We start from the raw sequence: 55,775 nt of genomic DNA on the forward strand, positions 1-55,775 counted from the left end.
CTGGCTCAGGTCGGGATTGTTGACCAGCTGCACGTTCGGGTCGGACATCATCGACATCCGCTTGACCATCTCCTGGGCCAGCTTCTGCGCGTCGGGCGAGCCGACACCCAGCACTTCACTCATGCCGAACAACGTCGACGGCTCCGTGCCCGCCAGGGTGGTCATCGAGCTGCGCAGTTCGTTGTCCGGCAGCTCGCCGCCGAGGGTGACGAGCAACTGCTGCATCATCATCTGGCCGCGGGCGCCGACGGCCCGGCTCAGGCCCTGCGTCTGGGCGCGGATCTTCTCGTCGTCGATGCGCACCGAACCAGTGATGGTGTCCTCGGCGGTCAGCAGGATCGGCGCGTACAACGTCACGCGTTCGCGCAGCCCGATGCTGTTGGTCGCGACCTTGTTGAGCAGGCCCTGACCACCGTCGAGCAGGGTCTTGATGCCGGTACCGACGTCGGTCGCGACGTCGGTGTCCGACAGCCGGTGCTGCAGACGTCGTTTGCTCTCGTCGTAGGCGCTCAGCGCCTGTTGCGCATCGCCGCCGGTGGACGTGGCCAGCAGCGCCGCGTCGAACGTCGCCATGTAGTTCTCGATGGCGGGCACCATTTCGGCGCGGTCCGCCGCGCGGCGCAAATCCGCGGCGTCAGTCCAGCCCGAATAGATGCGCATTCCGCCGAACGTGCCGGCCAGCACCAGAGGTACAAAGGCGATGGCGAAAACTTTCCAGGCGACGGGCCAATTCGACGGCGCGAAGCGGGACGGGCGTTTGGCGGGCGCGCGGGTGATCTGGTCGGCTGCCGAAAACTGTTGCGCAGCAGTCATCGCGGCTCGGCTTTCCCGCCGGCCATGGGTCCGCGATCGGTTACAGGCGCTTGGTTCATATTGGTGTTCCCCGCCGGATTATCAGCCCACTCGGGCACGGGAAATCCGCCTGGCAATCTGTCGCAGTATGACAGCGATGAGCAGCCGTTTCCATGCTTCACATCCAACGAACAGCGTTCGTGACCTATGTGTTGCACAGTTGTGTGGTAAGAGGCCGCAGATTCGATCGAATGGTCAGGCGATGCGTTTGAGCAGCGCCCAGTTGACGACCGGGATCACCAACTCAACCGGAATCATCGCGACATAGAAGATGTGCGGGACGCCGGTCTGCCAGATCGCGAGCAACCGCGCCAGTCCCCCGGCTAGGAACAATGCCCCCAGCACATGCACTGTCGCGGCGCGCCGGGGCAGGTCCGCGGCCGCCCAGACGAATCCGCCACCGAAACCGATGAACAACACGGCATAGAACCGCAGATCGCTATCGATGGTGGCGTTGACGGGTCCACCACCGATGATCGACGGCGCACCGATCAGCAGATGTGCCAGTCCGATCAGGACGCACACCGCACCGAAGATGGTCAGCCACCATTTCGCCACCATTTCACACCCCTATTGGACGTAATCCAATACGAGGCTATCGACCCTGCACGGATACGGTCAACGGTTGAATTACAGTGCCTGAATGGCACGGAGTCGGTTAACACCCGACCAACGTCGGGATCAGATTCTCGATCTCGGCATGGCGGCATTCTCTGTCCTGCCTTTCGAGCAGGTGGCGATGGAGGACATCGCGGCACAGGCCGGAATTTCGCGGGCGCTGATCTACCACTACTTCCCCAGCAAGAAGGAATTGTTCGCGGCGCTGTGGGCACGCGCCCACGAGAAACTCGCGCACGATTCGCACTTCACCGCCACCGACACCGTGCGCGCACAGATCCGCGGTGCGCTCGTCGCGCACTACACGTTCTACGAACAGAACCTGACGCTGATGATGATCGCCAATCGCAGCGCCATCGCTGCCGACCCGGCGGTGCGCAGCCCGATCACCTTCGAACTCACCCGACTGCGCGACAACGCCCTGGACGCCCTGGACCTCGCGGGATCCGGTCGCGACCTGGTGTCGGTGGCGTTGTCCGGATGGCTGGCCCTGGTTCGCGAAGTCGCACTGGAATGGCTTGAGCTGCAGAGCTTTTCCCGTGACGCCGCCGTCGACCTGTGCATGACCGCGCTGGACGCACTGGTGTCACCGCACGCCGATCTGAACCAGCTGCCGCACGGCGTCGGTGATTCCGCCGCGGCACAGTAACCTACTTCGGCCCCACCTAGACCCAGACAGAGAGGCGGCAGGGTGGCACTGAAGGTGCTGTTCTACTCACCCCGCATCGCGCCGAACACCGGCAATGCGATCCGGATGGTCGCCGCCACCGGCGCCGAGCTGCATCTGGTCGAGCCGCTCGGCTTCGACCTGTCCGAGCCGAAGCTGCGCCGCGCTGGGTTGGACTACCACGATCTGGCGTCGGTGACGGTGCACCCCGATCTGCAATCCGCGTGGCAGGCACTCCTGCCGGCGCGGGTGTTCGCCTTTACCGCGCATGCGAATTCGTCGTTCGCCGACGTGGCCTACCAGGCGGATGACGTGTTGATGTTCGGGCCCGAGCCCACCGGGCTGGACGCCGACACCCTCGCCGACCCCCACATCACCCAGCAGGTCCGGATCCCGATGATCCCGGGGCGGCGGTCCTTGAACCTGTCCAACGCCGCGGCTGTCGCGGTGTACGAGGCGTGGCGTCAGCTCGGCTTCGCCGAGGGCATCTGACCGAGCTGACGCCCCAGCTCACCAGCTGTCCCAGTGCGCGAGCTGCTCGGCCGGCAGCCGCTGGGCCTTCTTGAAATCGGTGCCCTTGGTGTAGGCGATCGGGAACAGTCCGCCCTGCGTGACCTTGTCGAAGGGGATCCCCAGCAGTTCTGCAGCCTGCTTCTCCCCTTCGCCGATCAGGTGGAGCGTCGTCCAGGCCGAGCCGAGACCTCGGGAGCGCAACGCGAGCATGAAGCTCCACACCGCCGGCAGCAGCGAGCCCCAGTACGACGCCTGCATGCCGGCGTCCATCCCGTCGGGCCGCCCCTCGAGGCACGGGACCATCAGGACCGGCGCCTTCTCGAAGTTCTCGTTGAGGTACTTGGCCGAGCCCATCACGGCGTCCATCTGCTGGTCGCGGATATCGCCGCGTTCGGGCTTGGGCAGGTCCAGGTACGGCGTGGCGTTGGCGCGGTAGATATCGGCCAGCGCCTTCTTCTTGGCCGCGTCCTCGACGAAGACGAACTGCCAGCCCTGGGCGTTGGAACCGGTCGGCGCCTGCAGCGCCAGATCCAGACACTCCATGATCACCTCGCGCGGCACGGGCTTCTCGAAGTCGAGTCGCTTGCGGACCGATCGGGTGGAGGTCAGCACTTCGTCAGCGGTGAGGTTCAGCGTCATAGCCGCACATTACCGCCGGCCCGCCGTCACCCCGTGGCGGCGGGCTCGTCGCCGTCAGTGCCGGGGCAGCTTCGTCACTGCGCGCACGATCGGCACCAGCGACTTCTGCCACAGCGACTTCGACAGGCCGAACGGCGGGTCGAGGTTGAGCACCTTCGACGTCGAAATGGTCTGGGACTCGGTGTATTTCAGCAGGCCTTCAGCGCCGTGCCGGCGACCGACCCCCGAGATGCCCATGCCGCCCATGGGCGCACCGAGGCTGCCCCAGGCCAGCGCGTAGCCCTCGTCGACGTTGACCGTGCCGGACCGCAGGCGGGAGGCGATCTGCTCGCCCTCCTCGATCGAGGCGGCCCACACGCTGGCGTTGAGGCCGTACTCGGTGTCGTTGGCCTTGGCGACGGCCTCGTCGACGTCGGCGACCGGGTAGATCGACACCAGCGGACCGAAGGTCTCGTTGTTGGCGCACTCCATGTCGGGCGTGACGTCGGTGAGCACGGTCGGCTCGTAGAACAGCGGGCCGATGTCGGGGCGGGCGTTGCCACCGGCAATCACCTTGGCGCCCTTGACCTTTGCGTCGTCGACGTGGCCGGAGACGGTCTTGAGCTGGCCCTCGGAGATCAGGCTGCCCATGTCCACGCTGAAGTCGTAGGCGGTACCGAGCTGCATCTTGCGCACCTGGTCACCGAACTTGCGGGTGAATTCGTCGGCGATGTCCCGCTCGACGTAGATGCGCTCGATCGAGATGCAGAGCTGACCGGCGTTGGAGAAGCAGGCGCGGGTGGCGGCCTTGGCGACCTTGTCGAGGTTGGCGCCCTTGGCGACGATCATGGCGTTCTTGCCGCCGAGTTCGGCGGAGAACCCGATGAGACGACGGCCCGCGTGCTCGGCGAGGTGGCTGCCGGTGGCCGAGGAACCGGTGAACATCAGGTAGTCGCAGTTGTCGGCGATCGCGGTGCCGACCACCGAGCCCGGCCCGGGAACCACGGCGTAGAGCGCGCGCGGCAGACCGGCACGGTAGAGCAGCTCGGCGCAGGCCAGCGCGCAGTACGGCGTCTGGCTGTCCGGCTTGAGCACCACCGCGTTACCGGCGAGCAGGGCGGGCACGGCGTCCGAGGCCGTCAGGGTCATGGGGTAGTTCCACGGCGAGATGACGCCGACGACGCCCTTCGGCTGGTAGGCGACGGTGGTCCGGTTCAGGCCGGGCAGCAGCGGCGCGACGCGGCGGGGCTTGAGCAGCTTGGCCGCAACCTTGGCGTAGTAGTCCGCGTTGGCGAACAGGTCGATGATCTCTTCCTGGGCCGCCCACCGCGCCTTGCCGGCCTCGGCCTGCAGCAGGTCCATCAGGAACTCACGGTTCTCCAGGACCAGGTCGCGGTAGCGCGCGATCACCGCGGCCCGCTCCGCGACCGGCCGCTTGACCCAATCACGCTGGGCGGCACGCGCTTTGGCGAACGCCCTCTCGGCGTCTTCGGCGGTCGCGACCGGGATGGTGGTCAGCGGCTTACCGGTGAAGACCTCGTCGATGGTGCGGGTCGGCCGGTCGTCGATGTTCTCAATGGCGGCCAGTTGACGCAGACGATCGAAAACCTGCGCTGACGGTGCGGGCATACTGGCTCTCCTGAGTCGATCACGGATGCGCGGTAATTTTGCGGTACCGGCGGTCTCGGTAACACTACTCGACAGCGTGCGGCTGCCATAGATCCAGCTTTTTACAAATCGGCCGTTATGTCAATGAACTGGGCAAAATTACCCACTTCGTCTGGTCCGGGAGTCCGTTGGGGTGATTCGGGCCGACTCCCTCTCACTGGAAGTCCCGGGATTTGGTCATCACCCGCAGATCGAGCCGGCCCATCCGGTCCGCGATCACGGTGACGGCCCCGCTGGCGTTCTGCACGATGCCGCGCACCAACAGCGCCGGCGCGGTCTGCGCCAGTTTCCGGTGCCGGGACCACACCCCCGGTGCGCACAGCACGTTGACCATGCCGGTCCGTCTTCCAGGTTGATGAACGTCACCCCCTGCGCGGTGGCCGGACGTTGCCGGTGCGTCACCGCGCCGGCCACCACGATGCGGGTGCCGTCGGGTACCTCCAGCAGCCTGTTCGCCGGCACCACGTCCAGCGCGTCGAGGCCTTCCCGCAGGAACTGGGTCGGGTAGCTGTCCGGCGAGATACCCGTGGCCCACACATCGGCGGCCGCCAGCTCCAGGTCCGTCATCCCGGGCAGCGCCGGTATGCCGCCGGCCGACGCGACGCCGGGCAACCGGTCGGGGCGTTCCGCGGCCGCCGCCCCGGCCGCCCACAATCCCTCGCGCCTGGTGATGCCGAAACACCCCAGCGCGCCTGCGGTCGCCAGCGCCTCGGCCTGAGGCACCGACAGCTGCACCCGCCCGGTCAGGTCGAGCAGAGAAGCGAACGGCCCGTTGGTATTTCGTTCGTCGACGATGCGCTGGGCCAACTCGTCCCCGATGTGCCGGACGGTCCCCAGCCCCAGCCGCACCTCGGTGCCGCGGTTCTCGCACGTCGCATACGCCAGGCTGGCGTTCACATCCGGACCGTGCACCAGCACCCCGTGCCGGCGGGCGTCGGCCACCAGCGACTGCGGCGAGTAGAAGCCCATGGGCTGAGCCCGCAGCAATGCCGCACAGAACACCGCGGGGTGATGCAGCTTGAACCACGACGAGGAGAACACCAGCGACGCGAAGCTCAGCGCATGACTCTCCGGAAAGCCGAAATTGGCGAAGGCTTCGAGCTTTTCGTAGATCCGCTCGGCCGTCTGGCCGGTGATGCCGTGCAGTTCCCGCATGCCGTCGTAGAACCGTCCGCGCAACTGCCGCATCCGTTCGGTGGAGCGTTTGGACCCCATGGCCCGCCGCAGTTGATCAGCCTCGGCAGGGGTGAACCCGGCGCAGTCGACGGCCAGCTGCATGAGCTGTTCCTGGAACAGCGGCACGCCCAGGGTCCGGTCCAACGCGGGCTTCATCGACTCGTGTTCGCAGACCGCGGCCTCCAGCCCGTTGTGCCGCCGGATGTACGGGTGCACCGAGCCGCCCTGGATCGGACCGGGCCGGATCAGGGCCACCTCGACCACCAGGTCGTAGAATTTCTTGGGTTTCAGTCGCGGCAGCGTGGCCATCTGGGCCCGGGACTCGACCTGGAACACCCCGACCGAGTCGGCGCGCTGCAGCATCTCGTACACCGCCGGCTCGGTCAGATCCAGCTTGGCCAGATCCACCTCGATGCCCATGTGGTCCCTGGCCAGGTCGATCATGTAGTGCAGGGCCGAGAGCATGCCCAGCCCGAGCAGGTCGAACTTCACCAAACCGATTGCGGCACAGTCGTCCTTGTCCCATTGCAGCACGCTGCGGTTCTCCATCCGCGCCCACTCCACCGGGCAGACGTCGGCGATCGGCCGGTCGCAGATCACCATGCCGCCGGAGTGAATTCCCATGTGCCGCGGCAGATTCCTGATCTGGAGCGCCAGGTCGACAACCGCCGCGGGGATGTCCTCGACATCCGGGGAGTCCGCGAGCCCGTTCCACCGGCTGATCTGCTTGCTCCAGGCATCCTGCTGCCCCTGCGAGAACCCCAGGGCCCGAGCCATGTCCCGCACGGCGCTCCGACCGCGGTAGGTGATGACGTTGGCCACTTGCGCGGCGTAGTCCCTGCCGTACTTCTCGTAGACGAACTGGATGACCTTCTCGCGCAGGTCCGATTCGATGTCGATGTCGATGTCCGGTGGGCCGTCGCGCGCCGGGGACAGGAACCGCTCGAACAGCAGCTCGTTGGCCACCGGGTCGACGTTCGTGATGCCCAGGGCGTAACAGACCGCCGAGTTGGCGGCCGATCCCCTGCCCTGGCACAGGATGTCACTGTTTCGGCAGAACTCGGTGATGCTGTGCACCACCAGGAAGTAGCCGGGAAACTCCAGCTGTTCAATGATTTTGAGCTCGTGCTCGATCTGCCGGTACGCCTTCTCCCGGTCCGCGTCGGGCTTCCAGCCGTAGCGGCGGGCCGCTCCGTCCGCCACCAGCTTGCGCAGCCAACTGATCTCGGTGTGCCCTTCCGGTACGTCGAACGGCGGCAATTTCGGTGCGATCAAACGCAATTCGAACGCACACTGCTCCCCCAGTTCGGCGGCGGCCGCCACCACACCCGGATGATGGGCGAACAGCCGGGCCATCTCCGCCCCGGACCGCAGGTGCGACCCGCCCAGCGGAGCCAGCCAGCCTTCGGCCTCATCCATCGAGTTGCGCGCGCGAATGGCGCCCATCGCCATCGCCAGCTTTCCCCGCGACGGCGCGGCGAAATGCGCGGCGGTGGTGGCGACGACACCGAGGCCGAACCGCGGGGCCAGAGCCGCCAGCGTCGCATTGCGTTCATCGTCGAGCGGATGTCCGTGGTGGGTCAGTTCGATGGTCACCCGGCCGGCGCCGAACCTGTCCACCAGGCCGGCCAGCGCCTTGTCCGCCGCTTCCACACCACCTGACGACAAGGCTTGGCGTACATGGCCTTTACGGCAGCCGGTCAGGATCTGCCAGTGTCCGCCGGCGGCTTCGGTGAGGGTGTCCAGGTCATAACTCAGCACGCCCTTCTCGCCGCCGGCCAGATGCGCCCGGGCCAGTTCCCGGGACAGCCGCCGATACCCCTCGGGCCCGCGGGCCAGCACCAGCAGATGCGGGCCGGGCGGGTCGGGCAACTCGGTGCGCGGAGTGTTGCTGAGCGACAGTTCCGCACCGAAAACCGTCGCCATGTCGAGTTCTTTGGCGGCCTCGGCGAAACGCACGACGCCGTAGAGCCCGTCGTGGTCGGTCAGCGCGATGGCCCGCAAATCCAGCCGGACGGCCTCCTCCACCAGTTCCTCCGGAGTGCTGGCCCCATCGAGGAAGCTGTACGCGGAATGGGCGTGCAGCTCGGCGTACGGCACCGACGTTCCCGGCCGGGCCGGGCGGTTCACCGGTCGATAGTCACCCCGCTTGCGCGACCAGGCGGGGCTGTCACCGCCGTCGGCCGGCGACTCCGGAGCAGCACCGGCCACCCGAGGTTTACCCTCGAGCACCCGCTGCATCTCCGCCCAGCTCGGCGGCCCGTTGTGCCAACCCACCCCATCAGAATATTCGAAACTTTGTTCGAACACCAGAGGCGCTGGGTCCGCGGGAACTCGGGCGACTCCCATGCGACTAGATCCCAAAGGGCGCCAGAGAGGGACGGACGATGGCCATGCTGAGGCACTTGGGCAATCTGGAACGCGAGGTGATGGATCACCTCTGGGACGCGGACGGGCCACAGACCGTTCGCGAGGTCCATCACGCCATCTGCGCCGAACGCAAACTCGCGTACACAACCGTCATGACGGTGCTGCGCAGACTCGCCGGGAAGGGCGTCGTCCACCAATTGCGTGATGATCGGGCGCACCGTTACGTCGCGTCGCGCAGCCGCGACGAGTTGGTGGCCGGTCTCATGGTCGATGCACTCGGGCAGGCTGCCGAACGAAGCGACCGGCACGCGGCGCTGGTCCACTTCGTCACGCAGGTCGCGGCCGACGAGATCGATGTACTGCGGCAGGCACTGGCCGCCGTCGACCCCGCGGTGCGCCTGATATCCAGGCGCACCGCGTAGTCGTCAGAAGTCGTCGGGCACACCCGGGGCGGTCGGCCAGCCGAAGGCAACGGCGGCGCGGTGCACCGAACCCGGCGTGAGCTCGCGAACGAGCCCTGCGCTCGCCAGCGCCTGCAGACTCACCCCGCCGAGGTAGACGGCGCCGAGGTCACGCACCGACATGGCGATATCCGCTGATGCCGTGGTGCTTTCGCATTCGGCCCCATCAGGTCCGCCGCGAAGCTGCCACCGGCCGGTGTTCCACGGACAGAACTCGTCGGAGATCTCCAGCACCACGTCGACCGGAGCCGAGTAGCTCCGCAGACTAAGCGCGCGAGGCAGATCGACCAGTCGTACGTAGATGCCGTCCCTGACCTGGCATGCCAGCGCGCGCCGGTCGGCCACCAGGCTGAGGAGCGGCTCATCGACTGCCGCACCGTCGTATCCGACGGTCCTGATCAAATCCATATCCAGGAGATAGCGCCAAATCTGCGCGTACGCACGATGATTGGTGGCCAGCACCTCTTGAACCTGGAGCTCGCTGTCGGGCTGGCCGCCGTCGGTCCAGCGGACCTTGGGCCGGTAGATCGCGAATCCACTGGCGGTGCCGTCGGCCTCGCGATGCAGGAGGAAGCGAAGCTTGCCGAACTCCTTGCGTCTCGGCTCGTTGTCGTGGATCCAGTTGTCCCACCACGGACCCGGCCGCTCCATCAGTCCGGCCCGCTGCACCATGGCGCGCTGATGAATCTCGGGTCCGTTGGCCAGCAACGTCTCGGCGTCGACGTGCGTCACCGAGCCATCGCCGAGCTGGACGTCCGGGCGGAATCCCAGTTCACGGACCTTGCCCGAGAGCTCCGCCACCGGCACTGCCATGCCGTAGCCGAAGCGCCCGTAGATGGTGGCCTCCGATGCGTACAACATGGCCAGCGCCTCGGTGCCGCGTGCCCGAATGTCCTCGAGTTGGTGGCGCATCATCGCCGTGAGCAGGCCGCGGCGTCGATGACTGGGCGACACCGTGACGGCGGTGACGGCAGCCACGGCCGTCGTCGCCCCACCGGGCAGCACCACCTGCTTCCCGAAGGCTCCTGCAGTGGACACCCAACGGGTGCCGTCGTGAAAACCGAACATGCGGTCGTACTCGGTGAAGGCGCGCATCAGGTCGATCTCGTCCTGCTGCGGATCCTGCAGGAACACCCCGTACGACGTAGCCATGAACGCATCGAAATCATCGCTGTCGCTGACCGAGCGCAGCGTCAAATCACTCATGCCCCAAGGGATATCACAGCGCCTTCACAGGAGTCATCTGAATTTCCCTGCAGCAAACAAAGACTGAACACCGCGCATCACGGCTCGAGAACGAATCGGACAGATCACCAAAACAGCTCGGACACTGAGCCTTTCACAGCGCTCCTGCCGAGGTTCACCGCTGGGCCAGTGGCGACTGACTGTAGAGCCGCGCAAACGTATCGAGACGTTCCTGCTTGGTCCGCTGGAGGTGCGTGGCGATGGCCGCACTGGCGGCTGCCGCGTCGTGCCGCCGGATGGCATCCATGATCGCCTCGTGTTCGGTCGCCACGTCGGCCAGATCGTCCCTGTGCATGGCCTCCCTGTCACACAGGCGAAGTCTGGCCACGAGGTTGGTCAGCGTTTCCTGGAGCGTCGCATTGTGCGATGCGGCCCAAAGCACCTCGTGCCATTGCGAATTCAGCTGCCGAGCCACGGCCGCGTCCTCAGCCGCGGCCGCGCGCTGGTGCAGCTGCGCCAGCTGAGCGACCTGCAATTCGGTTCGTCGTGCCGATGCTGCCTCGGCAGCCGCTTTCTCCAGTGCAATGCGGACGTCGTAGATCTCGATGACATCGTCCGGCGAGCCCGATCGGATGCGATAGCCGCGGGCGGAGCGGCTGATCAGCCCCTCCTGTTCCAGGCGGCTCAGCGCCTCGCGTACCGGAGTTCGGGACACGCCGTATGCGGCGGTCAGCGCGCTCTCGGTCAGGGGTTCGGCTGCGGAGAACCGGCCGGCCAACAGGTCAGCGCGAAATGCGCTGTGAAAAGCGGTCCGTTGCACCCGTCCTCCAAGTGTTGCGTTCCATCGAGAATACATTTGAAGCTGTTTTGTATACAGAAAATACTCATGATGACGCGAAGGCATACAGCGGTTGTGCCGGCCGTCCATACTTGTTGCCGTCGCGGTACCGCGCGACGGCATGAAGGAGACGTATGAGCACCCCGTCCACCATTGATCGCCCGGTACTGCGCTGGCGCGTCGTCGACATCGTCGTTGCGAGTGTGCTCGCGACGGCTGCCGGACTGATCTTCGTGCTGTGGAACATCGCATCCAATCCAGTCAGCGCGCCTCTCGGCGCAGTGCTCCCCGGTCTGCAGGCACTGCTCGGTGGTGGGTGGCTGTTCGCCGGTGTGCTCATTGCTCTGGTCATCCGCAAGCCCGGTGCGGCCGTCTACGGCGAGCTCGTCGCCGCTTCCATTTCGGCGCTGGTCGGCAATCAGTGGGGTGTGCTCACCCTCGAATCCGGCCTGGTCCAGGGTCTCGGTGCGGAACTGGTCTTCGCGGTGTTCCTGTACCGGCGGTGGGGCCTGCCCACCGCAGTGCTCTCCGGAGCGGTCGCCGGGATCGCCCTGGCCATCAACGACCTGATCCTGTGGTACCCCGGTTCCGCCGCCGGCTTCGCCGCGGTCTATGTGGCCTCGGCGATCCTCTCCGGCGCCCTCGTTGCCGGACTGCTGTCATGGGTCGTGGTGAGAAACCTGGCCCGGACCGGAGTTCTCAGCCGTTTCGCGTCGGGACGTCTGGAACCGAGCCCGGCGTCGTGAACGCCCTGGGCGGCCGGGCGCGGACCTCGACGGACGCGGCGCGTTCCGTCGGCGCTGCGGTCACCGCGCGCGGCTGGGGTTGGCAGCATGCGACGCGCGCGAATTGGGCTGTGCGCGATCTCGATTTGTCGATAGCGCCCGGAGAGCGGGTGCTGCTGCTCGGGCCGTCGGGCGCCGGGAAGTCCACACTCCTGCACGGCGTCGCCGGACTGCTCGGCGGCGCCGAGGAAGGCCGTCAGGCGGGACAGCTGCACGTCGATGGTGCACCGCCGGCCGAACGCCGGTCCCGCATCGGCATGGTGCTGCAGGATCCCGATTCGCAGGTGATCCTGTCCCGGGTCGGAGACGACGTGGCCTTCGGGATGGAGAACCTCGGCGTTCCGCGCGATCAGATTTGGCCTCGGGTGCGCCAGGCGCTCGACGCGGTCGGACTGAATGCGCCGCTCTCCCATCCCACCTCGAAGCTTTCCGGCGGGCAGAAGCAGCGCCTCGCGCTGGCCGGTGTGGTGGCCATGCGCCCCGGCCTGATCCTGCTCGACGAACCGACGGCCAATCTCGACCCCGCCGGCGTCATCGAGGTCCGCGACGCGATCGTCGAGTCCGCGCGCCGGACGGGCGCGACGCTCATCGTCATCGAGCACCGCACCGACGTATGGCTGCCGGTCATCGACCGCGTGATCGTCCTGGGTGCCGACGGCACGGTGACCGCCGACGGTACGCCTGACGACACGATCCGACGCGAACACGACTACCTGGTCCGGTCCGGCGTCTGGGTGCCGGGCGTCCCTCTGCCTGAGATCGCCAGGCGCCGGGGTGGGGACGACAGCGTCCTGCTTCGCGCCACCGACCTCTTGGTGGGGCAGCACGGCGACGCCCCACTGAACACCGGGCTCGATTTCGAGATCCGGCGCGGACGGACCACCGTCGTCACCGGTCCCAACGGTGCGGGCAAGTCCACCCTGGCGCTGACGCTCGGCGGGCTGCTGCGACCGGCGGCCGGGCGGCTCACGGCCGACGCCGCGCTCGCTCCCCCGCGCTCCCGGCTCGAGCCCGTCCGGTGGCGGTCGAAGGAATTGCTCACCCGGATCGGCAGTGTCTTCCAAGACCCGGAGCATCAGTTTCTCACCGGTACCGTCCGCGACGAACTGTCGTTGGGACCACGGGCGCTGAAGCGAGCGGGCACCGAAATCGAGTCCCGCACAGACGAATTGCTTCAGCGACTGCGCTTGCAGCACGTCGCCGACGCGAATCCGTACACCCTCTCCGGTGGAGAGAAACGTCGACTGTCCGTCGCCACCGTCCTGGCCACGGGGCCCGCGGTGATCGTCCTGGACGAGCCGACGTTCGGGCAGGACCGCCGGACGTGGGAGGAACTGGTCCGGCTGCTGGCCGACGTCGCCGACGCGGGGACGGCCGTGGTGGCGGCCACGCACGACCTCGATTTCACCGCCCTGCTCGCCGACACCCGCATCGAGCTACCTGCGTGGCGAACCGCAACGGAGACAACAGAATGACTACCGCGGAGGCCGTCGGCACCCGCCCGGTCAACCCCGTCGCCCGGCTGCTCACCGCCCTCCTCATCGCGGGTGGGCTGGTGCTGTCCGTCGACTGGGTGTCGGCCCTGACGGCGCTGGTGCTCGAGCTCGTCCTGTTCTTCGTGGTCGGCGCCCGGCTGCGCCCGGTCCTGACGCGGGGTGCGGTGATCGCCGTCGCGGCGGCACTGACCGCCGTCACCATCCTCCTCTACGGCCAGCCGAGCGGCGCCGTGCACTGGCACTTCCTGCTCGTCACCATCAGCGACGGCTCGATCACCTTGGCGCTGGCCACTTTTCTGCGCGTCCTCGCGATCGCACTGCCGTCAGTGATCCTGTTCGCCGACGTCGATCCCACCGAGCTCGCCGACGGGCTCGGGCAGGTACTGAAACTACCGGCCCGGTTTGTGCTCGGCGCGCTGGCCGGCCTGCGTCTGGTCGGATTGCTGGGCCAGGACTGGCAGTACCTCGGATACGCGCGCCGGGCCCGGGGCGTCGCCGACCACGCGCGGCTGCGCCGCATCGCCGGACAGTCCTTCGCGCTGTTGGTCTTCGCGGTCCGACGCGGGACCAAACTCGCCACCGCGATGGAGGCGCGCGGGTTCGGCGCGCACCGCCACCGGACCTGGGCTCGCCCCTCGCCCTTCGCTGGACGTGAGTTCGCCCTTGTCACAGCTGGATTCACGATCACCGCGGTGGCGATCGCCACGTCGGTCGCCACCGGAGCGTGGAACTTCATTGGTACTCGATGAGATCGTGGAGCACCTCGACGACGCAGCGACGGTGTTGGTCGACGGCCGTTCAGGATCAGGAAAGTCCACGCTGGCAACGCAACTGCACGATGCCTGGTCCGGCAGTGTGGTGGTCCGCCTCGACGACATCTACCCGGGCTGGGACGGATTGTTCTGGGCCGTAGACCACGTGCACCAATCGCTGTTGGCACCTCGCGCCGCCGGCGAGGCGGGACGCTGGCGGAGTTGGGACTGGGCCGGTGAGGTTCCGGGAGATTGGCACCGTGTCGAGTGCGGACAGCGCTTGATCGTCGAAGGCACCGGGGCCCTCACGCCCGCCGGGCGGCGGCTCGCCGATCTGGGCATCTGGGTCGACGCCGACGACGAGGTGCGCAAGCGCCGGGCACTACGCCGCGACGGCGATCTGTACCGGCCGCACTGGGACCGCTGGGCGGCCCAGGAAGAGGAATTCGTCACCTGCTATCGGCCGCGGCGGTGTGCCGACCTGATCGCACTCGCGACGCCGACCGGATTCGAATTCACCGCTTCGCGAAGGACGTCATGACCACCTCGATCTCTTTGGCCCTGGAGTACTTTCATCCGTGGCCGAACTCGGCCGGCTTCTATCTGGCCAGGCACCGGGGCTGGTACTCCGATGCAGGAATCGAACTGCAGATCCGCACGGTGGACCCCGGCATCGGTGACAGCCTCGAACACCTCGGCCGGCGCCTGGTGGATTTCGCGGTGTTCCCGACCAACCGGCTGCTGGTGCGTACCGAGCGCGGCGAGCCGTTGAAGGCGATCGCCGCGGTGAACCAGCGCGGCTTGGAGACGATTCGCACTCTCGTCAGCAGTGGGATCAGCAGTTTGGCCGAGTTGGCCAACAAGCGGGTGGCACTCAATCCGACACCCCGCGGGGTGGCCGTCGTGCGCGATCTGGTCGCGCAAGCAGGCGGCGACCCCGATGCCGTCACCCTTGTCGACGTCGGCGCGCGTGAGCTCACCAGTGCCGAATTGGCCGCCGGCGTCGCCGACGCCACCTTCGGTTCCTACTGGGCTTGGGACATCCTGCTGAGCGAGCATCCGGACCGCCCGGAGCGCATCTGGCGCGTCGATGAAGAGCTGCCGTTCGGGTACCACAGCTACCTGCTCGGTGTGCACGATGACCTCATCGACCGAAATCCGTTGCTGGTCTCCGACTTCCGGGCGATCAGCGAACGAGGTTTCCGCTACGCCGCCCAGCACCCCGACGAGGCGGCCGACCTGCTGAGCGATGTCATGCCGTACTTCCCAGCAGACGTCATCGACCGCTCACTCGACGCCATCTCCAGCACCTGGTTCCACGAGAATGCCTGGGGCACAGTACGTCCCGAGCTCGTCGAGCCGTACGCACACTGGCTCGCCGGGCACGGAATTCTCACTGCGCCCGAGCGGTGGCCTGCGGCGTTCGCGAATATCCCTGCTGCCACGACGGATCCGGCATGGTGAACTCCGGACCCTTCATCAGCGCTCAGGAGCTTTCCACCGCGCTGGCGAGCGACGCCACGCCGGTGATTCTCGACGCCAGCCTGGTGCTACACCGCCCACAGGTCGACGGCGACTTCCGCGCGGACAGCGGCCGCAGCGCCTGGGAAGCCGCGCACCTTCCCGGCGCCCTCCACGTGCAGGTCGACACCGATCTCTCGATCGCCGCCGCGACCCACAATCACCACCCGCCACCACAAGATCTCGCCGACCGCCTCGCCCGGTTCGGCATCGGCGCCGACACTCCGACCGTCGTGTACGACGGCACGGGTGGTTTCTGGGCGGCGAGAACCTGGTATCTGTTGCGCTGGATCGGAATTCCGGTGCGGGTGCTCGACGGCGGACTCGACGCGTGGCGGGCTGCGGGACTTCCCGTGGAATCCGGGTCCGTGCCCGCCCGGCCCGTCGCGTCGTGGTCGGCACGACCGATACGTGAGGCGTGGATCGATCTCGACGAGCTACGTGAAATCCAATGCCATGCAGGCAATCTGGTATGCGCATTGTCGCCGCCGGCATTCTCGGGCATCGAACCGACGCGCTACACCCGCCGCGGACACATACCCGGCAGCGTCAACGTGCCGGCCCGCGAACTCTTCGACGACCGTGGCCTGGTGCGTCCACCCGCGGACATCAGAGAACGCTACCGGGACGCCGGAACGGATCTGGACCGCGAGGTGCTGCTGTACTGCGGCGGTGGTATCTCGGCGACGGCCAACGCGCTGGCGCTCGCGTCCTGCGGTGTCGAATCGGTCCGCGTCTACGACGGATCTCTGGAGGAATGGAGCGCTGATCCGACGTTGCCCCTGCAGGTCGACGACGCCGCCCACTAGCACCGCTGCGCGTACCGGTTTCCGATACGAATGCGTTCCCGCGGAACTGGTTTGGGCTGGAGTGGACCGGCGAGCGAGCGCTCCCCCACCTGTACCCGCCTGGCAAAAACCACAACGACCACCGGCCATCAACCACCATGGGAACGCCTCGGCGTTCGATCGTGCCGGCGCCACAGCCCGAGCCACGACGCCAAAATAGCTGCGACCACCACGATTTCAGCCGCGGCTCCCCAGCCGTGTGGATACAGCACCCCGGCGACGTGGTGGTCGATGAAACCCGCGCGGGGCAACGGTGACATGCCGGCGCCGTCGCGGGCCCACCGCTCGATCGTGGTCAGCGGACATTCGACGACACCGGTGAGGATGATGACGGTCCAGCCGACGATGAGGGCGTGCAACCAGATCGTCGCCGGCCACCGCCACGCCAGGAACCCGCCTCCGATGAGATAGCCGAGGAAGGCGAAGTGTGCGGCAACCGCCGCTACTGCGATCGCGGAGTACGGCATCTTCGTGGCCTCTTCGACTGGCGTAGCTGCTGGGACGTGGATACCCGCCGCGGAAACCGGCAAACCGTCGGCGCACCTACCCGATCGGGTAGGTGCCGACCTACCCACGTGCACATTGGTCTGAGCGGCGGCACACCGTAGGCTGGGCGTGTTACCTGGATCACAGGATGAGGAATGGGTCTGGTGAGACTCGATGTGATGGCGCCCGCGCAGCTCGCGGCGACGACGGCAGCGACGGCCGTGCCGACGCGGCTGTTGAAGTTTCATGCCCCTGAGATCGTGTTCGGTATCGACTCGATGGCGGAGGCTGCGCACGCCGCCGTCCGCCTGGGCGGGCTGCGGCCCATGCTGGTCACCGACCCCGGGCTGATCGAGGCCGGCTGGGTGGCCGAGCTGGTGGGGCACCTGCGCGCCCAGTGCGTCGAGGCGCACGTGTGGAGCGCGCTGACCCCGAACCCCAAGGACCACGAGGTGACGGCCGGCCACGAGTTCTACCGATCGCACGGCTGCGATGTGCTCATCGCGTTGGGCGGCGGCTCGGTGATCGACGCGGCCAAAGGCATCGCGATCCTGGCGGCCAACGGCGGCCACATCCTCGACTACGCCGGAGTCGACAAGGCGACGGCGCCGATCCCGCCCCTCGTGGTGCTGCCGTCCACGTCGGGTACCGGCGCCGACGTCTCTCAGTTCTGCATCGTCACCGACACGACCCACAACACCAAGATCACCATCCTGGGCCGCGCCCTGGTCCCCGACATCACCGTCATCGACCCCCGGCTCCTCACCACCATGCCCGAATGGCTCAATGCAGCAACAGGTCTGGATGCGCTGACGCACGGCATCGAGGCGTTCGTGTCGCTCGGGCACAACCAGCTGACCGACCACCACGCGCTGCGGTCGGTCGTGATGGTCACCGAGAACCTGGTCACCACCATCGAGCGGCCACAGGACATGCCGGCGCGGGTCCTGATGGCCCAAGCCGCATTGGAAGCGGGTCTCGCGTTCACCAATGCCATCCTGGGGGCCGCGCATGCCATGAGCCATCAGGTCGGCGGGCTCCTCGACTTGCCGCACGGCGTCATCAACGGCGTACTGCTCCCCCACGTGGTGCGGTTCAACGCCGAGGCCGACCCGGCTCCCTTCGCCACCATCGCCACCTGCCTCGGGATCGCCGACAGGCGTGCGCCAGAACTGGAATCCGCACTGGCACTCGCCGATCGGCTCCAAGAGCTGGCCAGACAGGTCGGCGTGCCGCGCGGGCTCGCCGAGTTGGGAGTCCGCGACTCCGACGTACCGGTGTTGGCCCACAACGCCCTTCAAGACGCGTGCCTGAGCACCAACCCCCGCCCCATCGACGATGCGCAGCTGCGCGCGCTGTTCCGGGCCGCACTATGACGACCTTGCCCGGCAACCCGGTGGTGCCGCGCCGCGCGACAGTCCCGGATCTGGACCAGCTCACGGGCGTCCGATCCGGCAAGGGCACGTTCTACCCCGAGTTCCGGGTGGCCGCGCAACGCACCGAACGGGTGGTCGCAGCGCTCGATGCCATCTCCCGCGCGCTCGTGCAGACCGTCAACGGCCCCGAGAATCTGGTGCGGGCCGTCGCCGAGGCAGCCCGTACCCACCTCGGTGCCGAATGGGTGCTGTTGGCGCTGGCCGACGGTGCCCTGCCCGAGGCACGGCCCCGCCACCTCATCCTCGACGCCGAGGGCCACGCATACTCCTTCGAAGGCCTGTCGGGCACCAAACACCCGGTACCGCACCTTCCGGATGCGGTCCTGAACCGGCTCAACGATGTCCTTCGCGGTCAGCTTGCTCAGTTCCGGGTACCCGTCATCGAAAGTCACCATTCACACGTCCCGATCGAGCTCGACGGCGGCGTCGTCGGCGCGTTCGCGGCCTGGACACCTCCGCACCGGCTGCTCGACGGCATCGACGAAGCGGTGATGCGAATCCTGGCCAGTCAGACGGCAGTGGCGCTACAGAACTGTGAACTGTTCCAGCGCTCGCAAACCCTGCTGGCGCAATCCGAGGCGCGCAATGCGCAGCTGCTGGCGACGCAACGCGAACTCGGTGCGGCACAACGTCATCAGGTGCTGGACTCCGAGCGACACCGCATCGCACGGGAGCTGCACGACAGCGTCACACAAACCGTCCTGTCGGCGGGCATGCAGATCGAGGTGTGCCGAAGCGAGGTCGAATCACGTTCCGGTCCAACGGGCCTGGCCGAACGGCTGGACACGGCCAAAGCGCTGACCCGATCGGCGATCGACCAGCTACGGTCGGCCATCTATGCGCTCAACCATTCTTCCGACGCCGACCGGTCCAGCCTCCCCGAGCTGCTCGAACAGCTCGCCACCGTGCATATGCCGAAAGACCTGCGGGTGACGCTGCGGGTCGACGGAGATGTCGCCGAACTGCCCAGCGCTGTCGAACGGAGCCTGCTTCGGATCGCCGGTGAGGCATTGTTCAACACCGCGATGCACGGCCGCGCCTCCCGGGCCATCGTGCGATTGAGCTACCGCGCCACCGGGGTCACCCTGTCGGTGTCCGACGACGGCATCGGTGACCCGGACAAACTCCGGCTTCGGCTCCGACTGGCGGACGTCGCGGACCTCGACGGGCATCATCGCGGGCTGGCCAACATGCTGGCACGGTGCCGCGAATACGGTGGCACCTTCACCGTCGGCCGCTCGCGTATCGGTGGCGTGCGGGTCGTGGCCACCATTCCGCGGGACCTAGAAGAAGCTCCGGCCGAAGGAGTCGTGCCATGACCGTTGACACCAGCACCGGGACCATCCGCCTTGCACTGGTGGACGACCACGCCATCCTTCGCCAGGGGCTGCGGTCATTACTGGAGCGCGAGGACGACCTCGTGGTGGTCGGCGAGGCCTCCAGCGAACCGGAAGCCGTGGCCATGGTCGCGGCGACGCAACCCGATGTGGTGCTGGTCGATCTGAAACTCTCGGCAGGATCGGACTTCGAGGGATTGTCCTTGTGCACCAGGCTTTCCGGCGCCCATCCCGACCTCGGCCTGCTCGTGCTGACCACGTTCCTCGATGAGGATCTGGTGGTACGTGCGGTGCACGCCGGAGCGCGTGGCTACGTGGTCAAGGACGTCGACACCACCGAACTGGTGCGGGCGATCCGTGCCATCTCCGCCGGGCAGAGCGCGTTCGACTCGCGCAGCGCCGCGGCTGTGGTCCGCTCGCTCAGCGGACGCGGCGATCAGCGCGAGAAGCTGACCGACCGGGAGATCGAAGTGTTGCGGCTGCTCGCGGCGGGGCTGTCGAACCACAAAATCGGTGAGCAGCTGTACATCTCGGCGACGACCGCCAAGTTCCACGTCAGCAACATCATGCGCAAGCTCGATGTCAGCCGGCGCGCCGAGGCCGTGTACGCGGCCAGTAAACGCGGGCTGATCTAGGCCGACGACGTTCGTCGGCCTAGATCAGCTGTTGTGGGTTGCGGTTCGACCCTATGTGCCGCTACGCATTTCGGTAGTCGATGACGATGCGGCCGTCGATCTGTCCCTGTTCCATCCGCGCGAACACGTCATTGATCTCGTCGAGGCGCGCGCTGGTGACGGTCGGCTTGATCAGGCCGCGTGCGTAGAAGTCCAGTGCCTCGGCCATGTCTTGCCGCGTTCCGACGATCGACCCGCGGATGGTGAGGCCCTTGAGGACGATGTCGAAGATCGGGGCCGGGAAGTCGCCCGGCGGCAGGCCGTTGAACACGATGGTGCCACCGCGACGGGCCAGTGCGATCGCCTGACCGAACGCCTGCGGGTGCACCGCGGTGACCAGGACACCATGGACACCGCCGGTGGCCTGCTGCACCGACTCGACCACGTCGCTGGTACGGGCATTGATGGCGACCTCGGCGCCGAGCCGGGTGGCGAGTGCGAGCTTGGCGTCGTCGACATCGATCGCCACCACGCGAAGCCCCATCGCGCGGGCGTACTGAACGGCGATGTGTCCCAGCCCGCCGATGCCGGAGATCGCCACCCACTGGCCGGGCCGCGTGTCGGTGACCTTGAGTCCCTTGTAGACGGTGACGCCGGCGCACAGGATCGGCGCGATCTCCAGCGGGTCGGCGCCGTCGGGGATCCGCGCCGCATAGTCCGCGTTGACGAGCATGTAGGTGCCGAAACTTCCGTTGACGGAATAGCCGCCGTTGCGCTGACTTTCGCACAAGGTCTCCCAGCCCGTCCGGCAGTATTCGCAGCGGCCGCACGCCGACCACAGCCAGGCGTTGCCGACCTTGTCGCCGACCGCCAGGTCAACCACGCCCTCACCGAGTGCCACGACCGTGCCGTAGCCTTCATGCCCCGGCACGAACGGCGGCTGCGGCTTCACCGGCCAATCACCATGTGCGGCATGTAAATCCGTGTGGCAGACACCGGATGTCTCGAGCTTGACCAGGGCTTCGCCATAGCCTGGCGTCGGCAGTTGCAGATCGTGCACCTGCAGCGGCATGCCGAAGTCGGTGACGACCGCGGCCCGCATGGTGTCGGCGTGTCCCGCCACAGTTTCAGTGGCCAGTGTCTGTGTCATCGATTCACTCCATTCATGAGAATTGTTGCGGGGAAGGTGTTGAGGTTCTGATTGGCGCAAAGCTGATAGCACACAACGCTATTGACAGCGACGTGCCGCCACATGCCCCGATCGGGCCGAGTACCGGACCTGCCCGGGCGGGCCGGGTACTGCCCGATCGGGCAGGGCCGTCGGGCGCCGGCCGGACGCTCCCGGACCGGCGAAGCCGTTCGGCAAAGGCGCCACCCGGACGCCCCGCACCCGCCATGATGGGTGCCGTAACCAGACACGGCGAAGGTGGATCACGTGGCAACGAGCGAACATCCGAAGGGCACGAGCGCAGGCACCAAACGCCGCGGCGTCATGCAATCCCTGACGGCACTGTGCGTCCGCTACGTCGAACGCCTGATGCCCGACCCGTACCTGTTCGCCGTCATCCTGACCGTCCTGGTCGCCGCGATGGTGGCACTTATGGTGCACGGCGCCACCCCCAGCGGCATGCTCAAGGCCTGGTACGGCGGCGTGTGGGGTTCGCAGAACATCTTCACGTTCGCGTTCCAGATGGTGCTGATCCTCGTAACGGGTTACACGCTCGCCGAGGCGCCCGTCCTGAAGCGGGCCATCGTCCACATCGCGGGCAAGCCGAACAACCAGGTGCAGGGCGCACTTCTGTGTTTCGGCGTCAGCGCCGTGCTGTCGCTGCTGAACTGGGGCCTGGGACTCGTCGCCGGCGCGCTGGTCGCCCGGCAGGTCGCAAAGCGTTTCACCGACGCACATTTCGGCTATCTGATCGCGGCCGCGTTCATGGGTTTCATCGTCTGGACGCAGGGACTCTCCTCATCGATCGCGCTGGCCAACACCGACAGCAGCAGCCCGATCAACGTGATCCACAAGCTCACCGGCAGCACTGTTCCGTTGAGCCAGACCATCTTCCAGCCCTACAGCTGGCTGTCGGCGATCGCGGTGCTGGCGCTGCTCGCACTCGCGGTCTGGCGGATGGCCCCGGCGCAGAGTCTGGCACCGGACCCCGCGGTGTTCGAAGACGAGGTGCCGGCTCCGCCGGCGCCCGGCAACAAGACCTTCGCTGAGTGGCTCGAGAACCTCTGGATCCTCAACGTCCTCGTATTCGCCGCCGGCATGGCCTATTTCGTGCTCAGTGGATTCGCCCTGAACATCTCGTCGATGATCATGCTGTTCACGATCACCAGTGCGCTGCTGCACCGCACGCCGATCCGCTTCATCAGAGCGTTCACCGGCGCCGCGAAGGTGTCCGGCCCGCTGCTCCTGCAGTACCCGCTGTACGGCGGTCTGGTCGGCCTGCTCGGTTATCAGGCGACCAAGGCCGACAAGCCGCTGCAGACGCTCCTGGCCGAGGCCGTGGTCAACGGCGCGACGGAGCACACACTGCCGTTCCTGACCTTCGTCGGGTCGTTGATCATCAGCCTGTTCGTCCCGTCGGGCGGCGGCCACTGGGCCGTGCAGGGCCCCATCGCGGTCGACTCGGCACTGGCCATCGGCCAGCGTTCACCGGAGTACCTGGGGCTGATCTCCATGGCGGTTGCTGTCGGCGAAGGCGTCGCGAACATGATCCAGCCGTTCTGGCTGCTGCCCCTGCTGGCGATCGCGAAGCTGAATGTCCGCCAGGTCATGGGCTTCACCGTCGTCGCATTCTTGATCGGTGTGGTGGTGTTGGGCGCCACCACACTCATCGCGCCGTACGTGCTCTGAGGGCCAACACGCCGCGCGGGCGGTGAGAAGAATGGGCCGCGCTTTTGGTGCCGGAAACAAAACTTCGACCGATTGGTCCCGGCATCTTCCGCCACCGCGTTGTGATGGATCACAATCGGCACGTTCCGTCCCCGTCCGAGCTGCCGCCGATCCCGGCGGACGCACCGTTGCGGAAGGTGATCGAGGACCGGATCGACGAGATCGCCACGACGCTTCTCCATGAGGCGGTCGAGTCCATCGAATGGCCGACACCCATGCCGATCGAACATTTCGACGGCGAGGTCACGCCGTACATCATCGGCGGGTTTCTGTACGGGCTCGACCTGATCACCGAAGGACGCAGGGTGACCCGTGCCGAGGCGGCGACGTTCGTCCTGCCGGTCGCGGAGCGACATGCCGAGGACGGTATCCCGTTGCCGTTCCTGTTCACCGCGCTGCATGCCGGCATCCGGAAACTGTGGGAGATCGTGCTCGAGTCGGCCTCCGAGGGCGACTCGGAAACGATCGCCGCACTGGGCATGTACCTCGCCGACCTCACCGGGACCATCAGCGTGCTGATGACCGAGGTCTACCAGGACTCCGATTTTGTCCTCAGGGCCACCACGCGCCGGCAGCTGAGCGCCCTGTGCGCCCACCTCGTCGACGGCGAGCCCGGCAGCGACACCATCGCCAAGCAAATCGGTGTCAAGCTCAGCGACCGCTATGACGTGTTGGCGATCCGGGTGGACGGCGACGAACCGCGCACCACCCATGGGACATTGGCCGCGCGCCGGCGGTTACGGCTCGCCAACCAAGTGTTCTACGGGCGCGGCGCCGGCGAAATCCTCAACACGTTCGATGGACACACGGGCGTGATCTTGCTGCCCGCACAGGTCGTGGAACCGCGGGACGACGCCGTCATGGCCACACACCTGGGCGCCCTGATCGACGCGCTCAGCGAGCGACTCGAGGTCGCGATCTATGCCGCACACCATCCCGGCGCCACGCTGGCGGCCATTCCGGCGGCGGCTGCGGAGGCCGCCGAAATCACCTGCCTGGCAAGACAACTGAACAGAGAGCCGGGTATCTACCAACTGTCCGATGTCCTTTTCGAGTACCAGTCGACGCGTCCCGGGCCCGCCCGTGACCTGCTCGCGCGGCACATCGCGCCGCTGCGCGACCACCCGGGGTTACTCCAGGCGCTCCAATCGCATCTGCAGCACGGCGCCGACCGGAAGGCCGCGGCGGCAGAGCTTTTCATCCATCCGAACACCCTGACCTACCGCCTACGGCGCATTCAGGAGATCACCGGCTATGACCCCACCGACCCCTACCAATCCCGATTGCTGGCCGCGGCCATGACCGTCCACACCATCGACCAGGCAGGTGCGCCAGTCGCCGACACGGATCCGGGCAATCCCGGCTAGCTCGAGCAGCCTCGGTCATCGAACGCGAGTTTTTCGTATCCCTACGGCACGAGATGTGAATCCAGTGGTGAACTATCAAGAGTTGCTGTCCGACGAACTTCGCAGCGCCGCAAGGCAGTTGCGGCATGCGGCCACGCAGAGCACCTGCCCGATCGAGCGCATCCTGTCGTACACCGCGACGATGATCGACTACGTCTACCCGGTAGAGCGGTGCGGACGAGCGTCAGCGCTGGCGGCCGTCTGGCTCGAGCGTTCCGGACGCCACGCCGACCAGAACGATGCGCTCGTCGACGAATTGATCGAGCCGTTGCGTGACGCGATCCGCGTCGGGTGCCGGAGCGGGGAGATGTCGTCACAGTGTCCTGACGACGATGCGCAGTCGATCTTTCATCTGGTCACGGGCATGATCGTCACCCAGGCGGCCCTCGGCAGGCGCGCCTCTCCGGAGTACCTCAAGGAGACGACGAGAACCGCGGTTGCGCACGCCCTCGGATTCGCCGCGCCATGAGCACCTAAGCGGACTGCTCCTGCGCCCCGTTCCGGGCGAACGCCGACTCGATGAACTGCGTCACCTCGCGAAGCGCGCGGGCCGCTTCCGGGACGATCGAGGCCGCGGCCTGGAAGACGTGGACCTGGTCCCGCCACACCTGCAGTTGGTGCGGCACACCGGCCTTCGTCAGCGCAACGGCCAACTCCTCGGCGTCGGGGTTGAGAAGTTCGGTCGAGCTCACCTGGATCAAAGACGGCGGCAGCCCGCCCAGATCCGCATCGAGCAGTCGGTGCTCAGCTTCCGGCGGACTGTGCCGCATGACGAATCGATGGAACGCGCGGGCAAAGGCCTTCGAGAACAGCACATCGGTTGATCCTGACGGCGCATCGATCTTGGCCTGCACGTCGAAGTCGGTCAGCGGCGCCATCGAGACGATCGCGCCGGGCATCGGCAATCCACGCCGGGCCGCGAAGATCGCCGTGATGAACACCAGGTAGGCGCCGGCCGAGTCGCCGATGAATGCGATGTTCTCCGGCGCGACACCGCGCCCGAGGGCGAATCGGTAGGCATCGATGCAGTCTTCGATACCGTCGGCGATGGTGTGCTGGGGCAGCTTGCGGTAATCCACTGCGACAACTTCGCTCTGCAGCGACGCGGCAATCCGCGAGATCATTTGACGGTGCAGGTGACGGCCACCGACGAGAAAGGCGCCGCCGTGCATGTACACGACGTAGCGGTCCCCGCGCACGGCCGCCGGGCGGGTCGTCTCGGCCGGACAGCACGCCAGGTGGACAGGCTGGCGGGTGGTGCCAGCAACCGACCACAGCACGCGCCCGACATGATCGACCGCCCGATATGGCCAGGGCAGGCCGGGAGCCATCGCCCAGACCGTCAATGCCGGTTTGACCGTGACCTTCAACGCCAACGCGACAAGGCGCGACTGGATGCTGCCGCCTTCGAACTCGACGCGACGGGCGTTACTCCGGTCAAGCGGGAACAGATTCTCGGGTGCGGCAACCACGGTGTAGCCCTCCTGTTTCAACGAGCCCCGTTCGGTGGCTGCGGCAGCGCCGATGCTGCCTCGTTGTCCGAATCAGTATCGGTGTCCGGGTGGCCGCCGTCTCTACACCGAGCGCCGAAGTATCAGACCAAGCGATTGTGACGGGTCACAAACGCCGAGGCAGCTGCAGTCAGCACCACTATCCTTGCGCCCCAGGTGTTCTCGCTGCGGCTCGGCAGCTCATTCGTATTCGACCGGCAGTGCCCCACGGTCGACGGCACTGAGCAGACCGGCGTGGTCGGCTTCGGTTTGATCGGCGTAGCGCCGGGCGAACCCGGCCAGCGCCTCGCTCACGCGGCCGGAATGGCCGAGATAACCGGCGATCATCGAGGCCCCACTGGTTCTGGCATGTCCCTTCGCCAGCAGTTGACCAACCACGCTGGCGTAGCCCGTCAGCATCTTGGCATCCAACTCGTCAAGAGGTATGCGGCCCTTCATGTTTCGCAGCTGTCGCACATAGAACTGGCGGCCGTCCACCGTGGTCCAGCCCAGCAGCGGGTCGCTGACCGTCTGCAGACACTGCTGGTATTCGACGACGCGTTGCCCCTGGTGGGCATGTAACGGCGAATCACCGTGGACGTACCGCGCCAGGACCGATCGCCGGGCCTGCTTGAGCTGCAGGAAGATGACGTCCTTGGGCGACGAGCCCTCCAGCAGTGCCACGTAGGCGCGCAGACCGACACTGCCGACCCCGACGACCTTCTGCGCCACGTCCAACAGCGTGTAGCCACCGACCAGTCGGCGCCAGTACAGCGGCAGGGTCTCGAGATAGTCGTCCATCGCTTTCGTCAGCAGCTTCTCTTCCCGCGCCGGCAACGGGGTGATCAAGGGCGGTTCGTCGACGATCTTTCGCACCCCGTCGACCTCATGGGTGAAGCGCGGCAGCGCGCGATCACCCGTACGGCGTCGTGCCCGCTTCGCCGAGCGGGTGACGAGCCGCTCCAGCGGTCCGTCGGCTTCGGTGGTCAGGCGATCGACGCTGAGCCTGTTGAAGGCCCGGACGAGCAGCGGCAGCTCGGCAAGCCGCCTGACCTCCTTCTGGTAGGCCGTGACACACGCTTGCACGGCGTCGTCGCAGGCGCTTTCCGAGGCGTCGTTCTCCCGTCCGGCCACCCAGATGCTCGCCACCAACCTCCGCAGGTCCCATTCCCAGCCGCCCGGGTGCGCTTCGTCGAAGTCATTCAGGTCGATGACGAGGTCCCGTTCGGGTGAGGCGTAGAAACCGAAGTTGCCCAGATGCGCGTCGCCACAGACCACCGGCATGATTCCGGTCGTCGGCAGTTGTGAGACGTCACGGGCCATGACGACCGCGGCGCCGCGCAGGAAGGCATACGGCGACGCTGCCATTCGGCCGACCCGGACCGGGATGAGCCGCTCGATCCGCCCCTGATGGCTGGCCTTGATCAGATCGACCGGATCGGGCCGCCCCGCACCATCCGGCCACCTCGACAATGTCCGCCGGGGCACCTTCTTACGCAACGCCTTCCCCAACGCGTAGCGCTCGTCCCGCGTGGCCGGCGTTCGCAGCAGTGATCGGTACGTCTCGGTCTCGGTGCCCGTCACCACGGTGTGCCGGTCGGCAATCGCGGTGTCCGCAAGGGGCGGCGGGTCGTTCACCACGGACGTATACCCACCCATGCGCAGGCCAAGCATGGCCCATCAGGTGGCCGCCGAGGACCACCGATGCGCGGCGCGCCTGGATCGGGACGCCGCGCTGCAGGATCGCCGCCGGGCTGCCGAACTCGCCACCGTCGAATTGCCTGCAACGTAGGTCCCGCCGCTCGTGAACACGCCGATCGCGCTGGGAATCAACAACGCGCAGCCCCACGGGACGGCGACCCAGAACGGCCAGAAGTAACCGGCGCCGGTGGCGAGCCAGATGGCGAGGCACAGCAGGTTCACCGCGACCCACGGCATCCACATGATGACGACCCATGCCGGAATCGACTGCTTCCGTTGTTGTTTCGGTTCCACCCGCGCATCGGATCGCGGTAGGTCCGAAACGATGTCGGCGAGCTCGCCGCGGGTTTCGGCCCGGTAGAGCCGCTGCAGACGGGCGTCGAACTCCGTCAGGGTCAGCCGGCCCTCGGCCACGGCACGGCTGAGTCGGCGAGAGACCGTTTCGCGGTCGGCATCGCCGACCCTGATGTGAGTGTCGAGACTGCCGAGCGCGGCGCTGCGATGCGGCGGCTCGGGAAACGGGAGTTCCTCATGGTCGTCCACGGTGCGACTCCATTCGCCATAACGGTGTTATGGTCATTCATAACACCGTTATAACCTGATGGCAAGAGCATTCAGCGGTGCGGATCCGACGAAGAGATCAGCAACGACGACCGCGAGGACGAGCCGGTCGGCCGAAGTGCACGCCGATTGCCACTCCCCTTCGCAATCGATGTGCGGCACAATCGGATTGAAAACCGGCCGGCAGTGAGACAGTTCCGAACCGGCACCGGTCCCGCAAAATCGGCGCACATACATACCCGCGCCTTGACGCGCCGAAACATGTTATTTGCCACACCGACGAACAGGCTGTGTCCTACTAGGTTTGGTGCAGCGGGCAGCAGAAGCGCCGATAGTATTTGGACTGTCGGCTCACGCGTGTGAGCCCCTCGGAGGTGACAATGACAGGCCAGCCAGTCCAGGGAAGCGGCAACCCTGCCGCGGCGAGCTGCGCGGTCGAACAGAGCCAGATCGGCGCGGTCAGCGTGGTCGCGGTATCCGGAACGGTGGACATGCTCACCGCTCCGCAGCTCGAATCCGCACTGAGCCCGGCGGCTGTCGGCACAGCCCAGGCGGTCGTCGTCGACTTGAGCGCCGTCGACTTCCTGGCCTCGGCCGGGATGGGCGTGCTCGTGGCGGCGCACGCCGACCTGGCGCCGGCGGTCAGGCTCGTCATCGTCGCCGACAGCCCCACCACCAGCCGCCCGCTCAAGCTGGTCGGCATCGCCGACCTGATCGAGCTGTTCGCCACGCGAGACGAGGCCCTCGCGGCTGTCACCGCCTAGTGCGGTCGTTGTCAATCGGAAGGTAGGTCGAGCAGGTCGCTATGACGGAGCCGGACCAGTCGAGCAGCGGGGCACGTTTCAGTAAGACGGACGTGGTAGCCATCCCCGAACATGCCGCATCCGTCCGTCAGGAGTTCTCGACCTGGTTGACGGGCCACATCGCAGTGGACCGCGTCAAAGCCAGCGACATCGTGCTCGCCGTCAACGAGGCATTGGCCAACGCCGTCGAGGCCGCGTATGCCGATGCCCCCGCTCCCGGCGTCATGCATGTTCGTGCCGACTTCGACCGCGTGTCAGGGCGGCTGACCGTGACCGTGACCGACGAGGGCACGTGGCGCCCCGCCCCCGCACAGCTCGCGAACTCTGCCCGCGGACGCGGAATTCCGTTGATGCAGGCGCTGACGGATCATGCGTCGATCGAACCGACCGATGCCGGTACGGAGGTGCGCCTGCAATGGGACGTCATCGACGCCGTGCCCGCCGGCGGCGGGTGACCCGCACCTACTGCGGCAGCCGCACCACCTGCACGAAGAACTCGTCGATCTCCCGCACCGCCTTCATGAACTGATCGAGGTCGACCGGCTTGGTCACGTAGGCGTTCGCGTGCAGTTTGTAGCTGCGCAGGATGTCCTCCTCTGCCGAGGACGTGGTCAGGACGACGACCGGGATGTGACACAGATCGGCGTCGGACTTGATCGCCTCCAGCAACTCCCGGCCGTCGTACTTCGGCAGATTCAAGTCGAGCAGGATGAGGTCCGGGGTCGGGGCGTCGGCATGGACACCGCGGCGGTAGAGGAAATCCAGACCTTCTTGACCATCGCGAGCGACATGCAGAGTGTTCTTGATCTTGTTGTCCGCGAACGCTTCACGGGTGATCAGTTCGTCCCCCGGATCGTCCTCGACCAACAGGATGTCGACGACTCGGCCGGCTGACGACGCATTCATGGGTGACTTCCTTCCGGCTGCTCTGACGCGATGACGTTCGGTTCGGTGATCGGGGTGGCCGGCAAGGTGAACACGAACCGCGTGCCATCGGTGTACGACGTGTCGATCCCGATGGTGCCGCCGTGATGTTCGACGATCTTCTTGCACAGTGCCAAGCCGATGCCGGTGCCGCTGTAGGCGTCGCGCCCGTGCAAGCGCTGAAATATGACGAACACCTTGTCCACGAACTCCTCGGCGATCCCGATACCGTTGTCCGTCACCGTGAATACCCAGTTGTCGGCGTTCTCACCCGTTCCCATTGTGCAGTCGATCACGATCCGCGGCGTTTGGCCCTCGCGCCGGAACTTCACCGCGTTACCGATCAGGTTCTGCCACAGCATCGTGAACAAGGTGGGGTCGCCGTCGACGCGCGGCAGGCCGGCGGGCGGCAGCACCACCTCGGCCTCCGACTCGGCGATCGAGGTCGCGAGGTTCTGCATGGCCGACGCGACAGCCTCGCCCAGATCGACCTCGGTGTTCCTGGCGTTCAGCCGGCCGACACGGGAGAAGGTGAGCAGGTCGTTGATCAGCACCTGCATGCGCTTGGCGCCGTCGACCGCGAAGTTGATGTACTCGACGCCGCGCTCGTCGAGCTGATCGCCGTACCGCTTCTCCAGCAGCTGGCAGAACGACGCCACCTTGCGCAGCGGCTCCTGCAGATCGTGCGACGCGACGTAGGCGAACTGTTCGAGTTCGGCGTTGGATCGGCGCAATTCCTCGGCTTGCTCGTCGAGCGCCACGCGGGCGAACTGAGATGCCTCGAGCTCCTCGACGATGCGCTGCCGCATCTCCTCGACATCGACGGCGATCGCGCGAATGTCAGTGGGCCCCTGGGGAACTATGCGCTCATCGAGGTTTCCCTGCGTGATCCGGCGGCATGCTGCGGCGAGTGCGCCCAGCGGGCGAGTGACCGAGCTGCGCACCAGCATCGCCAGCACCACCGCCATGACGACGAAGGCGCCGACCATCGTGGCCAGCACCCGGTCGCGCCATTGGCGTATCGATGCCAACCGAGCGGTGTCAGCGTCGCGCGCCTGTTCCAGGTGCCGGTTCTGGGTATCGAAGAGCGTGCGGAGGTTGTCGAACTCTTTCTTGCCGTCCTCGTTGGTGCGGCTGTCGACGACGGCCGGGTGTCCCACGACGACGCTCGCGATCAACGGCTGGGCGTAGGTGCTGCGCCAGGTACCGGCGGCGCGTTCGATGGCATCGAGGTCGGCGATGAGGTCGTCACGACCCTCCAGCAATGTCCTGATTTTCTGTGCCGCAGCGGTTTCAGCGCGTTGTCCGTCCTCATACGGCGCCAGGAACTGGCTGTCGGCGGCGCTCGCATAACCGCGCACCGCGGTCTCCTGATCACGCAGTCCGGCCTGCAATCGGTAGGCGGCCACGCGCGCCGGTTGCAGGTGCTCGATCAGCTCGCTCGACACCGTGTCGGTCTGGTTCATCAGGAGCGCACCACCGACGGCACCCGAGAGCACCACCACACCCATCGCGGACAGAACCAGGTTCTGCCAGCCCTGCACCGTCAACTTCATCGAACCGAGCGCTCCACTCGAATGACGGCGATGTCGTCGGTGAGGCCACCGTAGGGCTCGGCCCAGGTTTCCACCTCGCTGATCAGCGCCTTGACGAACTCGGTGCCGGGCAGGCGCGCCAGTGACCGGGCCGCCGCCAGCAGCCCCTCCTCGCCGAGGCGTTCACCGCCGTCGCCCGCGGGCCCCTCGAACAGCCCGTCCGTCAACAGCATCAAGCCGTCGCCCGGCCGCAACTGCAACCGGTTGACCGGCCATTCCCTGGCGCCGAGGCCGAGTGCCGGGCCGGCGGTCGGTTCGAGCCAGTCGACGGTACCCGTCCCGTGCATGAGCAAGCCCGGATGACCAGCCCGCACCACGTCGAACTGCCCCGTATCGGGTGTCAGGGCCACACTCAGCAGGGTTGCGAAGGTGCCGCGGCTGGGCCGCTCGGTGGTCAGGATGCGGTCGAGCTGCCGCATCCGCTCATTACCGCGCAGGCCGGCGAAAGTCAGTGCGCGCCAACCGATTCGCAGTGCCACGCCCAACGCGGCCTCGTCGGGTCCGTGGCCGGCCACGTCACCGATCATGACGTGCACCGTGCGGTCAGGGGTCTGCACGACGTCGTAGAAGTCACCGCCGATCAGCGCGTCACGCCGGCTCGGCAGCGACTGGGTGACGATCTCGACGCCGGGATCGTCAGCGAGCAGTGGCGACGGCAGCAGGCCCCGCTCGAGTCGGGCATTCTCCTGAGCGCGCAGTCGACTGGCTTGCAGGTCGACCGCGGTGAACTCGGCACGCTTGCGTTCGATCGCATACAGGACCGCCCGGCGCAGGGTCTCCGGCTCGACGCGGCCCTTCACCAGGTAGTCCTGCGCACCCGACGCCATGGCAGAAACGCCGAAATGCTCGTCGTTCAGACCGGTGAGAACGACGATCGGCAATCCCGGTGCCAGGGCGCTCAAACGGTCGAGTGCGTCGACGCCGCCGGCGTCGGGCAGGTGCAGGTCCAGCAGCACACAGTCCGGACGGATCGTTTCCAGCGCGGCCGCCGCCTGGGTCAATGTGGACGACCAGTGGAAGTCGATGTCGATCGCAGCATCGGCGATCAGCTCCTCGACCAGCAGGGCATCTCCCCGGTCGTCCTCGACCAGCAGTAGCGACAGCGGCCGCTCTCCCGCGGGCCCCGCTTTCGGGGACGTGGAGCGGTTCATCCGCGGCTCCGCAGGCATGGACAAGTGGTCACATCCTTCACCAAGGGGCCACCTACCTCGTGCTGACCATCTCGTTTCGCTGGTGCTTACCGTCGCGGACGTTACCAGTTGGTCCACACCGCACCGAGCCATTGACGCGCAGCACGTCGCCGGCCGCTTGCCCGCGCCCTTACTCCAGCTTCTCCCGAAGCTGCGCCAGGGTTTTCGCCAGCAACCGCGAGACGTGCATCTGCGAGATACCCACCTTGGCGGCGATCTGAGACTGCGTCATCGATTCGAAGAATCGCAGCACCAGCACGGTCCGCTCGCGCTCCGGCAGTTCCTCCAGCAGCGGCCGGAGCGCCTCGCGATACTCGACCTTCTCCAAGCCGGGGTCGACGTCGCCGAGCGTCTCCGCGAGAGACGGGCGCTCGTCGCTGCCGCTCCCCGCGGAGCCATCGATCGAGGTGGTTTTGTACGAACTCCCGGCCATCAGGCCGTCGAGGACCTCATCGCGATCGATGCCCAACTCGGTGGCCAATTCAGACGCGGTGGGTGCGCGCCCGAGGCGTTGCGACATCTCGGCGCTGGCCGTGCCGATCTGCAGGTGCAGCTCTTTCATCCGCCGCGGGACTTTCACCGACCAGCTGTTGTCGCGGAAGTGGCGGCGCAGCTCCCCCATGATCGTGGGGACCGCGAACGAGGCGAAGTCCGAGCCCATCTCGACGTCGAAACGCTTCACCGCGTTGATGAGACCGATGCGCGCGACCTGCAGCAGATCATCGCGCGCTTCGCCCTTGCCCTCGAAGCGCCGCGCGATGTGGTCGGCCAGTGGCAAGCAGCGCTCGATGATCGCGTCGCGCTGCGCGATGTAGTCAGCTGAGTCCTCGGTTGTCCCCTGGAGCTGACGGAACATCTCGAGAACGTCCGCATACTCCGCCGTCACCGCTGCAGACTCACTCGTCTCGAAGTCAACGAAACACCCAGCACCTGGGTGCCGTCGATGGCCTGCTCGTCAGCGAACGTCGACACCTCGTCGGCCAGCGAGTTGAGCACGTGCCAGCTGAAGCTGTCCGGCTTCACGACGGCGTCGCCGCGATTGTCGTCGGCCACACACGTCGCCGAAGCACGAATCACCACAGCATCATTCGCCGGATCGACGACGACCCGCAGGCTCGACCCCGGCACCGCGGCCCGGATGAGACCGGTACAGGCTTCATCGACCGCCAGCCGGATATCGGCGATGGCGTCCAGATCGAAATCTTCGAAGGCCGCGACCGCTGCCACCAGCGTCCGCAGGACCGCCAGGCTCTCCGGAGACGCCGCAACGATCAACTCAACAGACCGGTCACTGGACGCCAAGCTGCCCTGCCCCACTGCCTCAACCACGTATTTCCTCCAGCGTCCCTGTGCAGGCCCACTCACGTCGCACTCTGTGTACCCATTGTCCATGGCTGCTCAAACAAACGTGCACCGCCCGCCGCCCCCGCTGTCGGCGGGGGCAACACCCGAAGGTGGGCGACGGTGTCAGCACGCCTCGCGGTCTGCGCAGCCGTCCGATTCATCTTGTGCCGCAGCCTGTTTCGCCCATCTTCCGCGATTCGCGATCGACGGGGTGACCGCATCGGCACGCGGCCGCCTAGTACCAGTAGCGCCGGCCACCGACCGGCCGTGCGGTCGCCCCCAGCAGCCAAAAAACCGCGCCCACCACCAGCACGACAACGCCGGCCACCCACAAGGGGTAGATGTTGAAGATCAGCCCAAGAGCAAGCAGTACAGCTCCGACCAGAATCATGGTGCCTCTTTCCGTTGTGGGCAGCGCACGCACGTCCTCGTGGTGCCTGCCCCGTCTGACCTTGCCGGTCAGCGGCAGTCCTTCCGTACCCACGGGCGTCAGCTGCCCAAACATTTCGGAACCGATCCGCGGAATACCCCGCGGGGCACGCACATCGGTGTGGCGCAGATCGCAATACTCGCCGTTTGACGTGCACCAGAGCTGGGAATTCTCGGCAGGCGTGGGGAACGGTTCTCCGTGCGATCATCCGATCCGTGAGCGGAAGGGTAGCCATGAGCGAGGACAAGAACACTGGTCCCGAGGAAGCCGTCCGGGGCGTCGTGGAAGGCGTCAAGGGCAAGGCCAAGGAAGTCATCGGCACCGTGACCGGCCGTGACGACCTGGTCCGCGAGGGTCAGGCCCAGCAGGACAAGGCCGATGCGCAACGCGCCGCGGCCAAGAAGGAAGCCGAGGCGGACGCCGCACGCGCGGGCGCCAAGGCCGCCGAGGCACGGGAGCGGGCCGAGCAGCAGAACTAGCACACAGTGCGACCCGGCCCAGTCCAGCGGCATGCTGGACTGGGCCGCTCTCGTGTGCGCGTGTCGTTCCGGAAACCTTTGTGGCGATGGAACTTTCGATACACCGAGTGCGGCGCTGCCCACACATCCTCGGCTGCACCATCTGCGTGTTTGCCGCTCGAATGGACTGGGTAACTGTGAAGTCAGCTGACGCACTCGCGTTGCCCGACTCGAAGGAATCAGGGATGACAATCGAACTGATGGCGGCGCCACGAAGTGCGGACGAGACGGCGGTGATCGCCGAGCCCGTGCCAGACGGGGCCGCGGCACCCGGCGTAGGTGTCCACCTGCCGGTATTGCTTGTGGGCCTGCGCTGGCTGTTCGACACCGAGCAGCCGGCGGGCGCGGTCCAATGCCCCGCCGGGGACAGCCTGCCGTCGGTGGGCGGACGCGCTTTCCGGTTCATTCCCGCCGACCGCGACGGCCGGGCTGCGCTGGGCATCGCGGTGACCACCGGCATTGCCGGTGACGCGATCGGCGGCCATGAAGCTGCCGATTTCATCGATCTGCTCGAGGGCATGGGCGAAGAGGTGCTCGCCATCAATTCCGTCGCGGCGGGTGCGTTCTACTTGCTGACCTTGGCACGACCCGCGCATCCGACCTTGCGGAGCGCCGTCGTTCGCTACCGCGCTCAGCACCGCGCCGACTCAACCGCCTCACCGTTCGGACCGGCGCACCATTCTGCTGACGCCGGCCGCGTGAGTGCATCGGACCTGCAGCGGCAGTTGGCCACCGCGGCCGCCGCGCAGGCCAGCGAGCCACTGCCCAGCGATGTCGGCGGCGTGCAGTGGATGGACCGCTTCGGTTTCCCGACGACCTCCACTGTCGCCGGCACCGAGCTGTCTCTGGCCATGCAGGTCTAGAGACGAGCCGGTCGCTGTCAGCCCCGCGGCAGCCGGACCACCTGAACAAAGAAATCGTCGATCTGGCGTACCGCACTCAAGAACTGCTCGAGATCGACCGGCTTGGTCACGTAGGCGTTCGCATGCAGCTTGTAGCTGCGCAAGATGTCTTCCTGCGCCGACGATGTGGTGAGCACGACGATGGGAATGTCGCACAGTTCGATATCCGACTTGACCTTCTCGAGCAACTGCCGCCCGTCGTACTTGGGCAGATTCAAGTCGAGCAGGATCAGGTCCGGCCGGGGCGCACCCTCGTGGGCACCGCGTCGATAGAGAAAGTCCAGGCCTTCCTCGCCGTCGTGGGCGACATGCAGAACATTCTTGATCTTGTTGTCCGCAAAGGCTTCCCGGGTGATCAACTGGTCGCCCGGATCGTCCTCGATCAACAGAATGTCGATCGGCCTGCTGTCGCGCGGCACGGTCACGTGTACACCTTCCCCACCTATACGTAGATGACGTTCGATCCATGGTCCGGCCGCGCCGGGAATGTGAGTACACGGCGGGTTCGGCGTTCCATCTAACGGCGCCAACCGGCAGTCACCTGCCATTGGCACACATCCCCGACCACAATCAGTTTACATTGTAAACAGGGGAGCTGCCCGCGGGGCTCCGGTCAGCCGCCGGCTCAGGACCGCGGCAAATTCGATTCGAGCCGATCCAACAGCGCTTCGAGCGCTTCTTCGAACTCGGCGTCGCCATAGTCCTCCGACAACAAGGGTTGCAGTCGCTGCAGCTGCGGATAGTCCGAAAGTTTGGCCTTCGGGCGGTCGGCTTCTTCGAGGATCGCCTCGGCGGGACTCAGCTGTGCGCCGCGGGCCGACACCTCCAGCAGGAGCTGCCCGACCAGGAATGTGGTGTACGCCCGATATGCCGCGACTGCGGCGGCATCGTCGAACCCATACGACAGCAGGGTATCGAGGAAGCTCTCCATCCAGCGCATGCTGCGCAGCGGCGGGCGCACCCACGGTGCCTCCGGCGCCTGCGTGGCCACCAGCGGGAAGAGTTCGGGATGCTGCAGCGCGATCTGACGCACGCCGTGCGCAAGCCGGATCAGATAGTCCTGCCAGCCGTCTTCCTGCCGGCGGGCCGCCAACTGCTCGGCGTACAAGCGGTCGACGACGTGGTCGACCACGCCGGTCAGCAGGTCTCCCCTACCGTGTACATAGCGGTACAGGGCCATCGCCTCCACACCGCACGCCGCGCCCAACCGGCGCATCGTGAGCTTCTCCAGCCCATGCTGGTCGATGAACTCGATCGCGGTGTCCAGGATGAGCTCGCGGGACAATGACGCGGCGTGGCCATCGCGCGTGCCGTCGGCGGGCACGGCATCGGAGCCGCCCGCCGCTGGGGAGACTCCAGAGTCATTGGCTCCCGACAACGTGCCTCCCAGTACTGGACGATTCCGGGCCCAACGCTAGTCGCTGCAGGCACCGGAATGACGGAGCGTCACCGCGCGGCAGCGTGCTCGGCTTCAGGAGACGGTACGGAACACCGTCAGGGCACGGCCTTCCACCATGACGGTGGCCTCCGCGTCCAGCGGTGTGGCCTCGGCCTCCACGGTGGCCAGACCGCTGGCGGTGTCGAGCACCAGTTGCCATTTCGCACCGAATTGTTGTGGCGGCAGCGTGAATTCGATGGCGTCGTGGTGCGCGTTGAAACACAGGACGAACGAGTCGTCGACGACCCGCTGCCCACGCTCATCCAGGTCCGGTATGCCGTGTCCGTTGAGGTAGACCGCGACGGACTTGCCGAAGGCGGCGTTCCAATCATCGTCGGTCATCTCCGAACCGCTCGGCGTGAAGAAGGCGACGTCCGGAACGTCCTGCGCGCCCCGGGCGCGCACCGGCCGGCCGTTGAAGAAGCGTCGGCGCCGAAAAACCGGGTGCGCGGTGCGGATTGCGGCGATGCCGCCGAGGAACGCGGTCAACTCGGTGTCGGCGGATTCCCAATCGATCCAGGTGATTTCGTTGTCCTGGCAGTAGCCGTTGTTGTTTCCCCCTTGTGTGCGCCCCAGTTCGTCGCCGTGCGAAATCATGGGCACGCCCTGGCTCAGCAAGGTGGTGGCCAGAAAATTGCGCTGCTGGCGTCGACGCAGCGCCTCGATGTCGGGATCGTCGGTCGGACCTTCCACACCGCAGTTCCAGGACCGGTTGTTCGATTCGCCGTCGGAGTTGTTGTCACCGTTGGCCTCGTTGTGTTTCTCGTTGTAGGACACCAGGTCCCGCAGCGTGAATCCGTCATGGGCGGTCACGAAATTGATCGAGGCGACCGGCCGGCGCGAGGTGTGCTCGTAGAGGTCCGCCGATCCGGTGAGCCGTGACGCGAACTCGCCGAGCGTGGATTCCTCACCGCGCCAGAAGTCACGCACGGCATCGCGGTACTTACCGTTCCATTCCGTCCACTGCGGCGGGAAGTTTCCGACCTGGTAACCACCGGGCCCGACATCCCACGGCTCGGCGATCAGCTTGACCTGGCTGATGACCGGATCCTGCTGGACCATCTCGAAGAACGTCGAGAGCCGGTCCACGTCGTAGAACTCGCGCGCCAGCGTCGACGCCAGATCGAAACGGAAACCGTCGACATGCATCTCGGTCACCCAGTACCGCAACGAATCCATGATGAGCTGCAGCGCATGCGGGTGACCGGCATTGAGACTGTTGCCCGTGCCGGTGTAGTCCATGTAGAACTTCTGGTCCCCATCGACCAGCCGGTAGTAGGCGGCGTTGTCGATGCCCCGGAACGACAGCGTCGGGCCCAGATGGTTGCCTTCCGCGGTGTGGTTGTAGACCACATCGAGGATCACCTCGATGTCGGCCTGGTGGAGGTCGCGCACCATGGCCTTGAACTCTTGAACCTGGCCCCCGGGCGTCACCCCTGACGTGTATTTGGGGTCCGGCGCGAAGAACCCGATGGTGTTGTACCCCCAGTAATTCGACAGCCCTTTGTCGATCAGCACGGAGTCGTTGGCGAAGTGGTGCACCGGCATCAACTCGACGGCCGTGACACCGAAGCTCTTCAGATGGTCGATGATCGCCGGATGCGCGACGCCCGCGTAGGTGCCGCGATCACGCTCGGGAACGTCGGGGTGAAGCTGCGTCAGCCCCTTCACGTGGGTTTCGTAGATCACCGAATCGGCGTACGCACGCTGCGGCGGCCGGTCGTTGCCCCAGTCGAAGTACGGGTTGATCACCACTGACTTGGGCATGCGGGCGGCCGAATCATCGTCATTGCGACTGTCTTCGTCACCGAAGTTGTACCCGAAGAGACTTTGGTCCCAACGGAATTCGCCGTCGATCGCCTTGGCGTAGGGATCGATCAACAGCTTGTTCGGGTTGCAGCGCTGTCCCGCCGCAGGATCGTACGGCCCGTGGACGCGATAGCCGTAGTGCTGTCCGGGCACGACATCGGGGAGGAATCCGTGCCAGATGAAGCCGTCGACTTCCGGCAGCACCACCCGCGTTTCGGTGCCGTCGTCGGCGAACAGGCAGAGCTCGACCCGCTCTGCGGCCTCACTGAAGACGGCGAAGTTCGTTCCGACACCGTCATACGTCGCTCCGAGCGGGTACGCCTTGCCCGGCCATACCTCGGTGCGGCGGTTGTCCTCCGAGTCGGCGGACGTTGTCATGTGCTCTCCTCGAGCGCCAGTACTGGGGTGGGAGGAATAGCCCGCATCAGCGCCATCCAATCATCGCGACGGTCGGAATGCACGGTTGGTTTGGCCGGGTGTCGGCATGGGTACCTGAAAGCCGCCGGTGTTGACGAAGACGTCAACACCCCGAGCGAGGAGCGCAGCACATGATCATCTTGGGCATTATCTTGCTAATCCTGGGCTACGCCCTGGCAGTACCGATTCTGGAGACCATCGGTGCAATCCTGGTCGTGATCGGTGCGGTCCTGTGGATCCTGGGCGCCGTCGGGCGGCCGGTCGCAGGACGCAAGGTGTGGTTCTAGCCGGCGCGGTAACCGTTCCTGCGCACCGCGGGCCCTGTGGTCACGAGCGCCCGGCCGTGCGGTGACCGCGAACCACCCGACGAGGCGAACCAGGTAGAGAAGACGGGTGAGGCCGGTCAGCCGGCGCACCACGACATGGTGGCGCAGCCGCACGGCACAGATGAGGAACCGATCGCCGCGGCAGAAGCTGTCGCCGCGGAGATGAAAACCGATGCGCGTCCCCATGGCGAATTGGGGCGGCGGTTCGATCGGCACTCACCCTTCTTCGTCGGGATGACGGCGGCCGCAGGCGTTGCCGTGACGTACGGCGCCGTGCACATGCTGGTCGCCGCGCAGTCGGTGCTGGTGCTGATCGGAGTGGCGTTCTTCCTGGCGCTGGGGTTGGAACCCGCCGTCTCGTGGTTCGTCAACCACCATCTGCCGCGTTGGCTCGCCACCACAGCCGTTTTCATCATCTTTCTTGCGCTGATGGCCGCCTTCGTGGCAGCGGCGATTCCGCCGCTGTCGCAGCAAGCCACCCAGCTTATCCATCAGGCGCCGCACTACATTCAGCAAGCGCAGAGCCACTCGTCCACGATCGGAAAACTCAACGACCGCTTCCATATTCAGCAGCGGATCACCGACACGATGAACGGTTCGGGCGGGTCGATACTCAACGAGATCGTCACTGCCAGTTCGGCGGTGTTCGCCGCGCTGGCCGATGTGCTCATCGTCATCGTGCTCACCGTGTACTTCCTGATCGACTTCCCGCGCATCCGCGCCACCCTGTATCGCCTTGTCCCGCAGACCCGTCGGCCGCGCGCGATTCTCATCGGCGACGATGTCTTCGCCAAGGTCGGCGCCTACGTCCTGGGCAACGTGGCGATATCGGCGATCGCCGCAGTCGCCACCGCGGTGTGGCTGAGCGCGTTCGACGTGCCCTATCCGCTACTGCTCGGCATCTTCGTCGGACTGTTCGATCTGGTGCCGGTCGTCGGCTCCACCATCGCCGGAGTCGTGGTGGCGGCGGTGGCCCTGACGGTCTCGCTACCCGTATGTGTTTCCACCGCAGTCTTTTTCATCGTATTCAGAGCTCTCGAGGACTATCTGCTTGTCCCCCGCATCATCGGACACGCGGTCAAGGTGCCCGCGTTGGTCACCGTCGTGGCGGTTCTCATCGGCGGCGCTCTGCTCGGCATCGTCGGGGCATTGGTGGCCATTCCGGTCGCAGCTGCCGTGCAGCTGATCACCCGCGAGGTGCTGTTTCCGCGGCTCGATGGCACCTGAGCACCAGCTGCCCCTCACACCGAACAGCCAATGTCCGGCAGGTCACAACAACACGGTGTTTCGAGTCGAGGCAGATCGGAAATCCTGCAACCAGGGCGCGGCACAGCGATACCGCTCCTGAGGAATCCATCCATGACTACCGGAAGGGCAGACATGAGCGAGAAGCAGAACACCGGACCCGAAGAAGCCGTGCGTGGCGTCGTGGAAGGTGTGAAGGGTAAGGCCAAGGAAGTCATCGGCACCGTGACGGGCCGCGACGACGTCGTGCGTGAGGGCCAGGCCCAGCAGGACAAGGCCGATGCGCAGCGCGACGCCGCGAAGAAGGAAGCCGAGGCGGACGCCGCGCGGGCGGGCGCCAAGAGCGCCGAGCAGCGACAGGAAGCTGAGCAGCGCCGCTGACTCACAGATCGGCCCAGCCGGGGTTTGCCCCGGCTGGGCCGATTGCTGTGCGCAGCCCGTCGCCGGCCCCGGCATCACACCGAATGGAATGCGCGTTCGGACTTCGGTAGCCCGCTGCCACCTTCGGCACCCGCGACCACTTGGGCCAGGATCGACAACGCGATGTGGGGCCCGGCGCGACCGCCGAGATCCAGCCCGATCGGCGCCTGCAGACGGTGTAGGTCATGGGCGAGAAGTCCCCGCGCCGACAGCTCACTTCGAGTGTTCGCCGAGCGAGCGCTCGAGCCGAGAGCGCCGACGAACGACGGCTGCAGACCGCCGGTCCATCGCCGCGAATCAAGGGCCTCGAGTAGCAGCGGCACGGTGAAGCGATCATCATGGGTCAGATCGACGATTGCCGTCTTCGCGTCGATGCGTCCCGCTTCCCGTTCGCGCCGCAGATAGCGATCGGGCCGATCAATGACGAGTTCCAGCGGGCCCGAGAACCGGTCGGGACGCAGGAATGCCGACCGTGGATCACAAACCACCACCGCGAATCCCATACGGGCGGCCAGCGCCGCGAGCTCGACGGCGATCTCGCTGGTGCCGAAAATCACCATGCGGGGCGGTGCTTCGTAACGCGTGCAGAACTCGGGCGCATCACCGGCCTGGGCCAACGAAATGTGCCCGGTTTGCAAGTTCAAGAACGTGGCTGCCGGCTGACCGGCTTCCAGTGCCGAGAGCAGGGCCGGCAGTTCCGGAAAGTGCCGCGGTGTCACCGGATGCATGGCCACCCGCACCGCGCCACCGCAGGGCCCGCGCGGCGCAAACGGGTCACCGCTCAGCCGGTCTGCTTCGTATTCGACGGTCCGGCAACCGATTCCCTCCACGAAACCGGCAGCTTCTGCGAAGATTCGCTGGGCCCGCTCGAACAGGTCCGCCTCGATGCAGCCCGATGACACGCTGCCGGCCATCGCCGCGTTCCGGTCGAAGGCCATCATCGACCCGAGTGGGTACGGCGATCGGTCGTAGGTGTCGAGGACCGTGACCGCGAGAACCGGCTCACCGTGCTGGTATCGCCGCGCAATCCATTGCAGCACAGCCTTATTCTTCATCGATGTCCTCCCCGCTCGCCAGATCGGAGCATTCGACCTGGAGCAGATCGGGATGTGCCGTCAGGAATGGGCCGGCGCCGGTGTCACCAGAGACGTTCTGCAGCAGGTCATCGAGCCGATGACCATCGGCGGCGGTCACTTTCGGCTTTCCGTAGCGCTGCCCGCTGCCTGCCGCCAGGACTATGCCAAGGGTCGTGGTGCTCATGGTGGTACTCGGTGAGGCATGTTACTCAGACGATGTCGCAACGCGCCCGGCCTCCGGCCTCATCGCCAGGTCGACGCGTAGGTCGAGCCCCAGGTGCCGGCCATCTGATGACACAGGAGGCGGACGGTGCGATGCTCTTACCGCCTCAAGTGACAGCGAGCGCGCGACGACGCGCAAAGGCAGGGTGAGAGTGACAGGCGATGGAGCAATCGGTCGGCCGGTGAGCCGGGTCGAGGGACGCGACAAGGTGACCGGCGGCGCGCGCTACACGGCCGATACCGCAGTGCCTGGCGTGCAGTACGCGGTGCTGGTGCAGTCCACCGTGTCGCACGGTCGCATCATCGCCGACTCCTTGGCGGCCGCCGCGACGCGAGCCCAATCCGCACCGGGAGTGACCTGGGTCCTCACGCCCTTGAATTGCCCTACTCTGCAGCATCTTCCAGTCGATCTGACGTGGGATCTGCCGCTGGAACGGCGGCCACCGCTGTCGGATCTGACGGTCCAACACAGAGGCCAGCACGTGGCTCTGGTGGTCGCCGACACCCTGGAGAACGCGCAGTTCGCCGCGTCGTTGATAGACGTGAGCTACGAGGAACTGCCCGCGCTCCTGACGGCGCACGATGTGCTCGCGGCACGAGACCTGCCGGCCAGCGATGACGGGGTCGTGCGCAGCGGCACCTACCGACCCGATCATTTCGTCAAACTCGAGGACGAGAAGCTCCAGGACCACCGCGGCCCGGCCGATGAGCCGGCCGACGGCATCAAGATCGCTTCGCGCTACACCACGCCCGAGAATGCCCACTACGCCATCGAGCTGGCCGCCACGATCGCGAGCTGGGACGGTGATCTGCTGACGGTGCACGACACGACGCGGTGGATCGCCGGCGAACGGCTCGCTCTGGCAGCCTATTTGGGCATCCCAGTCGACAACGTGCGGATCATCGCCCCGCTGGTCGGTGGAGCGTTCGGTTCCAAGAGTTTCTTGTGGATGCATGTCGTGCTGTGCGCGTTGGCTGCGCGAGTGACCGGACAACCGGTCAAGATGGTCCTCAGCCGCGCCCAGATGTTCACCTCGACCGGACACCGTCCGCCAACCGAGCAGCAGGTGCGGCTGGTCGGCGATGCTCACACCCGACTGACCAGCATCGAGCACCACACGCTCACCGAGACGTCGACAATCGCGCACTTCTGCGAACCGGCCGGCATCAGCACACGGTTCCTCTACCGATCACCCCGAATGGTCGTCTCGCACACGGTCGCTCGGGTACATTCCCCCACTCCATGTTTCATGCGCGGCCCCGGCGAAGCACCTGGACTGTTCGCTCTGGAGGTCGCCATGGACGAGCTGGCCCACGAGCTCGACGTCGACCCGCTGCAGCTGCGCATCACCAACTATGCCGGGGACGATCAAGCCAGCGGACGCCCGTGGTCCGACGAGAATCTGCTGCGGTGTTACCGGGAGGGAGCCTATCGTTTCGGTTGGTCGCACCGACCGTCCGAACCACGGTCGCAGCGCCGCGACGATGTGCTCGTCGGCTGGGGTATGGCGACCGCGACTTATCCGGGGCGCCGCATGCCCGCCGGCTGTCATGTGCGGACCACGCGCGACGGAATTGTCGAATTCTCCTCAGCCACACACGAAGTCGGGACCGGGGTGCGGACCGTCATGACGCAGATCGCCGCGGATTCCGCGGGATTGCTGCTGCCGCAGGTGGCCTTCTTCTCGGGTGATTCCGCCTTCCCGAGCGCCCCGTACAGCGGAGCATCACAAACCACCGCGGCCGTCGGCTCGGCGGTCTACGAGGCCGGTCGGGAATGGAAACGCCGGCTGCTCGAACTTCTCGTCGCCGACGAGCATGCGCCATACGCCGGATGCGACCCGCACACGCTGGATATCCGCGACGGCGAGGTCATCAGCACCGATCCGGAGCTCCCGGTCACCGCGGTCATCCCACTGCTTGCGGCATCCGACAATGCATTTCACGAGCGACTCACCTTCACCAGCACCAGCGACGGGGCGCCGGAAGGCGGCCCCGTGTCGCAATCGTTCGGCGCCCACTTCTGCGAGGTGGAAGTAGATGAGAGCATCGGGCGAGCCACCGTCACCCGGTGGGTCGCGGTCATGGACTGCGGACGCGTCATCAACCCGAAGCTGGCGCGCAGCCAGATCATCGGCGGCATCACCTTCGGTCTCGGCATGGCGCTACTGGAACAGGTGCCCTACGACCCCGGTACTGGCCACGCCCTCGGCGAGTACTACGTGCCCACTCACGCCGACATCCCGAGGTTCGACATCGCCTTCATCGACAGCGCCGACGACCACCTGAACGCGTTCGGTGCCCGCGGCATCGGCGAAATCGGAGTGTGCGGCGTGGCCGCCGCGATCGCCAATGCCATCTTCCACGCCACCGGTCGCCGGGTACGCGACCTGCCGATCACCATCGAGAATCTGTTGCCCGCGTTCGGCGCAGCGTCCCAGAGGCAAAATCCATATGAGTGACCACACCATCGAGCTGATCATCAACGGCACCGCCGTCACGGTGGTGGCCGACGTCCGCACCACGCTGCTGGACCTGCTGCGTGAACGCCTGCAACTCACCGGTACGAAGAAAGGCTGCGACCACGGACTGTGCGGCGCCTGCACGGTTTCGGTCGATGATGCGCGGGTCCTGAGCTGCCTCACCCTGGCCGTGACGATCGAGGGCGCCACCGTCGTGACCATCGAAGGCATCGCCCAAGACAGCCGGCTGCACCCGTTGCAAGAAGCGTTCATCGAACACGACGGATTCCAATGCGGTTACTGCACGCCCGGCCAGATATGTTCGGCACGAGCGATGCTCGCAGAACACGCGCGCGGGGATCTGTCCGCCGCAACTTTCGACGGCCCGCTCACCGACGTCGCAAACGGACCGGAGACCTTGTCCACCAATGAAATCCGCGAGCGCATGGCAGGCAACATCTGCCGTTGCGGCGCCTACCCGAACATCGTCGACGCGATCGCGTCCTGTCTGCCCGAGCACCGCCCATGAAGACCTTCGACTTCCACCGCGCCCGCGATGTCGATGACGCCCTCGATCTTGCCGCCCGCACCGGTGCCACCTACTACGCGGGCGGCACAAACCTGCTCGACCTGATGAAGCTCGGCGTCGCGGCGCCGACGGCTGTGGTCGACGTCAGCCGGCTCGGCCTGGATCAGATCACTGCAACCGATGACGGCGGCATCATGATCGGTTCCGGCGTCACCAACAGCGCGATCGCCAACCACGATCTGGTCCGGACACAGTATCCCGTGCTGTCGCAGGCGATCTTGTCCGGAGCGACGACCCAGCTCCGGAACATGGCCACCGCCGGCGGCAACCTGCTGCAACGGACTCGTTGTCCGTACTTCATGGACCCCGAGTTCCCGGCGTGCAACAAACGCCGTCCCGGTTCCGGCTGCGGTGCGCTGCAAGGTTTCAACCGTGAGCACGCACTGTTCGGGACCAGTCAGTCCTGCGTTGCGGTGCACCCGTCCGACATGGCGGTGGCGCTGTCGATGCTCGATGCCGTGGTGCACGTCCGGGCGACCACCGGTTCGCGCAGCATCTCGCTGTCCGATTTCTTCCGGCTTCCCGGGGACGAACCCGACCGCGACAACACCCTGCTACCCGGCGAACTGATCGTCGGTATCCACCTGCCGCCGTCGGAATACGCCCGTCGCAGTTGGTATCTCAAGGTCCGTGACCGGCACAGCTACGCCTTCGCCCTGGTGTCCGTTGCAGTTGGACTGACACTCGACGACGGTATCGTCACTTCAGCGGCCATCTCACTCGGCGGCGTCGCCGCCAAACCGTGGCGCGTACCCGCAGCCGAATCCGCGTTGATCGGTAATGCCCCCGACGACAAGGCTTTTCGAGATGCCGCAGAGATCGCGCTGCGCGACGCTGCTGCGCTGGGCCAGAACCAGTTCAAGATCGACCTCGGGAAGCACAGCGTCCTGCGGGCACTGCACAAGGCCAGTACGCGGTGACGCCGTCCGACGTCACTCGACAAGCTTGCTCAAGCAGTACACCCGCTTCGGGGACGTGAAGACCATCGCCTTCGCCGCAGTGGCGCAGGCCGATTCATCGGTGCTGTCATCGACGCGCTGGGCCACCTTGAACACCCCCGTGTGCGAGTTGGCGATCGCCGGAGCCTGTGCGCATTCGATGTTCCTGACGCTCTTGCCGGTGAGATCCAGCGCGTAGCAGTCACCCTCATGCAGGTTCAGGGCGAAGCACAGGCTCGCAGCCTTGGGATCGTCCTGATTGCTGGTGGCGTAGAAGTACGGGCCCTCCGACGGCGCCTTGCCGTCCGGGCACAGTCCCTTCGAGGTCTCGCCCGCCAATTCGTAGACGGCGTCGGAGGATTCGCAGCTGGTCGAGGTGAAATCGAACTTCTCGTAGTCCGAGGTCGTGACGCACTGCCCCGATTTGAGGTGGGAACCGAAGACCGTCGTGGTCTGTAGTCCCTTGCGGGCCATGTTGCCGATGCCGCCGAGTACGACCAGCACCACCACCGCGCCCACGATCCACATCCACGGCTTGATGCCTGACTTGCGCGGCGGCGGCGCATATCCAGGGAACGGGTTCGGGGCACCGTAGTTGGCCTGCGGCTGGCCGGCCCAGGGTTGCGGATTCGGCGGCGGCCAACCCGGCTGGGGTTGCCACGCCTGCTGCCCCGGCGCGGGCGGGATCGGTTGGCCCGGTGGGTTTCCCGGCGGTCCGTGCGGCGTCGGCGTCGGGTCCCATGGGCCTTGCTGCGGTGGCGGTTGCGTCATGGGCTGGTCAGTTCGGGGCCGACGTGCACAAGATGCCGTGCGCAGCTTTCGCCAGCGCGCCGGTGGGACCCGCGTCGGCGCCGTACTGCCCGGCCAGCGCGCCGACGACGTCGGGCCGCGACTGGCCACTGAACGCCATCTGACACGCCTGCAGACCGGCCTGCATGATCGCGTCGTCATCGCCCGGGAAGCCCGCGTTGCGGGCCTGGTTGATGAACCGCTGCTGTTCCGGCGTGAACGGCATCGGCCACGCCGACGCAGGTCCAGCGGCGGCGACGGACAACGCGGAGACTGCGGCAACCACGCCGGCAGTCAGACGGATCTTCATCGACATCTCTCCCCCAAAGTGTCTGGACCCGCGGGGTCGCGGGACCTCAACACGACTCAGCCTAATCGCCCCAGACCGGTTCACGAGACCGATCTTCTGAGGGGCGTCCTCGCACCCGCCTGCGCAGTCACGATCTATCAGCCGAGGCCTTGTTCCGCAATGTCATACACGATGAGCGCGGATGAGAACTGCACGCTGGCGGTTGGATCGGCCAGGTCCACTGCACACAGCGACTCGATGCGCCGTAAGCGCTGGGCAACCGTATTGGGATGAATCAACAGTTTTTCTGCGGTCGCGGTGCGGTCCAGTTTGCAGGCGAAGTGGGTTCGCAGCGTGGCAACGAGGTCGGTGCGGTGTTTGGCGTCGTAGTCGACGATCGGCGCCAGCGTCCGGTTGGCGAAAGCTGTCAGCTTGGCCGGGTCATTGAGCTGCAGGAGCAATCCGACGATGCCGAGATCGTCAAGGCTCACAACGGAATCGGTGCGACCCGAACGCACGGAGATCTCGAGCGCACTCCTGGCGATCCGGTAGGCGTCGCCGTAATCGGATCCGTAAACGGGCGACACCGCGACTGTCGCGGAAATGTTCGGCGCGATCCTGGACAACTCCCGCTGAATGATGACACCCGGGGACTCGTCGCCCTCACGTGGCCAGAGAGCGACCAGCGTTCCGCCATGCATCGCCACCAGCGGACGCGGCTGACGCCCCGATGCCAGCTCGGTGACAGCGGAGAGCGCACGTTGCCACGCCCGGCGGGTGGCCGACTCGCTGGGGCCGGCGAGGGTGGCGACGACGGCGACGTGGGCGACGGACAGATCGTGGCCCGAGCGTCGCGCACGTTCCCGAATCTGGTCCGACGGCTGACCGCTGCCGGTCAGCACATCGGTCAGCAGTTCGCCACGCACCCGTCGTTCGACCTCGGCGGCGGTCTGCATCCGCAGCAACTCCACCGAGATGACGATGGAGGCGTGCTCTACCGCCCGAATCTGTAGGGGGTCAAGTGAATCGGGGACTCCGGGGAACCAGATGCGGGCTGCGACCTCGCTGCCCAGACGCACCCGTGCGACGAGCCAGCCAGTCGAAGCACCCTGATCGTCGACGGCCTCGCCGACCGTCGACGAGTCTGCTGCGGACTCGGCATCCGTCGTCGCGGTCCGGACTGCGACGGCCGGGTAATCGATGCCGTCGGCTGAGCGCGCGAGCTCGATCTGGCGGGCGTCGTCGATGAGCACGGGCCGGCCGATCAGGTCGCTCAACGCCGCGGCAATCCCGCTGACGCCTCCCGAGCGCAAGGTCACTGCGAGCAACCGTTCGTGGATCTGTTCCGAACGCGCGAGCGCATCGCGTTGCTCCCGTAGCGATTTGGTCAGAGTGCGCAATTCATCGAGCCGGCGCGCCGAAGTCACCGCGATGGCGGCATGGTTGGCGAGCAAGGTCAGCCGCTCGATCTCGTAGCGGGTGAAGGTGTGCACCGAGGCGTAGTAGCCGTTGAGTGTTCCCAGCACCTCGGTGCCGGCAATGAGCGGTACGGCGACGATCGCCCGATAGCCCTGCTCTTGTGCCACACCGGCCCAGAGGGCGAATCGGGGTTCAATCCGCACGTCGCGGATAGCCACCGGTTCTCCACTGTGGAAAGCGCGACTCGACGGCGAGGTGCTGTCCAGCCGGATGGGGCGGTCGGAGTTCACCCGTCCGACGTACTCATCCGACAATCCGCTCCAGCCCCGCACGAGCAGTTGCTCGCCGGTGTCGTCGGGGATGAGCACGCCGCAGAAGTCGAAGCCCAGCAGCGTCCGCGCGGTGTCGGCGACCAGGCAGAGCACCTCGGCCAGATCGGTCTCAGCACCGGCAAGGGCACTGAGGGTGCGCAACGCTGCCAGCCACGTGACCAGTTCCGCCCCCGGCCGTTCGCGGCCCGTCGACGTCGTCATCCGATCAGTGTGCATCACGAGGAGATGTAGCCACACACATATTCAGCCGAATAATATGTCTTGCACGACATTGAACGCAGTTGGCGTTGTGATGAGACTCATTGGCATGACCCAAGTCTCACCGGCCCCCACCGTGGTCACGGATGCGCCCCTCACCCCTGTCCGCCACATCCTCAGCCCCGCCACCGGCGCAGTGATCGCCACCGTCCCGGAGCAGGGGGCGCGTGAGGTCGATGCCGCGGTGGCCAAGGCCCGCGCGGCGTTCGAGGACGGGCCGTGGCCGACCATGGTCCGGAGCGAGCGCGCCAAGCTGCTGCTGCGCATCGCCGACGTCATCGAATCCGCCGCCGAGAAGCTCTACACCCTCGAGGCCCAGAACAACGGGCGGCCGATCACCGAAACCCGGGCCCAGCTGTCTCGCGTGCCGGAATGGTTCCGGTACAACGCCGGGCTGCTGGCCGCGCAACGCCAAGCCGTGCTGCCGGGCGACGGGCCCTACCTCACCTATCAGCAGCGGCTACCGCTCGGCGTGTGCGGCATCATCACGCCGTTCAACCATCCGATGCTCATTCTGGCGCGGAGCCTGTCGGCCGCCCTCGCCAATGGAAACACCGTGGTGGTCAAGCCATCTGAGCTGACACCGCTGACGACGCTGGCCCTCGCCGAGATCGTCACCGACGCCGGGCTACCCGACGGCGTGCTCAATGTGATCACGGGCGCGCGCGAGGCGGGCGAGCGTCTCACCGGCCATCCCGACATCGCCAAGATCACTCTCACCGGCGGCACCGAGGCCGGGCGATCAGCAGCCGTCGCGACGGCGTCACGCTTCGCGCGAATCACCGCCGAGCTGGGCGGCAAGACGCCGGTGCTGCTGTTCGACGACGTCGACCCGCAGATCGCCGCCGAGGGTGCAGCCTTCAGCGCGTTCGTCGCGGCCGGCCAGTCGTGTGTCGCAGGGTCGCGATTCCTGGTGCAACGGGGCATCTACGACGAGTTCGTCGCCGCCCTCACTGCGCGCGCCCGGGCCATTCGCGTCGGAGACCCCGCCCTGCCGGACACCCAGATGGGACCGCTCATCAGCGACCGGCAGCGCGACAAGGTCACGGCGCTGATCCGGACCGGCCTCGACCAGGGCGCGACCCTCGCCGCCGGTGGCCAAATACCCTCCCTGCCAAGCCCTTTCGACGGCGGCTTCTACCTCGAACCCACCGTGTTGTCCGACGCCACCATGGACATGACGGTCGCCCGGGAAGAAATCTTCGGGCCGGTCGCCGTGGTCATCCCGTTCGACGGCGAGCACGACGGCGTGCAGATGGCCAACGACAACCCGTACGGCCTCGGTGCCGGAGTGTGGACCACCGATGTGAGCCGCGCCCACCGCGTGGCGGCGCGCATCAACGCGGGCATGGTCTGGGTCAACGACCACCACCGCCTGGAACCGTCCCTCCCCTGGGGCGGCATCAAGGAATCCGGTTCCGGAAAAGACGCCGGCACAGAGTCGTTCGACGACTTCTCCTGGGTCAAGACGATCGTGGTGCGCACCGCTGCCGAGCCCGTCGACTGGTACGGCGGGCAGCCCCAGCGCCGCCTCAACTGACCCACTTCCGACGGCCCGAAAGGCACACCCATGTCCGCAGCACGCTGGCATCACGACATCACCCGAACGCAATGGCTGGTCCTGGCGGGCACCACGCTGGGCTGGGGCCTGGATGGCTTCGCCGGTAGCCTCTATGTCCTCGTCCTCGGCCCCGCCATGAACGAGCTGCTCCCGAACAGCGGCATCGATACCGATGCCGCGGCCATCGGGTTCTACGGCGGCCTGACCGTCGCGCTCTTCCTCATCGGATGGGCGACCGGCGGAATACTTTTCGGCATACTCGCCGACTATTTCGGCCGTACCCGGGTGTTGTCGGCGGGCATCCTCACCTACGCGGCGTTCAGCGCGCTCGCCTTCTTCGCCGACACGTGGTGGCAGCTGGGCGTCCTGCGATTCATCGCAGGCCTCGGATCAGGTGTCGAGGCACCGGTGGGTGCCGCTCTGATCGCCGAGACCTGGCGCAACCGATTCCGGGCCCGCGCCGGCGGCGTGATGATGGCCGGATACGCCGGTGGCTTCTTCATGGCGGCCGCCGCCTATGCACTGCTGGGTGACCACGGCTGGCGCGCCATGATGCTGCTCGCCGGCATCCCGGCCCTGGTGGTGTGGTTCATCCGCCGCTACGTACCCGAGCCACCCGAGATCGGCGCCCACTTGCAAGCACGTCGGGAGCGGAAAGCACTGGGCCACAATCACGTCCACGATCGATTCGTGCTGCGACGCCTGTTCAGCCCGCCACTACTGCACCCCATGCTGGTCTGCACCGCACTGGCCACCGGAGCGCTGATCGCGTTCTGGAGCGTGTCGACGTGGTACCCGCAGATCATCCGGCAGGCGACCAAGGCCGAAGGCCTCCCTTCCGGCGTGGCCGATCACCGGGTCGCGGTGGCCGCGATGCTGTTCAACGCCGGCGGCATAATCGGCTACGCCGCATGGGGTTTCGTCGCCGACGCGATCGGACGCCGGAACGCCTTCGCGATCAGCTTCACGGTCTCGGCCGCCACCATCGCGTGGACGTTTCCGTTCGACCGCAGTCACACCGAGCTGCTCATCGCGATGCCGCTGCTGGGCTTCGGCTTGTTCGGCGCCCTGTCGGGCACCTTCATCTATGGTCCGGAACTCTTCCCGCCCAGTGTGCGTGCCACCGCGCTGGCCGTGTGCAACAGCGTCGGCCGTTACGTCACCGCGCTCGGGCCTCTCACGGCCGGGGTGATCGCCTCGTCGTGGTTCGACGGCAACCTCGGCGTCGCCACCGCCTCGGTGTCGGCGGTAGGCCTGATCGCCGTCATCGGCCTGGCCTTCGCCCGCGAAACCCGCGGGGAACCCATGCCCGTCGACCACCCCACCACCCACACCACCCGGCTCAGCGAAAAGAGCGCATCATGACCGAATACTCCACTGCTTCGGCGATCGTCGTCGGCGGATCCATCGGTGGCCTCACCACCGCACTGTTGCTGCGCGACTTGGGATTCCATGTCGACGTCTTCGAACGCACCCCCACTCCCCTCGACGGTCGCGGCAGCGGCATCGTCCTGCAGCCGGACACCGTGCGCTGGTTCACCGAACGCAGCCGGCAGCACATGGCCGATCTGCACACCGCCACCTCCTACGTGCAATACCTCGACCCCAATGGCGCCACCGTGCACCGGGAGCCCGCCCGCTGGACCTACACCTCGTGGGGCACCTTTTACCGGGCACTGCTCGCCGACTTCGGTACCGAGCACTACCACTACGGCGAATTCGCCTGTGGTTTCAGTCAGGACGAACACACCGCCACGGTGCGGTTCGTCAGCGGCAAGACTGCCAATGCCGACCTCGTCGTCTTCGCCGACGGCATCACCTCACCGGCTCGCGAGCATTTCGATCCCGGTGCCGCACTCACCTACTCCGGCTACGTGGGCTGGCGCGGAACCGTCCCCCTGTCCGAGCTGACAGCCTCCACTCGTGAGGTACTCGGCGACGCCATCACCTACACCGTGATCCCGAATTCGCACATCACGATGTACCCGATTCCGGGTGAACAGAGCCTCGACGAGGCCGACCGGTTGATGAACTACGTCTGGTACCGCAATGTGCCGGCGGGCCCAGAACTCAGCGAATTGCTCATCGACAAAAGAGGATTCAGCGGATCGGTATCGGTCCACCCAGGCCAGGTGCAGGACCGCTTCGTCGACGAACTGCGCACGGCGGCAGCGGCGCAACTCGCACCCGCAGTGGCCGAAGTGGTCGTCAAGACGCCGCAGCCCTACCTGCAGGTGCTGTCGGACGTGCGGTCCTCGCGGATGGCTCTGGGCCGGGCGGCGTTGATCGGCGATGCCGCGTGCGCCTCGCGGCCACATGCGGCCGCCGGAACCGCCAAGGCCGCCGCCGACGCCTGGGCGCTGGCCGATGCGCTGTCCACCTCGGCCGGAGACATCGTGGCAGCCCTGGCCAAATGGGAACCGGCGCAGCTACAGCTGAGCGACAGCCTGCTGCGCCGCGTGGTGGACATGGGCGAACGCTCGCAGTTCCGCAACAGCTGGACACCTGGAGACCCAGACCTGCGATTCGGCCTCTACGGCCCCGGACGCTAAAGCTCTTCACGACGAAAGGAATTCGAAAATGACCGACAACAACTATCTGACCGACCTACCGCTCGCCGGTGAGCTGGTGGCCACCGACTTCGAGAGCTGGCCGGGCTGGCTCAAGACCGAGTTCGCCGAGCACGCCTTCGACGGAAACGTCGGATCCCGCTTGCTGAGCGAGGACTCTCGGGTCCGGGTGTGGGAGATCCGGTTGGCGCCAGGTGAGCGCTGGCACGCCCACCGGCATGTGCTGGACTACTTCTGGACGGCGATCAACGCAGGCAGCAGCCGCCAGCACACCCATGACGGCACCGTCCGCGAAGTCTCCTATCAAGCCGGCGAGACCCGCCACTTCCATTTCGGGCCAGGCGAATTCCTGCTGCACGACATCGAGAACATCGGCGAAACCGAGCTGATTTTCACCACCGTCGAGCATCTCGACAGCGCCAACGACGCGTTGGAGATCGCGCGATGAGACCGCACATCGCCGACGGCGTCATCGACGTTCACGCCCATTGGTTGCCCCGTGCACTGTTCGCACTGCCGCCCGGCGCCCCGTACGGCCCGATGAATGACCGCGACGGCCAGCTGCATCTCGGTGACCTCCCGCTGTCGATCGCCACCGATGCCATGAGCGACGCGACCGCGATCACCGCCGACATGGACCGCGCCGGCGTCGCGCTACGCGTACTTTCCGCGCCTCCGTTCGCTTTTCCGCTCACCGCGGCCGGCGCCGAGTACGCCGGCGCATTCAACACCGCGCTGGCCGATGTCGTCGGAACATCCGACGGACGGCTCCTGGGGCTGGGCATCGTCGCCCTGGGCGAACCCGGAGACATCACCTCGCAGTTGACCGCGCTGCGTGACGCCGCAGGCATCGTCGGCGTCGCAATACCGCCGGTGGTCGACGGCGACTCACTGAATCGGGGCGCATTGCGGCACATCGTCTCCGAGGCCGCTCGTCTCGATCTCGCAGTGCTGGTGCATCCCATGCAGATCGGCCGGCCGGAGTGGAGCGACTACTATCTGGCCAACCTCATCGGCAACCCCGTCGAAACCGCCACTGCGGTCGCGAATCTCGTGCTGAGCGGTCTGAAGGACGAACTGCCCGAGTTACGCATTTGCTTCCTGCACGGCGGCGGCTGCGCACCCGGTCTGCTCGGCAGGTGGGACCACGGCTGGCGGGCCCGTGCCGATGTCCGCGCCGCAGGCAGCCGATTGCCGTCCGACGTCGTCGCCGATCTGTATTTCGACACCGTCACCCATGACGCCCCGCAACTCGAACTGCTCGGCAAGATCGCCGGCAAGGACAAGGTGGTCTGCGGCAGCGACTATCCCTTCGACATGGCCGAATCGGACCCGGTACGGTTCGCGGTCAAGTACGGGCCCGACGAGGACGCACTGACCCGAGCGGCCCGAAACTTCCTGGGAGTGAACTGATGTCGACACTCTTTACACCGCTCACCCTCCGAAGTGTCACCTTCGCGCACCGGGCCTGGATGTCGCCGATGATGCAGTTCTCCGGCGTCGCCGACGGACCGGAAGCCGGCACCCCGACCGACTGGCATTTACAGCATTTCGGTGCGCGAGTGGTCGGTGGCGTCGCCCTGGCGATGGTCGAGGCGACGTCTGTGGACCCCG

At 66.5% G+C, this 55,775-nt stretch carries 56 protein-coding genes and 1 pseudogene (2 of these 57 running past the window's edge); 31 read left to right on the plus strand and 26 right to left on the minus strand.

From position 1 onward, the window contains the following. A protein-coding gene (locus ACJH6H_RS13860) for an ATP-binding protein (RefSeq protein WP_406775069.1) crosses the window boundary here: on the minus strand, positions 1-813 show its start. Its footprint begins 1,887 nt before the window's first position; only the first 813 of its 2,700 coding nucleotides appear in the window; its start codon is at positions 811-813; the stop codon falls past the left edge of the window. Between the two features lie 234 nt (positions 814-1,047). Continuing rightward, entirely contained in the window at positions 1,048-1,413 is a 366-nt protein-coding gene (locus ACJH6H_RS13865; protein ID WP_406775070.1) for a DUF4345 domain-containing protein, read from the minus strand. An 82-nt stretch (positions 1,414-1,495) separates the two neighbouring features. Here ACJH6H_RS13865 and ACJH6H_RS13870 point away from each other — a divergent pair, with 82 nt between their 5' ends. Continuing rightward, positions 1,496-2,119 carry a TetR/AcrR family transcriptional regulator gene (locus tag ACJH6H_RS13870; protein WP_406775071.1) on the plus strand — a complete coding sequence of 208 codons (624 nt, stop codon included), beginning with the start codon at positions 1,496-1,498 and terminating at the stop codon, positions 2,117-2,119. A gap of 48 nt (positions 2,120-2,167) precedes the next feature. Then, positions 2,168-2,629, plus strand: coding sequence for a tRNA (cytidine(34)-2'-O)-methyltransferase (locus ACJH6H_RS13875; protein ID WP_406775098.1), 462 nt, complete (start codon positions 2,168-2,170; stop codon positions 2,627-2,629). A gap of 18 nt (positions 2,630-2,647) precedes the next feature. Here ACJH6H_RS13875 and ACJH6H_RS13880 read toward each other — a convergent pair whose 3' ends face one another. The 3 genes and pseudogenes from ACJH6H_RS13880 to ACJH6H_RS13890 all read right to left on the minus strand — a co-directional run bounded on the left by ACJH6H_RS13880 (position 2,648) and on the right by ACJH6H_RS13890 (position 8,389). Further along, positions 2,648-3,289 (minus strand): nitroreductase family protein, encoded by a 642-nt coding sequence (locus ACJH6H_RS13880; RefSeq protein WP_406775072.1) that lies wholly within the window; start codon positions 3,287-3,289, stop codon positions 2,648-2,650. A gap of 54 nt (positions 3,290-3,343) precedes the next feature. Beyond that, entirely contained in the window at positions 3,344-4,897 is a 1,554-nt protein-coding gene (locus tag ACJH6H_RS13885) for a succinic semialdehyde dehydrogenase (protein WP_406775073.1), read from the minus strand. Between the two features lie 193 nt (positions 4,898-5,090). Further along, positions 5,091-8,389: pseudogene (locus ACJH6H_RS13890) on the minus strand (error-prone DNA polymerase). A 110-nt stretch (positions 8,390-8,499) separates the two neighbouring features. Here ACJH6H_RS13890 and ACJH6H_RS13895 point away from each other — a divergent pair. Then, positions 8,500-8,904, plus strand: coding sequence for a BlaI/MecI/CopY family transcriptional regulator (locus ACJH6H_RS13895; protein ID WP_318986828.1), 405 nt, complete (start codon positions 8,500-8,502; stop codon positions 8,902-8,904). A gap of 3 nt (positions 8,905-8,907) precedes the next feature. Here the strand turns inward: ACJH6H_RS13895 and ACJH6H_RS13900 are convergent, their stop codons facing one another. Both ACJH6H_RS13900 and ACJH6H_RS13905 read right to left on the minus strand, forming a co-directional pair. Further along, positions 8,908-10,149: a GNAT family N-acetyltransferase gene (locus ACJH6H_RS13900; protein ID WP_406775074.1), complete on the minus strand. Its 1,242-nt coding sequence runs from the start codon at positions 10,147-10,149 to the stop codon at positions 8,908-8,910. 154 nt (positions 10,150-10,303) lie between these two features. Beyond that, positions 10,304-10,948: a GntR family transcriptional regulator gene (locus ACJH6H_RS13905; RefSeq protein ID WP_406775075.1), complete on the minus strand. Its 645-nt coding sequence runs from the start codon at positions 10,946-10,948 to the stop codon at positions 10,304-10,306. 152 nt (positions 10,949-11,100) lie between these two features. Here ACJH6H_RS13905 and ACJH6H_RS13910 point away from each other — a divergent pair, with 152 nt between their 5' ends. From ACJH6H_RS13910 to ACJH6H_RS13935, 6 genes are read left to right on the plus strand one after another with little or no spacing between them, the layout of a single operon-like run. Continuing rightward, positions 11,101-11,712, plus strand: coding sequence for an ECF transporter S component (locus tag ACJH6H_RS13910; protein WP_212806735.1), 612 nt, complete (start codon positions 11,101-11,103; stop codon positions 11,710-11,712). Then, positions 11,709-13,226 carry an ABC transporter ATP-binding protein gene (locus ACJH6H_RS13915; protein WP_406775076.1) on the plus strand — a complete coding sequence of 506 codons (1,518 nt, stop codon included), beginning with the start codon at positions 11,709-11,711 and terminating at the stop codon, positions 13,224-13,226. Before ACJH6H_RS13910 ends, ACJH6H_RS13915 begins: the two co-directional genes overlap by 4 nt. After that, complete coding sequence (locus ACJH6H_RS13920; protein WP_406775077.1) at positions 13,223-13,996, plus strand: energy-coupling factor transporter transmembrane component T family protein; 774 nt, start codon at positions 13,223-13,225, stop codon at positions 13,994-13,996. The genes ACJH6H_RS13915 and ACJH6H_RS13920 overlap by 4 nt, the downstream gene beginning before the upstream one ends. After that, positions 13,983-14,540 carry a hypothetical protein gene (locus tag ACJH6H_RS13925; RefSeq protein WP_406775078.1) on the plus strand — a complete coding sequence of 186 codons (558 nt, stop codon included), beginning with the start codon at positions 13,983-13,985 and terminating at the stop codon, positions 14,538-14,540. Before ACJH6H_RS13920 ends, ACJH6H_RS13925 begins: the two co-directional genes overlap by 14 nt. Then, a complete protein-coding gene (locus ACJH6H_RS13930) occupies positions 14,537-15,463 on the plus strand; it encodes an ABC transporter substrate-binding protein (protein WP_406775079.1) in 927 nt (308 codons plus the stop codon). The genes ACJH6H_RS13925 and ACJH6H_RS13930 overlap by 4 nt, the downstream gene beginning before the upstream one ends. Continuing rightward, a complete protein-coding gene (locus ACJH6H_RS13935) occupies positions 15,457-16,329 on the plus strand; it encodes a sulfurtransferase (RefSeq protein ID WP_406775080.1) in 873 nt (290 codons plus the stop codon). The genes ACJH6H_RS13930 and ACJH6H_RS13935 overlap by 7 nt, the downstream gene beginning before the upstream one ends. 128 nt (positions 16,330-16,457) lie before the next feature. Here the strand turns inward: ACJH6H_RS13935 and ACJH6H_RS13940 are convergent, their stop codons facing one another. After that, positions 16,458-16,898 (minus strand): DUF2784 domain-containing protein, encoded by a 441-nt coding sequence (locus ACJH6H_RS13940; RefSeq protein ID WP_371824476.1) that lies wholly within the window; start codon positions 16,896-16,898, stop codon positions 16,458-16,460. A 135-nt stretch (positions 16,899-17,033) separates the two neighbouring features. On the opposite strand from ACJH6H_RS13940, the gene ACJH6H_RS13945 reads away from it, so the two are divergent. From ACJH6H_RS13945 to ACJH6H_RS13955, 3 genes are read left to right on the plus strand one after another with little or no spacing between them, the layout of a single operon-like run. Then, positions 17,034-18,230: an iron-containing alcohol dehydrogenase gene (locus ACJH6H_RS13945; RefSeq protein ID WP_346414602.1), complete on the plus strand. Its 1,197-nt coding sequence runs from the start codon at positions 17,034-17,036 to the stop codon at positions 18,228-18,230. Further along, positions 18,227-19,609, plus strand: a complete 1,383-nt coding sequence (locus tag ACJH6H_RS13950; RefSeq protein WP_346414499.1) for a MadS family sensor histidine kinase — start codon at positions 18,227-18,229, stop codon at positions 19,607-19,609. The genes ACJH6H_RS13945 and ACJH6H_RS13950 overlap by 4 nt, the downstream gene beginning before the upstream one ends. Beyond that, positions 19,606-20,262, plus strand: coding sequence for a MadR family response regulator transcription factor (locus ACJH6H_RS13955; protein ID WP_212806741.1), 657 nt, complete (start codon positions 19,606-19,608; stop codon positions 20,260-20,262). The genes ACJH6H_RS13950 and ACJH6H_RS13955 overlap by 4 nt, the downstream gene beginning before the upstream one ends. Positions 20,263-20,323: 61 nt before the next feature. Here the strand turns inward: ACJH6H_RS13955 and adhP are convergent, their stop codons facing one another. Beyond that, complete coding sequence (adhP, locus tag ACJH6H_RS13960) at positions 20,324-21,391, minus strand: alcohol dehydrogenase AdhP (RefSeq protein ID WP_212806742.1); 1,068 nt, start codon at positions 21,389-21,391, stop codon at positions 20,324-20,326. A gap of 342 nt (positions 21,392-21,733) precedes the next feature. Between adhP and ACJH6H_RS13965 the strand changes: the two genes are divergently transcribed. The 3 genes from ACJH6H_RS13965 (at position 21,734) to ACJH6H_RS13975 (ending at position 25,012) form a co-directional block, all read left to right on the plus strand. Beyond that, positions 21,734-23,098: a TIGR00366 family protein gene (locus ACJH6H_RS13965; protein ID WP_406775099.1), complete on the plus strand. Its 1,365-nt coding sequence runs from the start codon at positions 21,734-21,736 to the stop codon at positions 23,096-23,098. A gap of 104 nt (positions 23,099-23,202) precedes the next feature. Continuing rightward, the gene (locus ACJH6H_RS13970; protein WP_061007038.1) at positions 23,203-24,504 is read left to right on the plus strand and encodes a CdaR family transcriptional regulator; all 1,302 of its coding nucleotides are present in this window, start codon (positions 23,203-23,205) and stop codon (positions 24,502-24,504) included. Between the two features lie 55 nt (positions 24,505-24,559). After that, positions 24,560-25,012: a hypothetical protein gene (locus tag ACJH6H_RS13975; RefSeq protein ID WP_061007039.1), complete on the plus strand. Its 453-nt coding sequence runs from the start codon at positions 24,560-24,562 to the stop codon at positions 25,010-25,012. A gap of 4 nt (positions 25,013-25,016) precedes the next feature. Here ACJH6H_RS13975 and ACJH6H_RS13980 read toward each other — a convergent pair whose 3' ends face one another. The 3 genes from ACJH6H_RS13980 to ACJH6H_RS13990 all read right to left on the minus strand — a co-directional run bounded on the left by ACJH6H_RS13980 (position 25,017) and on the right by ACJH6H_RS13990 (position 28,277). Continuing rightward, positions 25,017-26,015, minus strand: coding sequence for an alpha/beta hydrolase (locus ACJH6H_RS13980; RefSeq protein ID WP_406775081.1), 999 nt, complete (start codon positions 26,013-26,015; stop codon positions 25,017-25,019). A gap of 219 nt (positions 26,016-26,234) precedes the next feature. Beyond that, positions 26,235-27,671 (minus strand): DUF2252 domain-containing protein, encoded by a 1,437-nt coding sequence (locus tag ACJH6H_RS13985; protein WP_406775082.1) that lies wholly within the window; start codon positions 27,669-27,671, stop codon positions 26,235-26,237. 42 nt (positions 27,672-27,713) lie between these two features. Beyond that, entirely contained in the window at positions 27,714-28,277 is a 564-nt protein-coding gene (locus ACJH6H_RS13990; protein ID WP_212806746.1) for a DUF1707 domain-containing protein, read from the minus strand. 398 nt (positions 28,278-28,675) lie between these two features. On the opposite strand from ACJH6H_RS13990, the gene ACJH6H_RS13995 reads away from it, so the two are divergent. Together ACJH6H_RS13995 and ACJH6H_RS14000 are read left to right on the plus strand one after the other, a co-directional pair. Continuing rightward, positions 28,676-29,059, plus strand: coding sequence for an STAS domain-containing protein (locus ACJH6H_RS13995; protein ID WP_061007041.1), 384 nt, complete (start codon positions 28,676-28,678; stop codon positions 29,057-29,059). Positions 29,060-29,100: 41 nt separating this feature from the next. Continuing rightward, positions 29,101-29,553 (plus strand): ATP-binding protein, encoded by a 453-nt coding sequence (locus ACJH6H_RS14000; RefSeq protein ID WP_061007042.1) that lies wholly within the window; start codon positions 29,101-29,103, stop codon positions 29,551-29,553. Positions 29,554-29,560: 7 nt separating this feature from the next. Here ACJH6H_RS14000 and ACJH6H_RS14005 read toward each other — a convergent pair whose 3' ends face one another. From ACJH6H_RS14005 to ACJH6H_RS14030, 6 genes are all read right to left on the minus strand, one after another. After that, the gene (locus tag ACJH6H_RS14005) at positions 29,561-30,004 is read right to left on the minus strand and encodes a response regulator (protein ID WP_061007043.1); all 444 of its coding nucleotides are present in this window, start codon (positions 30,002-30,004) and stop codon (positions 29,561-29,563) included. Further along, on the minus strand, positions 30,001-31,578 hold the full coding sequence (locus tag ACJH6H_RS14010; RefSeq protein ID WP_406775083.1) for a CHASE3 domain-containing protein: 1,578 nt from the start codon (positions 31,576-31,578) through the stop codon (positions 30,001-30,003). Before ACJH6H_RS14010 ends, ACJH6H_RS14005 begins: the two co-directional genes overlap by 4 nt. Next, positions 31,575-32,768: a PP2C family protein-serine/threonine phosphatase gene (locus ACJH6H_RS14015; RefSeq protein WP_406775084.1), complete on the minus strand. Its 1,194-nt coding sequence runs from the start codon at positions 32,766-32,768 to the stop codon at positions 31,575-31,577. The genes ACJH6H_RS14010 and ACJH6H_RS14015 overlap by 4 nt, the downstream gene beginning before the upstream one ends. A 169-nt stretch (positions 32,769-32,937) precedes the next feature. Beyond that, positions 32,938-33,663: a SigB/SigF/SigG family RNA polymerase sigma factor gene (locus ACJH6H_RS14020; RefSeq protein WP_406775100.1), complete on the minus strand. Its 726-nt coding sequence runs from the start codon at positions 33,661-33,663 to the stop codon at positions 32,938-32,940. A gap of 26 nt (positions 33,664-33,689) precedes the next feature. Beyond that, positions 33,690-34,136, minus strand: a complete 447-nt coding sequence (locus tag ACJH6H_RS14025) for an ATP-binding protein (protein ID WP_267323830.1) — start codon at positions 34,134-34,136, stop codon at positions 33,690-33,692. Between the two features lie 250 nt (positions 34,137-34,386). Then, positions 34,387-34,635: a hypothetical protein gene (locus ACJH6H_RS14030; protein ID WP_406775102.1), complete on the minus strand. Its 249-nt coding sequence runs from the start codon at positions 34,633-34,635 to the stop codon at positions 34,387-34,389. A 179-nt stretch (positions 34,636-34,814) separates the two neighbouring features. On the opposite strand from ACJH6H_RS14030, the gene ACJH6H_RS14035 reads away from it, so the two are divergent. Both ACJH6H_RS14035 and ACJH6H_RS14040 read left to right on the plus strand, forming a co-directional pair. After that, on the plus strand, positions 34,815-35,060 hold the full coding sequence (locus ACJH6H_RS14035) for a CsbD family protein (RefSeq protein WP_135355487.1): 246 nt from the start codon (positions 34,815-34,817) through the stop codon (positions 35,058-35,060). Between the two features lie 224 nt (positions 35,061-35,284). Next, positions 35,285-35,962, plus strand: coding sequence for a hypothetical protein (locus ACJH6H_RS14040; protein WP_135355436.1), 678 nt, complete (start codon positions 35,285-35,287; stop codon positions 35,960-35,962). 17 nt (positions 35,963-35,979) lie between these two features. On the opposite strand, the gene ACJH6H_RS14045 is transcribed toward ACJH6H_RS14040, so the two are convergent. The 3 genes from ACJH6H_RS14045 to glgX all read right to left on the minus strand — a co-directional run bounded on the left by ACJH6H_RS14045 (position 35,980) and on the right by glgX (position 39,626). Continuing rightward, complete coding sequence (locus ACJH6H_RS14045) at positions 35,980-36,426, minus strand: response regulator (RefSeq protein ID WP_135355437.1); 447 nt, start codon at positions 36,424-36,426, stop codon at positions 35,980-35,982. A gap of 200 nt (positions 36,427-36,626) precedes the next feature. After that, positions 36,627-37,325, minus strand: coding sequence for a TetR/AcrR family transcriptional regulator (locus ACJH6H_RS14050; protein ID WP_244602192.1), 699 nt, complete (start codon positions 37,323-37,325; stop codon positions 36,627-36,629). 147 nt (positions 37,326-37,472) lie between these two features. Next, a complete protein-coding gene (gene glgX / locus ACJH6H_RS14055) occupies positions 37,473-39,626 on the minus strand; it encodes a glycogen debranching protein GlgX (protein WP_406775085.1) in 2,154 nt (717 codons plus the stop codon). Positions 39,627-39,796: 170 nt separating this feature from the next. Here glgX and ACJH6H_RS14060 point away from each other — a divergent pair, with 170 nt between their 5' ends. From ACJH6H_RS14060 to ACJH6H_RS14070, 3 genes are all read left to right on the plus strand, one after another. Next, complete coding sequence (locus tag ACJH6H_RS14060; RefSeq protein WP_212806754.1) at positions 39,797-39,952, plus strand: hypothetical protein; 156 nt, start codon at positions 39,797-39,799, stop codon at positions 39,950-39,952. A gap of 135 nt (positions 39,953-40,087) precedes the next feature. After that, positions 40,088-41,218: an AI-2E family transporter gene (locus ACJH6H_RS14065; protein WP_406775101.1), complete on the plus strand. Its 1,131-nt coding sequence runs from the start codon at positions 40,088-40,090 to the stop codon at positions 41,216-41,218. Between the two features lie 153 nt (positions 41,219-41,371). After that, positions 41,372-41,617, plus strand: coding sequence for a CsbD family protein (locus ACJH6H_RS14070; RefSeq protein ID WP_212814670.1), 246 nt, complete (start codon positions 41,372-41,374; stop codon positions 41,615-41,617). Between the two features lie 74 nt (positions 41,618-41,691). Here ACJH6H_RS14070 and ACJH6H_RS14075 read toward each other — a convergent pair whose 3' ends face one another. Beyond that, entirely contained in the window at positions 41,692-42,711 is a 1,020-nt protein-coding gene (locus ACJH6H_RS14075; protein ID WP_406775086.1) for an XdhC family protein, read from the minus strand. Continuing rightward, the gene (locus tag ACJH6H_RS14080; protein WP_406775087.1) at positions 42,701-42,916 is read right to left on the minus strand and encodes a hypothetical protein; all 216 of its coding nucleotides are present in this window, start codon (positions 42,914-42,916) and stop codon (positions 42,701-42,703) included. Before ACJH6H_RS14080 ends, ACJH6H_RS14075 begins: the two co-directional genes overlap by 11 nt. A gap of 220 nt (positions 42,917-43,136) precedes the next feature. Between ACJH6H_RS14080 and ACJH6H_RS14085 the strand changes: the two genes are divergently transcribed. Genes ACJH6H_RS14085 through ACJH6H_RS14095 form a run of 3 tightly spaced genes read left to right on the plus strand, consistent with a single transcriptional unit; the run spans position 43,137 to position 46,925 of the window. Then, on the plus strand, positions 43,137-45,416 hold the full coding sequence (locus ACJH6H_RS14085) for a xanthine dehydrogenase family protein molybdopterin-binding subunit (protein WP_406775088.1): 2,280 nt from the start codon (positions 43,137-43,139) through the stop codon (positions 45,414-45,416). Further along, complete coding sequence (locus ACJH6H_RS14090; protein WP_406775089.1) at positions 45,409-45,945, plus strand: (2Fe-2S)-binding protein; 537 nt, start codon at positions 45,409-45,411, stop codon at positions 45,943-45,945. The genes ACJH6H_RS14085 and ACJH6H_RS14090 overlap by 8 nt, the downstream gene beginning before the upstream one ends. Continuing rightward, positions 45,942-46,925, plus strand: a complete 984-nt coding sequence (locus ACJH6H_RS14095) for an FAD binding domain-containing protein (protein ID WP_406775090.1) — start codon at positions 45,942-45,944, stop codon at positions 46,923-46,925. Before ACJH6H_RS14090 ends, ACJH6H_RS14095 begins: the two co-directional genes overlap by 4 nt. 12 nt (positions 46,926-46,937) lie before the next feature. On the opposite strand, the gene ACJH6H_RS14100 is transcribed toward ACJH6H_RS14095, so the two are convergent. The 3 genes from ACJH6H_RS14100 to ACJH6H_RS14110 form a co-directional block, all read right to left on the minus strand. Next, a complete protein-coding gene (locus ACJH6H_RS14100) occupies positions 46,938-47,714 on the minus strand; it encodes a hypothetical protein (protein WP_406775091.1) in 777 nt (258 codons plus the stop codon). Positions 47,715-47,721: 7 nt separating this feature from the next. Next, on the minus strand, positions 47,722-48,042 hold the full coding sequence (locus ACJH6H_RS14105) for a DUF732 domain-containing protein (protein ID WP_406775092.1): 321 nt from the start codon (positions 48,040-48,042) through the stop codon (positions 47,722-47,724). Positions 48,043-48,179: 137 nt separating this feature from the next. Then, on the minus strand, positions 48,180-49,973 hold the full coding sequence (locus ACJH6H_RS14110; protein ID WP_406775093.1) for a helix-turn-helix domain-containing protein: 1,794 nt from the start codon (positions 49,971-49,973) through the stop codon (positions 48,180-48,182). A gap of 106 nt (positions 49,974-50,079) precedes the next feature. Here ACJH6H_RS14110 and ACJH6H_RS14115 point away from each other — a divergent pair, with 106 nt between their 5' ends. The 6 genes in view from ACJH6H_RS14115 to ACJH6H_RS14140 are tightly spaced (at most 30 nt apart) and all read left to right on the plus strand, a layout consistent with a single transcriptional unit that may run on beyond the window. Further along, the gene (locus tag ACJH6H_RS14115; RefSeq protein ID WP_212806761.1) at positions 50,080-51,570 is read left to right on the plus strand and encodes an aldehyde dehydrogenase; all 1,491 of its coding nucleotides are present in this window, start codon (positions 50,080-50,082) and stop codon (positions 51,568-51,570) included. Between the two features lie 30 nt (positions 51,571-51,600). Next, entirely contained in the window at positions 51,601-52,956 is a 1,356-nt protein-coding gene (locus ACJH6H_RS14120) for an MFS transporter (RefSeq protein WP_212806762.1), read from the plus strand. After that, complete coding sequence (locus ACJH6H_RS14125; protein WP_212806763.1) at positions 52,953-54,143, plus strand: FAD binding domain-containing protein; 1,191 nt, start codon at positions 52,953-52,955, stop codon at positions 54,141-54,143. The genes ACJH6H_RS14120 and ACJH6H_RS14125 overlap by 4 nt, the downstream gene beginning before the upstream one ends. A gap of 28 nt (positions 54,144-54,171) precedes the next feature. Further along, on the plus strand, positions 54,172-54,609 hold the full coding sequence (locus tag ACJH6H_RS14130) for a hypothetical protein (protein ID WP_212806764.1): 438 nt from the start codon (positions 54,172-54,174) through the stop codon (positions 54,607-54,609). Beyond that, positions 54,606-55,574 (plus strand): amidohydrolase family protein, encoded by a 969-nt coding sequence (locus tag ACJH6H_RS14135; protein WP_406775094.1) that lies wholly within the window; start codon positions 54,606-54,608, stop codon positions 55,572-55,574. Before ACJH6H_RS14130 ends, ACJH6H_RS14135 begins: the two co-directional genes overlap by 4 nt. Beyond that, positions 55,574-55,775: the start of an NADH:flavin oxidoreductase/NADH oxidase gene (locus tag ACJH6H_RS14140; RefSeq protein ID WP_346414518.1), read on the plus strand. 887 nt of this gene lie beyond the right edge of the window; the window shows 202 of its 1,089 coding nt (coding positions 1-202); it begins with the start codon at positions 55,574-55,576; the stop codon falls past the right edge of the window. Before ACJH6H_RS14135 ends, ACJH6H_RS14140 begins: the two co-directional genes overlap by 1 nt.

The sequence above is a fragment of the Mycobacterium sp. SMC-21 genome, assembly GCF_045310825.1.
In the GTDB taxonomy this organism is placed as follows: Bacteria; Actinomycetota; Actinomycetes; order Mycobacteriales; family Mycobacteriaceae; genus Mycobacterium.

Bases quoted from the DNA above. Each gene is read 5' to 3' on its own strand.
- ACJH6H_RS14060 (WP_212806754.1), top strand. From the start codon at position 39,797: ATGATCATCTTGGGCATTATCTTGCTAATCCTGGGCTACGCCCTGGCA.
- ACJH6H_RS13970 (WP_061007038.1), top strand. From the start codon at position 23,203: ATGGATCACAATCGGCACGTTCCGTCCCCGTCCGAGCTGCCGCCGATC.
- ACJH6H_RS13965 (WP_406775099.1), top strand. From the start codon at position 21,734: ATGCAATCCCTGACGGCACTGTGCGTCCGCTACGTCGAACGCCTGATG.
- ACJH6H_RS14115 (WP_212806761.1), top strand. From the start codon at position 50,080: ATGACCCAAGTCTCACCGGCCCCCACCGTGGTCACGGATGCGCCCCTC.
- ACJH6H_RS13870 (WP_406775071.1), top strand. From the start codon at position 1,496: ATGGCACGGAGTCGGTTAACACCCGACCAACGTCGGGATCAGATTCTC.
- ACJH6H_RS14075 (WP_406775086.1), bottom strand. From the start codon at position 42,711: ATGAAGAATAAGGCTGTGCTGCAATGGATTGCGCGGCGATACCAGCAC.
- ACJH6H_RS13880 (WP_406775072.1), bottom strand. From the start codon at position 3,289: ATGACGCTGAACCTCACCGCTGACGAAGTGCTGACCTCCACCCGATCG.
- ACJH6H_RS13895 (WP_318986828.1), top strand. From the start codon at position 8,500: ATGGCCATGCTGAGGCACTTGGGCAATCTGGAACGCGAGGTGATGGAT.
- ACJH6H_RS14005 (WP_061007043.1), bottom strand. From the start codon at position 30,004: ATGAATGCGTCGTCAGCCGGCCGAGTCGTCGACATCCTGTTGGTCGAG.
- ACJH6H_RS13945 (WP_346414602.1), top strand. From the start codon at position 17,034: ATGGCGCCCGCGCAGCTCGCGGCGACGACGGCAGCGACGGCCGTGCCG.
- ACJH6H_RS13900 (WP_406775074.1), bottom strand. From the start codon at position 10,149: ATGAGTGATTTGACGCTGCGCTCGGTCAGCGACAGCGATGATTTCGAT.
- ACJH6H_RS14080 (WP_406775087.1), bottom strand. From the start codon at position 42,916: ATGAGCACCACGACCCTTGGCATAGTCCTGGCGGCAGGCAGCGGGCAG.
- ACJH6H_RS13920 (WP_406775077.1), top strand. From the start codon at position 13,223: ATGACTACCGCGGAGGCCGTCGGCACCCGCCCGGTCAACCCCGTCGCC.
- ACJH6H_RS13865 (WP_406775070.1), bottom strand. From the start codon at position 1,413: ATGGTGGCGAAATGGTGGCTGACCATCTTCGGTGCGGTGTGCGTCCTG.
- ACJH6H_RS14100 (WP_406775091.1), bottom strand. From the start codon at position 47,714: ATGACGCAACCGCCACCGCAGCAAGGCCCATGGGACCCGACGCCGACG.
- adhP (WP_212806742.1), bottom strand. From the start codon at position 21,391: ATGACACAGACACTGGCCACTGAAACTGTGGCGGGACACGCCGACACC.
- ACJH6H_RS14125 (WP_212806763.1), top strand. From the start codon at position 52,953: ATGACCGAATACTCCACTGCTTCGGCGATCGTCGTCGGCGGATCCATC.
- ACJH6H_RS13995 (WP_061007041.1), top strand. From the start codon at position 28,676: ATGACAGGCCAGCCAGTCCAGGGAAGCGGCAACCCTGCCGCGGCGAGC.
- ACJH6H_RS14090 (WP_406775089.1), top strand. From the start codon at position 45,409: ATGAGTGACCACACCATCGAGCTGATCATCAACGGCACCGCCGTCACG.
- ACJH6H_RS13910 (WP_212806735.1), top strand. From the start codon at position 11,101: ATGAGCACCCCGTCCACCATTGATCGCCCGGTACTGCGCTGGCGCGTC.
- ACJH6H_RS13885 (WP_406775073.1), bottom strand. From the start codon at position 4,897: ATGCCCGCACCGTCAGCGCAGGTTTTCGATCGTCTGCGTCAACTGGCC.
- ACJH6H_RS14135 (WP_406775094.1), top strand. From the start codon at position 54,606: ATGAGACCGCACATCGCCGACGGCGTCATCGACGTTCACGCCCATTGG.
- ACJH6H_RS14095 (WP_406775090.1), top strand. From the start codon at position 45,942: ATGAAGACCTTCGACTTCCACCGCGCCCGCGATGTCGATGACGCCCTC.
- ACJH6H_RS13950 (WP_346414499.1), top strand. From the start codon at position 18,227: ATGACGACCTTGCCCGGCAACCCGGTGGTGCCGCGCCGCGCGACAGTC.
- ACJH6H_RS13935 (WP_406775080.1), top strand. From the start codon at position 15,457: ATGGTGAACTCCGGACCCTTCATCAGCGCTCAGGAGCTTTCCACCGCG.
- ACJH6H_RS14065 (WP_406775101.1), top strand. From the start codon at position 40,088: ATGGTGGCGCAGCCGCACGGCACAGATGAGGAACCGATCGCCGCGGCA.
- ACJH6H_RS14105 (WP_406775092.1), bottom strand. From the start codon at position 48,042: ATGAAGATCCGTCTGACTGCCGGCGTGGTTGCCGCAGTCTCCGCGTTG.
- ACJH6H_RS14020 (WP_406775100.1), bottom strand. From the start codon at position 33,663: ATGTTCCGTCAGCTCCAGGGGACAACCGAGGACTCAGCTGACTACATC.
- ACJH6H_RS14035 (WP_135355487.1), top strand. From the start codon at position 34,815: ATGAGCGAGGACAAGAACACTGGTCCCGAGGAAGCCGTCCGGGGCGTC.
- ACJH6H_RS14130 (WP_212806764.1), top strand. From the start codon at position 54,172: ATGACCGACAACAACTATCTGACCGACCTACCGCTCGCCGGTGAGCTG.
- ACJH6H_RS14015 (WP_406775084.1), bottom strand. From the start codon at position 32,768: ATGAACCGCTCCACGTCCCCGAAAGCGGGGCCCGCGGGAGAGCGGCCG.
- ACJH6H_RS14120 (WP_212806762.1), top strand. From the start codon at position 51,601: ATGTCCGCAGCACGCTGGCATCACGACATCACCCGAACGCAATGGCTG.
- ACJH6H_RS14040 (WP_135355436.1), top strand. From the start codon at position 35,285: ATGACAATCGAACTGATGGCGGCGCCACGAAGTGCGGACGAGACGGCG.
- glgX (WP_406775085.1), bottom strand. From the start codon at position 39,626: ATGACAACGTCCGCCGACTCGGAGGACAACCGCCGCACCGAGGTATGG.
- ACJH6H_RS13955 (WP_212806741.1), top strand. From the start codon at position 19,606: ATGACCGTTGACACCAGCACCGGGACCATCCGCCTTGCACTGGTGGAC.
- ACJH6H_RS14070 (WP_212814670.1), top strand. From the start codon at position 41,372: ATGAGCGAGAAGCAGAACACCGGACCCGAAGAAGCCGTGCGTGGCGTC.
- ACJH6H_RS14010 (WP_406775083.1), bottom strand. From the start codon at position 31,578: ATGAAGTTGACGGTGCAGGGCTGGCAGAACCTGGTTCTGTCCGCGATG.
- ACJH6H_RS13930 (WP_406775079.1), top strand. From the start codon at position 14,537: ATGACCACCTCGATCTCTTTGGCCCTGGAGTACTTTCATCCGTGGCCG.
- ACJH6H_RS14000 (WP_061007042.1), top strand. From the start codon at position 29,101: ATGACGGAGCCGGACCAGTCGAGCAGCGGGGCACGTTTCAGTAAGACG.
- ACJH6H_RS14110 (WP_406775093.1), bottom strand. From the start codon at position 49,973: ATGACGACGTCGACGGGCCGCGAACGGCCGGGGGCGGAACTGGTCACG.